At 73.7% G+C, this 55,126-nt stretch carries 55 protein-coding genes and 1 rRNA gene (1 of these 56 cut by a window edge); 42 read left to right on the top strand and 14 right to left on the bottom strand.

Annotated elements, in window-relative coordinates:
* The 10 genes from ACZ34W_RS06760 to ACZ34W_RS06715 form a co-directional block, all read left to right on the top strand.
* A protein-coding gene (locus ACZ34W_RS06760; protein WP_396490061.1) for an ABC transporter permease crosses the window boundary here: on the top strand, positions 1-22 show its final stretch. The gene continues 980 nt to the left of window position 1, outside the view; only the last 22 of its 1,002 coding nucleotides appear in the window; its start codon lies beyond the left edge, outside the window; it ends in the stop codon at positions 20-22.
* 126 nt (positions 23-148) lie between these two features.
* Positions 149-589, top strand: coding sequence for an SRPBCC family protein (locus ACZ34W_RS06755; RefSeq protein WP_359834569.1), 441 nt, complete (start codon positions 149-151; stop codon positions 587-589).
* A gap of 186 nt (positions 590-775) precedes the next feature.
* The gene (locus tag ACZ34W_RS06750; protein WP_329490107.1) at positions 776-1,930 is read left to right on the top strand and encodes a glycosyltransferase; all 1,155 of its coding nucleotides are present in this window, start codon (positions 776-778) and stop codon (positions 1,928-1,930) included.
* Between the two features lie 333 nt (positions 1,931-2,263).
* A complete protein-coding gene (locus ACZ34W_RS06745; RefSeq protein WP_329490108.1) occupies positions 2,264-3,787 on the top strand; it encodes an exopolysaccharide biosynthesis polyprenyl glycosylphosphotransferase in 1,524 nt (507 codons plus the stop codon).
* A gap of 5 nt (positions 3,788-3,792) precedes the next feature.
* Entirely contained in the window at positions 3,793-5,121 is a 1,329-nt protein-coding gene (locus ACZ34W_RS06740; protein WP_329490109.1) for an O-antigen ligase family protein, read from the top strand.
* On the top strand, positions 5,118-6,827 hold the full coding sequence (locus ACZ34W_RS06735; protein ID WP_329490110.1) for a lipid II flippase MurJ: 1,710 nt from the start codon (positions 5,118-5,120) through the stop codon (positions 6,825-6,827). Before ACZ34W_RS06740 ends, ACZ34W_RS06735 begins: the two co-directional genes overlap by 4 nt.
* A complete protein-coding gene (locus tag ACZ34W_RS06730) occupies positions 6,817-7,842 on the top strand; it encodes a polysaccharide deacetylase family protein (RefSeq protein ID WP_465602232.1) in 1,026 nt (341 codons plus the stop codon). The genes ACZ34W_RS06735 and ACZ34W_RS06730 overlap by 11 nt, the downstream gene beginning before the upstream one ends.
* A complete protein-coding gene (locus ACZ34W_RS06725) occupies positions 7,839-8,954 on the top strand; it encodes a glycosyltransferase (protein WP_329490112.1) in 1,116 nt (371 codons plus the stop codon). Before ACZ34W_RS06730 ends, ACZ34W_RS06725 begins: the two co-directional genes overlap by 4 nt.
* 65 nt (positions 8,955-9,019) lie before the next feature.
* Positions 9,020-9,817 carry a Wzz/FepE/Etk N-terminal domain-containing protein gene (locus ACZ34W_RS06720; protein WP_465602229.1) on the top strand — a complete coding sequence of 266 codons (798 nt, stop codon included), beginning with the start codon at positions 9,020-9,022 and terminating at the stop codon, positions 9,815-9,817.
* Positions 9,814-10,977 carry a GNAT family N-acetyltransferase gene (locus tag ACZ34W_RS06715; protein ID WP_465602227.1) on the top strand — a complete coding sequence of 388 codons (1,164 nt, stop codon included), beginning with the start codon at positions 9,814-9,816 and terminating at the stop codon, positions 10,975-10,977. Before ACZ34W_RS06720 ends, ACZ34W_RS06715 begins: the two co-directional genes overlap by 4 nt.
* Before the next feature lie 34 nt (positions 10,978-11,011).
* Here ACZ34W_RS06715 and ACZ34W_RS06710 read toward each other — a convergent pair whose 3' ends face one another.
* Positions 11,012-12,256, bottom strand: coding sequence for a glycoside hydrolase family 26 protein (locus ACZ34W_RS06710; protein WP_465602225.1), 1,245 nt, complete (start codon positions 12,254-12,256; stop codon positions 11,012-11,014).
* 353 nt (positions 12,257-12,609) lie between these two features.
* Between ACZ34W_RS06710 and ACZ34W_RS06705 the strand changes: the two genes are divergently transcribed.
* The 9 genes from ACZ34W_RS06705 (at position 12,610) to ACZ34W_RS06665 (ending at position 19,800) form a co-directional block, all read left to right on the top strand.
* Entirely contained in the window at positions 12,610-13,539 is a 930-nt protein-coding gene (locus ACZ34W_RS06705) for a PQQ-binding-like beta-propeller repeat protein (protein WP_329490116.1), read from the top strand.
* A 203-nt stretch (positions 13,540-13,742) separates the two neighbouring features.
* Entirely contained in the window at positions 13,743-15,341 is a 1,599-nt protein-coding gene (locus ACZ34W_RS06700) for an ABC-F family ATP-binding cassette domain-containing protein (protein WP_329490117.1), read from the top strand.
* 376 nt (positions 15,342-15,717) lie between these two features.
* Complete coding sequence (locus tag ACZ34W_RS06695; RefSeq protein ID WP_049658450.1) at positions 15,718-15,951, top strand: helix-turn-helix domain-containing protein; 234 nt, start codon at positions 15,718-15,720, stop codon at positions 15,949-15,951.
* Positions 15,952-16,183: 232 nt separating this feature from the next.
* The gene (locus tag ACZ34W_RS06690; RefSeq protein ID WP_329490118.1) at positions 16,184-16,990 is read left to right on the top strand and encodes an enoyl-CoA hydratase/isomerase family protein; all 807 of its coding nucleotides are present in this window, start codon (positions 16,184-16,186) and stop codon (positions 16,988-16,990) included.
* A gap of 165 nt (positions 16,991-17,155) precedes the next feature.
* Positions 17,156-17,662: an Asp23/Gls24 family envelope stress response protein gene (locus tag ACZ34W_RS06685; protein WP_329490119.1), complete on the top strand. Its 507-nt coding sequence runs from the start codon at positions 17,156-17,158 to the stop codon at positions 17,660-17,662.
* Between the two features lie 42 nt (positions 17,663-17,704).
* Entirely contained in the window at positions 17,705-17,896 is a 192-nt protein-coding gene (locus tag ACZ34W_RS06680) for a hypothetical protein (protein ID WP_329490120.1), read from the top strand.
* Entirely contained in the window at positions 17,896-18,285 is a 390-nt protein-coding gene (locus ACZ34W_RS06675; protein WP_359804354.1) for a hypothetical protein, read from the top strand. The genes ACZ34W_RS06680 and ACZ34W_RS06675 overlap by 1 nt, the downstream gene beginning before the upstream one ends.
* Before the next feature lie 161 nt (positions 18,286-18,446).
* Positions 18,447-19,079 (top strand): DUF6286 domain-containing protein, encoded by a 633-nt coding sequence (locus tag ACZ34W_RS06670; protein WP_465602221.1) that lies wholly within the window; start codon positions 18,447-18,449, stop codon positions 19,077-19,079.
* A 79-nt stretch (positions 19,080-19,158) separates the two neighbouring features.
* Positions 19,159-19,800 carry an alkaline shock response membrane anchor protein AmaP gene (locus tag ACZ34W_RS06665; RefSeq protein ID WP_465602219.1) on the top strand — a complete coding sequence of 214 codons (642 nt, stop codon included), beginning with the start codon at positions 19,159-19,161 and terminating at the stop codon, positions 19,798-19,800.
* Positions 19,801-19,828: 28 nt separating this feature from the next.
* On the opposite strand, the gene ACZ34W_RS06660 is transcribed toward ACZ34W_RS06665, so the two are convergent.
* The gene (locus ACZ34W_RS06660) at positions 19,829-20,599 is read right to left on the bottom strand and encodes an SDR family oxidoreductase (RefSeq protein WP_329490124.1); all 771 of its coding nucleotides are present in this window, start codon (positions 20,597-20,599) and stop codon (positions 19,829-19,831) included.
* A gap of 178 nt (positions 20,600-20,777) precedes the next feature.
* On the opposite strand from ACZ34W_RS06660, the gene ACZ34W_RS06655 reads away from it, so the two are divergent.
* Positions 20,778-21,203, top strand: coding sequence for a MerR family transcriptional regulator (locus ACZ34W_RS06655; protein ID WP_329490125.1), 426 nt, complete (start codon positions 20,778-20,780; stop codon positions 21,201-21,203).
* Positions 21,204-21,536 carry a thioredoxin family protein gene (locus ACZ34W_RS06650; RefSeq protein WP_329490126.1) on the top strand — a complete coding sequence of 111 codons (333 nt, stop codon included), beginning with the start codon at positions 21,204-21,206 and terminating at the stop codon, positions 21,534-21,536.
* Positions 21,537-21,544: 8 nt separating this feature from the next.
* Here the strand turns inward: ACZ34W_RS06650 and ACZ34W_RS06645 are convergent, their stop codons facing one another.
* Positions 21,545-22,345 carry an SURF1 family cytochrome oxidase biogenesis protein gene (locus ACZ34W_RS06645; RefSeq protein ID WP_465602216.1) on the bottom strand — a complete coding sequence of 267 codons (801 nt, stop codon included), beginning with the start codon at positions 22,343-22,345 and terminating at the stop codon, positions 21,545-21,547.
* Positions 22,346-22,376: 31 nt separating this feature from the next.
* Positions 22,377-23,372: a DEDDh family exonuclease gene (locus ACZ34W_RS06640; protein WP_329490128.1), complete on the bottom strand. Its 996-nt coding sequence runs from the start codon at positions 23,370-23,372 to the stop codon at positions 22,377-22,379.
* 159 nt (positions 23,373-23,531) lie between these two features.
* On the opposite strand from ACZ34W_RS06640, the gene ACZ34W_RS06635 reads away from it, so the two are divergent.
* The 4 genes from ACZ34W_RS06635 (at position 23,532) to moaA (ending at position 27,871) form a co-directional block, all read left to right on the top strand.
* Positions 23,532-24,575: a zinc-dependent alcohol dehydrogenase family protein gene (locus ACZ34W_RS06635; protein WP_329490129.1), complete on the top strand. Its 1,044-nt coding sequence runs from the start codon at positions 23,532-23,534 to the stop codon at positions 24,573-24,575.
* 250 nt (positions 24,576-24,825) lie between these two features.
* Positions 24,826-25,182, top strand: a complete 357-nt coding sequence (locus ACZ34W_RS06630; RefSeq protein WP_329490130.1) for a DUF485 domain-containing protein — start codon at positions 24,826-24,828, stop codon at positions 25,180-25,182.
* Positions 25,179-26,789, top strand: coding sequence for a solute symporter family protein (locus ACZ34W_RS06625; protein ID WP_380392201.1), 1,611 nt, complete (start codon positions 25,179-25,181; stop codon positions 26,787-26,789). The genes ACZ34W_RS06630 and ACZ34W_RS06625 overlap by 4 nt, the downstream gene beginning before the upstream one ends.
* Positions 26,790-26,881: 92 nt before the next feature.
* Entirely contained in the window at positions 26,882-27,871 is a 990-nt protein-coding gene (gene moaA / locus ACZ34W_RS06620; protein ID WP_329490132.1) for a GTP 3',8-cyclase MoaA, read from the top strand.
* A 34-nt stretch (positions 27,872-27,905) separates the two neighbouring features.
* Here the strand turns inward: moaA and ACZ34W_RS06615 are convergent, their stop codons facing one another.
* The 6 genes from ACZ34W_RS06615 to ACZ34W_RS06590 all read right to left on the bottom strand — a co-directional run bounded on the left by ACZ34W_RS06615 (position 27,906) and on the right by ACZ34W_RS06590 (position 33,734).
* Positions 27,906-28,163 (bottom strand): hypothetical protein, encoded by a 258-nt coding sequence (locus ACZ34W_RS06615; protein ID WP_352297793.1) that lies wholly within the window; start codon positions 28,161-28,163, stop codon positions 27,906-27,908.
* A 264-nt stretch (positions 28,164-28,427) separates the two neighbouring features.
* The gene (locus tag ACZ34W_RS06610) at positions 28,428-28,811 is read right to left on the bottom strand and encodes a DUF3099 domain-containing protein (RefSeq protein WP_329490134.1); all 384 of its coding nucleotides are present in this window, start codon (positions 28,809-28,811) and stop codon (positions 28,428-28,430) included.
* A 103-nt stretch (positions 28,812-28,914) separates the two neighbouring features.
* On the bottom strand, positions 28,915-29,463 hold the full coding sequence (locus ACZ34W_RS06605) for an RNA 2'-phosphotransferase (RefSeq protein WP_465602211.1): 549 nt from the start codon (positions 29,461-29,463) through the stop codon (positions 28,915-28,917).
* 28 nt (positions 29,464-29,491) lie between these two features.
* Positions 29,492-30,889, bottom strand: coding sequence for a metallopeptidase TldD-related protein (locus ACZ34W_RS06600; RefSeq protein WP_465602209.1), 1,398 nt, complete (start codon positions 30,887-30,889; stop codon positions 29,492-29,494).
* Positions 30,889-32,442, bottom strand: a complete 1,554-nt coding sequence (locus ACZ34W_RS06595) for a TldD/PmbA family protein (protein WP_465602482.1) — start codon at positions 32,440-32,442, stop codon at positions 30,889-30,891. Before ACZ34W_RS06595 ends, ACZ34W_RS06600 begins: the two co-directional genes overlap by 1 nt.
* 146 nt (positions 32,443-32,588) lie before the next feature.
* On the bottom strand, positions 32,589-33,734 hold the full coding sequence (locus ACZ34W_RS06590; protein WP_465602207.1) for an MBL fold metallo-hydrolase: 1,146 nt from the start codon (positions 33,732-33,734) through the stop codon (positions 32,589-32,591).
* Positions 33,735-34,075: 341 nt separating this feature from the next.
* On the opposite strand from ACZ34W_RS06590, the gene fabG reads away from it, so the two are divergent.
* Together fabG and fabI are read left to right on the top strand one after the other, a co-directional pair.
* Positions 34,076-34,795, top strand: a complete 720-nt coding sequence (gene fabG, locus ACZ34W_RS06585; protein WP_329490138.1) for a 3-oxoacyl-[acyl-carrier-protein] reductase — start codon at positions 34,076-34,078, stop codon at positions 34,793-34,795.
* Between the two features lie 2 nt (positions 34,796-34,797).
* Positions 34,798-35,565, top strand: coding sequence for an enoyl-ACP reductase FabI (gene fabI / locus ACZ34W_RS06580; RefSeq protein ID WP_465602205.1), 768 nt, complete (start codon positions 34,798-34,800; stop codon positions 35,563-35,565).
* Positions 35,566-35,666: 101 nt separating this feature from the next.
* On the opposite strand, the gene ACZ34W_RS06575 is transcribed toward fabI, so the two are convergent.
* Positions 35,667-36,341 (bottom strand): FadR/GntR family transcriptional regulator, encoded by a 675-nt coding sequence (locus tag ACZ34W_RS06575; RefSeq protein ID WP_329490140.1) that lies wholly within the window; start codon positions 36,339-36,341, stop codon positions 35,667-35,669.
* A 129-nt stretch (positions 36,342-36,470) separates the two neighbouring features.
* Here ACZ34W_RS06575 and ACZ34W_RS06570 point away from each other — a divergent pair, with 129 nt between their 5' ends.
* The 3 genes from ACZ34W_RS06570 to ACZ34W_RS06560 all read left to right on the top strand — a co-directional run bounded on the left by ACZ34W_RS06570 (position 36,471) and on the right by ACZ34W_RS06560 (position 38,678).
* Positions 36,471-37,772, top strand: coding sequence for a CynX/NimT family MFS transporter (locus tag ACZ34W_RS06570; RefSeq protein WP_465602203.1), 1,302 nt, complete (start codon positions 36,471-36,473; stop codon positions 37,770-37,772).
* Between the two features lie 46 nt (positions 37,773-37,818).
* A complete protein-coding gene (locus tag ACZ34W_RS06565; protein ID WP_329490142.1) occupies positions 37,819-37,941 on the top strand; it encodes an SGM_5486 family transporter-associated protein in 123 nt (40 codons plus the stop codon).
* A 209-nt stretch (positions 37,942-38,150) separates the two neighbouring features.
* On the top strand, positions 38,151-38,678 hold the full coding sequence (locus ACZ34W_RS06560; RefSeq protein WP_352297539.1) for a SixA phosphatase family protein: 528 nt from the start codon (positions 38,151-38,153) through the stop codon (positions 38,676-38,678).
* 94 nt (positions 38,679-38,772) lie between these two features.
* Here ACZ34W_RS06560 and serB read toward each other — a convergent pair whose 3' ends face one another.
* Positions 38,773-40,029: a phosphoserine phosphatase SerB gene (gene serB, locus ACZ34W_RS06555; RefSeq protein ID WP_329490144.1), complete on the bottom strand. Its 1,257-nt coding sequence runs from the start codon at positions 40,027-40,029 to the stop codon at positions 38,773-38,775.
* A gap of 301 nt (positions 40,030-40,330) precedes the next feature.
* Here serB and ACZ34W_RS06550 point away from each other — a divergent pair, with 301 nt between their 5' ends.
* The 3 genes from ACZ34W_RS06550 (at position 40,331) to ACZ34W_RS06540 (ending at position 45,023) form a co-directional block, all read left to right on the top strand.
* Positions 40,331-42,937 (top strand): FHA domain-containing protein, encoded by a 2,607-nt coding sequence (locus tag ACZ34W_RS06550; protein WP_465602200.1) that lies wholly within the window; start codon positions 40,331-40,333, stop codon positions 42,935-42,937.
* A gap of 339 nt (positions 42,938-43,276) precedes the next feature.
* Positions 43,277-44,374 (top strand): GAF domain-containing sensor histidine kinase, encoded by a 1,098-nt coding sequence (locus tag ACZ34W_RS06545; protein ID WP_352297545.1) that lies wholly within the window; start codon positions 43,277-43,279, stop codon positions 44,372-44,374.
* Entirely contained in the window at positions 44,367-45,023 is a 657-nt protein-coding gene (locus tag ACZ34W_RS06540) for a response regulator transcription factor (RefSeq protein ID WP_329490146.1), read from the top strand. Before ACZ34W_RS06545 ends, ACZ34W_RS06540 begins: the two co-directional genes overlap by 8 nt.
* Positions 45,024-45,053: 30 nt before the next feature.
* Here ACZ34W_RS06540 and ACZ34W_RS06535 read toward each other — a convergent pair whose 3' ends face one another.
* The gene (locus ACZ34W_RS06535; protein ID WP_329490147.1) at positions 45,054-45,851 is read right to left on the bottom strand and encodes a hypothetical protein; all 798 of its coding nucleotides are present in this window, start codon (positions 45,849-45,851) and stop codon (positions 45,054-45,056) included.
* Between the two features lie 147 nt (positions 45,852-45,998).
* Here ACZ34W_RS06535 and ACZ34W_RS06530 point away from each other — a divergent pair, with 147 nt between their 5' ends.
* The 7 genes from ACZ34W_RS06530 to ACZ34W_RS06500 all read left to right on the top strand — a co-directional run bounded on the left by ACZ34W_RS06530 (position 45,999) and on the right by ACZ34W_RS06500 (position 52,201).
* A complete protein-coding gene (locus ACZ34W_RS06530; RefSeq protein WP_329490148.1) occupies positions 45,999-46,790 on the top strand; it encodes an ABC transporter ATP-binding protein in 792 nt (263 codons plus the stop codon).
* A gap of 166 nt (positions 46,791-46,956) precedes the next feature.
* Positions 46,957-47,379 (top strand): NfeD family protein, encoded by a 423-nt coding sequence (locus ACZ34W_RS06525; RefSeq protein WP_329490149.1) that lies wholly within the window; start codon positions 46,957-46,959, stop codon positions 47,377-47,379.
* A gap of 10 nt (positions 47,380-47,389) precedes the next feature.
* Positions 47,390-48,436, top strand: coding sequence for an SPFH domain-containing protein (locus tag ACZ34W_RS06520; protein ID WP_329490150.1), 1,047 nt, complete (start codon positions 47,390-47,392; stop codon positions 48,434-48,436).
* 250 nt (positions 48,437-48,686) lie between these two features.
* Complete coding sequence (locus ACZ34W_RS06515) at positions 48,687-49,445, top strand: sulfite exporter TauE/SafE family protein (RefSeq protein ID WP_329490151.1); 759 nt, start codon at positions 48,687-48,689, stop codon at positions 49,443-49,445.
* 97 nt (positions 49,446-49,542) lie between these two features.
* The gene (locus ACZ34W_RS06510) at positions 49,543-49,719 is read left to right on the top strand and encodes a DUF1272 domain-containing protein (RefSeq protein WP_329492298.1); all 177 of its coding nucleotides are present in this window, start codon (positions 49,543-49,545) and stop codon (positions 49,717-49,719) included.
* Positions 49,720-49,757: 38 nt separating this feature from the next.
* Positions 49,758-50,060, top strand: coding sequence for a 4a-hydroxytetrahydrobiopterin dehydratase (locus ACZ34W_RS06505; RefSeq protein WP_329490152.1), 303 nt, complete (start codon positions 49,758-49,760; stop codon positions 50,058-50,060).
* Between the two features lie 161 nt (positions 50,061-50,221).
* A complete protein-coding gene (locus ACZ34W_RS06500) occupies positions 50,222-52,201 on the top strand; it encodes an outer membrane protein assembly factor BamB family protein (RefSeq protein WP_465602196.1) in 1,980 nt (659 codons plus the stop codon).
* Between the two features lie 62 nt (positions 52,202-52,263).
* Here the strand turns inward: ACZ34W_RS06500 and ACZ34W_RS06495 are convergent, their stop codons facing one another.
* A complete protein-coding gene (locus ACZ34W_RS06495; protein ID WP_329490154.1) occupies positions 52,264-52,788 on the bottom strand; it encodes an HNH endonuclease in 525 nt (174 codons plus the stop codon).
* A gap of 339 nt (positions 52,789-53,127) precedes the next feature.
* Here ACZ34W_RS06495 and tyrS point away from each other — a divergent pair, with 339 nt between their 5' ends.
* Together tyrS and ACZ34W_RS06485 are read left to right on the top strand one after the other, a co-directional pair.
* Positions 53,128-54,396: a tyrosine--tRNA ligase gene (gene tyrS / locus ACZ34W_RS06490; RefSeq protein ID WP_329492299.1), complete on the top strand. Its 1,269-nt coding sequence runs from the start codon at positions 53,128-53,130 to the stop codon at positions 54,394-54,396.
* 640 nt (positions 54,397-55,036) lie between these two features.
* Positions 55,037-55,126, top strand: a 16S ribosomal RNA gene (locus tag ACZ34W_RS06485); the annotation flags it as partial.

The following is a 55,126-nucleotide window of genomic DNA, read 5'->3' as shown; positions in this document are numbered from 1 at the left end:
GGGGGGCCTGCGCCTGTCCTGAGCCCGGCCCGGCGCGCCCCGGTCGGCCGGGACGCGGTGCCACCCCGAGCCCCTGCACCGTCCCGGGCCGTGCGCTGTGGTTGGCTAGCCGGTGAAACCGGACGTACCAGACGAGGAGAGCACGGTCATGGGACAGGTACAGGCCACCACCGAGCGGGTCTACGACGCGGCCCCCGAGCGGGTCTACGAGGCGCTGGCCGACTACCAGGTGACCCGCCCCAAGCTGCTGCCGGCGCAGTACAGCGAGTACGAGGTCCGGGTCGGCGGCACCGGCGCGGGCACCCAGGTGCACTGGAGGCTCCAGGCCACCGAGAAGCGGGTGCGGGACTGCCTGTTCACCGTCTCGGCGCCGACGCCGGACCAGCTGGTGGAGAAGGACGCCAACTCCAGCATGGTGATCACCTGGACGGTCGCCGCGGCCGGTGAGGGCCGGTCGAAGGTCACCGTCTCGGCCACCTGGCAGGGTGCGGGCGGCATCGGCGGCTTCTTCGAGCGCACCTTCGCGCCGAAGGGCCTGAACCGGATCCACGACCAGATCCTGGCCAACCTGGCGGCCGAGGTCCGCTGAGACCGGGCGCGTCCGGGCCGGCCGGGGAGGGCCGCCGGCCGCCGCCCCGCGCGCCGGACCAGCAAGAAGATTCGACGGCCTCGCCCACCCGTACGACCAGCAAGCCGTACGGGTGGACGGCCGCCACCTGCGGGTGACGACGGCCCCCGGGCACGGCGGAGCCACCCTAGGCTCGCCGCCGTGCATATGACGATCCTTCACATTTCACAGCCCGTCGACGGCGGGGTCGCCCGCGTCGTCGTCGACCTGGTCCGCGGCCAGCGCGAGGCCGGCCACCGGGTCCTGGTCGCCTGCCCGCGCGGCGGCCGGCTGGCCGAGGAGGCCGCCGCCGCCGGGGCGCTGGTCCAGGACTGGCCCGCCCGCCGCTCGCCCGGCCCGTCCGTCGCCGCCGAGGCGTGGCGGCTGCGCCGGATCGTCCGCGCCGCCGCGCCCGACATGGTCCACCTGCACAGCGCCAAGGCCGGACTGGCGGGCCGGCTGGCCATCCGGGGCGCGATGCCGACCGTGTTCCAGCCGCACGCCTGGTCGTTCGCCGCCGTGGAGGGCGCGCTGGCCGCGGCCACCCTGCGCTGGGAGCGCTACGCGACCCGGTGGGCGCACCGTCTGCTCTGCGTCAGCGTCCAGGAGCGGGCCGACGGCGTCGCCGCGGGCCTGCACGCCGACTGGGCGGTGGTGCCCAACGGCGTGGACGTGCGCCACTACGCGCCCGCCGACCGCCGGGCCGCCCGGATCGCGCTCGGCCTCGACCTCGACGCGCCGCTGGCGGTCTGCGTGGGCCGGCTCTGCCGCCAGAAGGGCCAGGACGTGCTGCTCGACGCGTGGCCCGAGGTGCTGCGGCTGGTGCCGCAGGCCCGGCTGGCCCTGGTCGGCACCGGTCCGGAGGAGGCCCGGCTGGCCGCCGCCGTCCGGGAGTCGGCCGAACCGTCCCGGATCCGGCTGGCCGGGGAGGTGCCGGATCCGCGGCCGTGGCTGGCGGCGGCCGATCTGGTGGTGCTGCCCTCGCGCTGGGAGGGGATGGCGCTGGCGCCGTTGGAGGCGATGGCGGCGGGCCGGCCGGTCCTGTTGACGGATGTGCCCGGAGCCCGTGAATGCCTGCCTCCGACCGAGCGGAAGTGCGCGGTCGTGCCGCCCGGGGACGCCGCCGCGCTCGCCACCCGAATGGCCGAAGCATTGTCCGACCCGATCGAGTGCGAGCGACGCGGTGCGCGCCTGCGCGAGCACGCCGTGGCGCGCCATGACGTGCGATCGGTGGTCGAACAGGTGGACGCGCTCTACCGCGATCTACTGGGCGCCGGGCCGGCGGCCGGGCGCCGCCGTGCCCGTGTCCCAGAGCGGATCTGATCGTTTCACATGCCGTGAATGCCCTCCGCTGGGAGCTGTCGTATTCGCACCCTCAACCGGTTTGTGGGCGAGGGGTGAAATCGGAAATACCTATTAATGGGCGGCTGGAATGAAATGGCAAGTCAACTTCCAGCATCCAGGGCCACGTTCGGTACTGTCTGATTTTGCCTGCTTCATTTCGATTTCACGCCGGGAATTCGCGAGAGAACCGAAAGCCGCCAGCGGCAGCAGGTGCAGTCAGGACCGCGCCCACCGGGCCGGGACGGCCGCCCCGGGCCAACCGGTGCCGGGCCGCCGTCACCCCGGGCACACAGCAGGGGAGTTCGTGCGCTGATGACCATTGACCACGACAGCGTGCCACGGCCCGGTCGGCCCCTGTCCGGCCCGCGCCGGCCCGCCACCGGACTGCTCGACCGCCCCGCCAGGTCCGCACAGACCCGCAGCACCCCGGCGCTCCGCCGCCACCGCCGACCGGTCCGCTCCCGGCTCGCCCTGCCCGTCACCCTGGCCGCCGTCGACGCCTTCGCCCTGTGCACCGCCACCGGGCTCGCCAACCGGGCCCTCGACCCGGCGGTCCGGGTCGATCCGCTGCTGGGCGTGGCCGCCCTGCTCCCGCTGCTGCTCCTGCTCAACCTGGCCGGCGGCCTCTACCGGGCCCGGCTCACCCTCTCCGTCCTCGACGAGCTCCCCGCGCTGACCGTCCGGGCCGTCGTGGCCACCGCCTTCGCCGTCACCCTGGCCGGCTGCCTGGACGGCCGCTGGCCCGACACCGGCCCCGCCACCCCGGCCCGGCTGACCGCGCTGCTCGGCGCCCAGCTGCTGCTCGCCGTCTGCGGCCGGACGCTGCTCTTCCACCTGGTCCGCCGGATCCGCCGCAGCCGGCCCAGCCCCGTACTGGTCCTCGGCGCCGGCCGGCTCGGCCGCCGGGTCGCCGAGGCCCTCAGGGAGCGCGGCGAATACGGCATGCGCCCGGTCGGCTTCCTCGACCCGGACCCGCCGCTGCTGGCCGGCGACACCGACCTACCGGTGCTCGGCGGCCGCGAGGTGCTGGAGCGCGAGGTCCGCCGCCACCGGATCCACCACGTCGTCGCCACCGCGGGCGCCGCCGACGAGGCCGAGACCGCCGCCGCCCTGCGCGACGCCGCCCGGCTCGGCTGCCAGGTCTGGCTGGTGCCCGCGCTGCGCGAGTACGGCTCCCTGGAGAACGGCCACTCGACCGGCGGCGACCACCTCTGGGGCTTCCCCTGCCTGAAGGTGGACCGCCCGGCGATGCGCCGCCCCGGCTGGGCCGCCAAGCGCGCCCTGGACGTCACCGCCGCCGGCCTCGGCCTGCTCGCCCTCGCCCCCGTGCTCGCCCTGTGCGCGCTCGCCGTCCGCTTCGACACCGGCCCCGGCGTGCTCTTCCGCCAGCAGCGCACCGGGCTGGACGGCCGGGTCTTCACCGTCCTCAAGTTCCGCACCCTGCGCCCCAGCAACGAGCACGAGTCGGCGACCCGCTGGAACATCTCCCAGGACCACCGGATGGGCGCCGTCGGCAAGCTGATGCGCCGCAGCTCCCTGGACGAGCTGCCGCAGCTGTGGAACGTGCTGCGCGGCGACATGAGCCTGGTCGGCCCGCGCCCCGAGCGCCCCTACTTCGTCATGCGGTTCAGCCAGGCCTACCCCGAGTACGCGGACCGCCACCGCGTCCCGGTCGGCCTCACCGGGCTCGCCCAGGTCAACGGCCTGCGCGGGGACACCTCCATCGAGGACCGGGCCCGCTTCGACAACCGCTACATCGAGAGCTGGAGCCTCTGGCAGGACGTCAAGATCCTGTGCCGCACCGCGGCCCTGATGCTCCACCCGGACGGAAGCTGACCAGCGTGGCCCTCACCCTCGATCTCGTCCCGACGCCCGCCCGGGCGTTACACCGGGCGGTCGCGGCGCTCGCCGCCCGGCCCAGCCTGCTCGCGGCCGCCACCGTGCTGCTGGTCTGCGTCCCCACCGGCGAGAAGGACGTCACCGCCGCCGTCCACGTCACCGCCGCCGACCTCGCCTCGCTGGCCCTGGTCGCGGTCACCGCCGTCGAGCTGCTGCGCGGCCGCACCCCCGCGATCGGCCGGACCGCCGCCGTGCAGTTCGGCGTGATCGTGTTCGCCGCCGCCGTCGCCACCGTCGGCTCGATCGACCCGGCCGCCAGCCTCACCGGCTTCGTCCGGCTCACCCAGGTCTTCGTCCTGGTGCCCGCCGCCGTCCTCTGCTCGCTGCGCGACCGCACCGACCGGCGGCTGGTGCTCGGCTCCTTCGTCGCCGCCGCGCTGGTCCAGGGCGTGGTCGGCGCCCACCAGTACCTCACCGGGACGGGCGCCTCCTACACCGGCCGGCCGATCCGCGCCGTCGGCACCTTCGGCGCGCTCGACATCATGGCGATGTCCACCGTGGTCAGCTACGGCCTGCTCGCGGCCCTCGCGCTGGGGCTCGCCGAGCGAGGCCCGGCCGGCCGGCCGAAGCTGCGCCGGGCGATGTTCGCGGCCGCGGCCTTCCTGGCCTTCCCGCTCGCCGTCTCGTTCAGCCGCGGCAGCTGGATCGCCACCGGCGCCGCCGCCGCCGTCCTGCTGCTGCGGGCCGACGCCCGGCTGGCGGTCCGCAGCGCCGTCCTCGGCCTGGCCGCCGCCGTCGTGCTGATCGGCGGCCTCGGCCTCGGGGCCTCCGGCGTCACCGCCCGGATCAGCTCCATCGGCTCCGTCTCGGCCGCCCCCGACCAGTCGGTGTCCGACCGCTACGACCTCTGGTCCACCGCCGGGCGCATCTGGCAGGACCACCCGGTCAGCGGCGCCGGCCCCAAGGCCTTCCAGCAACTGCGCGACAGCAACGCCCCGTTGCGGCTCTCCTCGGGCAGCGACGCGGCCGACGCCACCATCGGCTTCCAGCGCGAACCGCTGCTCTCCCCGCACAACATGTACTTCCTGGTCCTCAGCGAGCAGGGGCTGATCGGCATCGTCGCCTACGCCGCGCTGTTCCTCGGTCTGCTGGTCGGGTGCCTGCGCCGGGCCCGGGGCAGCGGCCTCGCGGCGCTCGCCCTGCTGGTCTGGGTCCTGGTCGACTTCCTCTACGCGGACATCGGCGGCACCACCACCGTGCTGACCTCCGTCGTCCTCGGCCTCGCCGCCCGGACCGCCGCCGGCGCCACACCGGAGGCGACCCCCCGATGACCACCGACCGGCCGACCGCGCTCACCCCGACGCTGCCGGCCCCCCGCTCCGCACCCGCCGCCGAGACCACGGCGGCCCCCCGGCGCGGCTTCCTCGCCAAGGCCTTCGGCATCACCGCCGTGCTCAGCGCCGCCGGCTCCGCCCTCGGCCTGCTCCGCGACCTGCTGCTGGCCCGCTACTTCGGCGCCAACCAGGGCACCGACGCGTTCCTGGTCGCCTGGACCGTCCCGGAGACCGCCGCACCGCTGCTGATCGAGGACGCCATGTCCTTCCTCATGGTGCCCGCCTTCGCCCTGGCCCTGGTCCTGCGGGAGGAGCACCCCGACGGGCCCGACCCGGTCCGCCAGCTGGTCCGCGCGACCCTGCCCTGGCTGCTGCTGGCGCTCACCGCGCTCTCGCTCGGCGTCGCGCTCGGCGCCCCCCAGCTGGTCGACCTGCTCGCCCCCGGCCTGGCCGACCCCGGGCTCGCCGTCACCTGCACCCGGATCACCGCCTGCACCGTGCTGCCCTTCGGCGTGGCCGGCTATCTCGCCGCCGCACTCCGGGCGCACCACAGCTTCACCGCCCCGGCCGGCATCTACGTCGCCTACAACGTCGGCATCCTCGGCGTCCTGCTCAGCTGCCACGCGCTCTGGGGCGTCCGCTCCGCCGCGATCGGCGTCGCCCTCGGCAGCCTGCTGATGGCCGGTCTGCTGGTCGTCCCGTTCCTGCGCCGGCTGCGGTCCGGCCGCGCCGCCGCGGGCCGCCGGGCCCGCCCCGCACTCGTGCTGATCCCGCTCGCGCTGCTGCCGGTGGCCGCCTTCACGCTCACCCGGCAGGCTCAGGTCTTCATCGAGCGCTTCCTCGGCTCCGCGCTGCCGCCCGGCACCATCTCGCACCTCAACTACGCCGCCAAGGTCTCCCAACTGGCCATGACGGCGGCCATCCTGATCTGCACGGTGACCTTCCCGCTGGTCGCCCGGGCGCTCGCCGCCGGGGACCTCACCGCCGCCCGCGACCGGGTCGAGAAGGACCTCGGCCAGGCGGCCGCGGTCGTCCTGTTCGGCACCGCCTTCCTGCTGGCCTGCGCCCCCTCGGTGGTCGCCCTGCTCTTCCAGCGCGGCGCCTTCGGCGCCCAGGACACCGCCGCCACCGCGGCCGTCATCCGCGTCTACAGCTTCGGACTGCCCGCGCAGGCGCTGATCGGCGTGATGATCCGCCCCTACTTCTCGCTCCGCCCGGTGGTCCGCCGCGCCGGCGACCCGCGCACCGACGACGGCGGCCGCCGGCTGCTCGACTGGTACCCGGCCGCCGCCATGGTGCTCGGCCTGGTCGTCACCGTCGCCGTCGGCCTGCTCGCCACGCCCCGCTTCGGCGCCCTCGGCCTGGCCGCCGGGAACGCGGCCGGCATCACCACCACCGCGGCGCTGCTGCTGCGCGGGCTCGTCCTGCGCGGCATCGCGCTGCGCCTGCGCCTGGTCCTCGGCGGCCACGCCAGGCTGCTGGCCGCCGCCGCCGGGGCGGCCGCCCTCGGCACCCCCGCCGCCGGACTCCCCGCCGACCCCCTGCTCTCGACGCTGCTCGGGGGCCTCACCGTGGCGCTCGCCTTCGCCGCCCTCGGCACCGGTCTCGGTGCCCGCGAGGTGCGCGGACCGGTCCTCGCCGTCGTCCGGGCCCTGTGCCCGCCATCCGTTGCCGATGAAGGGAAGCCTCCCCATGGACGCTGAACGGGGATCCGTACGGTCGGTGCTGTCGGGCGTACGCCGCTCCGGCGCGCCGGCGGCAGCCGGTCCACGGACCGAGGTGCCGCGCGCCGCGGGCCGCCGCCCGGAGGCACAGCTGCCCCGAAGTCGCCGGCCCGCCACCCGGGCACCCGTCCAGGAGGCCACCTCGCCGTGGATCCTGATGTACCACTCGGTGGCCGTCGAGGAGGACGACCCGTACCAGCTGACCGTCAGCCCGGAGCGCTTCGCCGAGCAGATCGCCTGGCTCCACCGGCGCGGCCGGCGCGGCGTCTCGGTCCGCGAGCTGATGCGGGCCAGGGCCGCCGGCCGGGCCGACAACATGGTCGGCCTGACCTTCGACGACGGCTACGCGGACTTCGGCCGCTTCGCCGTACCGATTCTGCAGGCGTACGGGTTCACCGCGACCGCCTACGTGGTCGCCGACCTGCTGGGCCGGGCCAACGACTGGGACGTCGAGGGCCCGCGCAAGAAGCTGCTCACCGTCCAGGAGGTCACCGAACTCGCGGCCGCCGGCTGGGAGATCGGCTCCCACGGCCTCGGCCACCAGGCCCTGCCCGGCCTGCCCGCCGACGTCCTGGCCACCCAGACCCGGGAGAGCCGGCGCGTGCTGGAGGAGGTCGTCGGCGGTCCGGTCACCGGCTTCTGCTACCCGTACGGCGCCGTCGACCTTCCCGCCACGCTGGCCGTGCGCGACGCCGGTTACGACTACGCCTGCGCCATCGCGCACTCCCCGCTCACCGGCCGCTACGCGCTGCCCCGCTGCTACGTCGGCGACCGCGACGGCGCCTGGCGGCTGCGCGCCAAGCGCGGCCGCCACCGCCTCCGCGACACCGTCACCGAGCTGCGCCGCAACCGCCTCGCGGCACGCTCCGCGTCGAAGGGCCGGGCCGGCGCCGAGCGCGAGGAGACGCAGGGGAGCACCGGCGCCCGGAGCACCGCGGGCGGGTCCGAGCGCCCCGCCGGGGAGCGTGCGGGCCGGCGGGGGGCCGACCGGTGAGGGTGCTGCACATCGTCACCGGTCTCGCCTCCGGCGGCGCCGAGCGCCAGCTCCAGCTGCTGCTGCGCCACCTGCCCGCGCACCAGCACTGCGAGGTGGTCGCGCTGACCAACCCCGGCACGGTGGCCACCGCGCTGCGCGCCGAGGGCGTCACCGTCCACCACCTGGCGATGCGTGGCAACCGCGACGTCGGCGCGCTGCCCCGGCTGGTCCGGCTGATCCGGTCCGGCCGCTACGACCTCGTCCACACCCACCTCTACCGGGCCGGCCTGTACGGGCGGCTGGCCGCCCGGCTGGCCGGCGTCCGGGCGGTGGTGGCCACCGAGCACTCGCTGCACGCGGGGGTGATCGAGGGCCGCCCGGTCACCCGCGGCGTCAAGGGCCTCTACCTGGCGGCCGAGCGCCTGGGCACCACCACCGTCGCGGTGTCCCGGCAGGTCGCCCAGACCCTGCACGCCTGGGGCGTGCCGCCGGGCCGGGTCGAGCTGATCCCCAACGGCATCGACGCCGCCCGCTACCGCCGTCCGGACGCCGACCGGGCCGCGGCCCGGCACCGGCTGCGCGCCGACCTCGGCCTCCCGGCGGCGAGCTGGGTGGTCGGCGGGGTCGGCCGGCTGGTACCCGGCAAGCGGTTCCACGTCCTGCTGGAGGCGCTCGCCGGCCTCGACCCGGCCGCCCGCCTGGTGCTGGTCGGCGAGGGCCCCGAACGCGCCGCCCTGGAGCGGCGGGCCGCCGAACTCGGCGTCCGCGACCGCCTGGTCCTCACCGGCGAGCGCGACGACGTCCCCGACCTGCTGGCCGCGCTGGACGTGCTGGCCGCCCCCTCGACCGCCGAGACCTTCGGCCTCGGCGTCCTGGAGGGCCTGGCGGCCGGCCTGCCGGTCCGCCACAGCGCCTGTCCGGCCCTGGACGAACTCCCGCCGGCCGCCGCTCCGCAGGCCCGCCGGATCCCCTCCGACGCCGCCGCCTACACCACCGCGCTGCGCGAGCTGCGCCACCTCAACGACCACGGCCCCGAGCCCCTGCCCCGGCCCCCGGCGGTCGGCCACTACGACATCGTCCGGGTGGCCGCCGACCTCGGCGCCCTCTACGACCGCCTGGCACCCGCTTGAGCCGCAGGCAGCCGCCGAACCCCCGGGCCGCCGGCCGGGCGGCCCCCATATCCAAGGAGCACCCCATGTCCGAACCGCGCCGAAGCGTCCGCAGCCTGGCCCGCCGCTGGTGGCCGGTGGTCCTCGCGGTGCCGCTGGGCGCCGCCGCCGGCGCCGGGTACGCCGTCGTCGCGCACCCCTCGTACGCCGCCAACTCCTATGTGATCGTGGTGCCGGAGAACCAGGGGGAGAGCGCCTCGGCGATCAACTTCGCCCAGGCGTACGGCCGGCTGGCCGGTCAGCCCCAGGTGCTCGCGGCCGCCGCCGCCGAGACCGGGCACAGCCGCACCGAACTGGAGACCCTGGTGCACGGCACCACCTCCCCGGACGCCCCGATGATCGAGATCACCGGTACCGGCGCGCGGCCCCGGGAGGCGGTGCTGGCCGCCGACGCGGTCGCCCGGTCGCTGGTCGCCTTCGCCAACACCAGCACCAAGGAGACCGGCGTCCGGCTGGTCCCGCTGGCCCCCGCCGCCGAGCCCGACAAGCCGACCACGCCGTCCGCGCAGCTGGACGTCGCGGTCGGCGCCGCCGCCGGGGTGCTGATCGGCGCGCTGGTCATGATGACCCGCCGCCGGGGCGGTGAGGCCGGTCCGGCCGCCGTGGCGACGCCCGGCACGGAGCCCGCCGCCCCGGCCACCCCGCGCCCGCGCGGCGAAGAGGCCCCGGCCCCGGCCGAACCGGCCGAACAGGCCGCGGCGGAGCGGCCCGGCACCGAGCAGGCCGCCCCGGCGCAGCCCACGGGCGGGAAGGCAGCCGGCGGGAAGTCGCCCGCCGAGAAGGCCCCGGCCAAGGAGAAGAGCGCCGCCGGGAGCGGTCGATGAGCACCGAGGCGCCGGCCACCACCGGTCTCCCCGCCCAGGCCGGCGCGCCCCGCTGGACCACCGAGCTGCACCGCGAGGACGACGCCCTGGACGTCCTCGCCGAGGAGTGGGACGACCTGGTCACCCGCTGCCGGACGGCCACCTTCTTCCAGGCCGCGGTCTGGCAGCGCTCCTGGTGGCGCCAGTACGGCCGCCCGGGCGACCTCCTGGTCCTGCTGGTCCGCCGGAACGGCCGGCTGGTCGGCGCGGGAGCGTTCCGGCGGCGCCCCGGCCCGCTCGGCGGGCTGACCGGCCTCGGCGACGGGCTGATCGACTTCACCGACATCCTGCTCGACGACTCCTGCGCCGATCGCGCGGCGGCCGAGTTCGCCGCGGCCCTGCCGCTCACCCGCCCCTGGCACAGCCTGGAGCTGCGCGAGGTGCACCCCGAGGCGGCCGTCCAGCGGGTCTTCGAGCAGTGGCGGGGCCGGCGGCGCCGGTTCGGCGACTCGCTCTGCCAGTACCTGCCGGCCGTCCCGATGGAGCAGTTGCTCAAGCGGGTGCCCGGCAAGACCGCCCAGCGCAGCCGGGTGAAGCTCCGCAAGATCGCCGAGGCCGGGGTCGAGGTCCGTTCGACGCCCCCGGAGGAGGTGCCCGAGGCCCTGGAGGGGCTGCTCCGACTGCACTTCGAGCAGTGGCACGAGCGCGGCGTCACCCCGGAGCACCGCACCGGGCGGTTCGCCCGGCACCTCGCCGAGTCCACCACCGGCCTGGTCGCCACCGGCCGCGCCGCGGTGCACCAGTACTGGCTGGACGGCGAGCTGGTCGCGGTGAACCTGCTGCTGCTCTGCCCGTCCTTCGGCGGTCTCTACCTGTACGGCGCGCACCCCCGGCTGCGCGAGCGCCTGGACATCGCCGGTCTGCTGTTCGGGGCGGCGCTGGACGAGACGGTCGACGCCGGGATCCCGCTGCTCAGCCTGTTGCGCGGCCAGGAGCCCTACAAGCAGCGCTGGCGGCCGGACCAGCTGTTCAACCAGCGGCTGCTGTTCGGTCCGCGCGGGCCGGCGCCGGCGGCCGCCGCCCGGGCCGGCTCGGTCCGGGCCCGGCAGGTCGCGGTGCACGTCCTGCGCACCCGGCTGCCGAGGCTCAAGGAGGCGCTGGCGGCCCGCCGGCGGAGCTGAGCCCCGCCCCGCCTGCGGGCCCGGCCGCCCGCCTTCAGCGCCGGGCCGGCAGCCCGCCCGGCGCGGGTGCGGCGGACGGTGAGGGCGGCGTGGAGGGCGAGGGGGACGGTGCCGCGGACGGCGAGGCCGGTGGGGAGGGGGTTCCGGAGGCCGCCGCGGTCGGCGAGTCGCCCGGCGAGCCCGACCCGGCGGCCCCCGGCTGCGGGGTGACCGCCGGGGGCGCCGGCACAGCGGTGACCGGGGCCCCCTTGGACCCGGACATCAGCTGCTTGAACCGGCTGCTGGAGCGCGGGTTCTGCGCGCACTGCCAGAACCCGTGCGGGCAGTAGTCGGTGACCGTCTGGTAGCTGGTGTCGTGGGTGCGGATCCACTCCACCATCCGCTGCACGAACTCCGGGTTGTCGCCGTTGCGGAACAGCCCCCACTCCGGGTAAGAGACCGGCTTGCCGCGCTTGGCGGCGAACTCGACCTGGTCCTGCAGCCCGTACGGCTCGCGGACGTAGTCGTCGAAGGTGGCGCCGGCGGGCTGGTCGTAGCTGTCCATGCCGATGATGTCGACCACGTCGTCGCCGGGGTAGCACTTGGTCCACGGGATCGCGTCCAGCCCCCGGTTGGGGGTGAAGTCGAAGCGGAACCGCTGACCGGGCACCGAGCGCATCACGGAGACGATCCGCCGCCAGTACGCCTTCCAGGCGGTCGGGTCCGGCTTGCAGCGGTGGGTGTAGGTGGTGCCGTTCATCTCCCAGCCGAGGGTGAGCACGGTGTCCGCCCCGCCGAGCGCCACCAGCCGGCGGGCGAGCCGCAGGAAGTGGCGGTCGAAGTCCCCCCGGGCGCCCTGGGCGAGCAGCTTGGCCACCTCGCCGTCCGGCACGGCGGCCTCGCTGGGCACCAGCATCGGGACGCCGAGGATCAGCATCCGGGAGGGGTCGGCCAGCCGCCACTGCGACCACATGCCGAGCACCACCGGCTCGCCCTCGACGTCCGCCCAGCTGTTGCCGGCCAGATAGGTGTGGCCGACCTGCATGTTGGCGTTGTTCAGCCACTGCGCGTAGCGGCCCAGCTGGGGGATGTACTTGTCCCACGAGCCGACGAAGGCACCGAACGGGGCCTCGTGCTTCGGCCGCTGGACGACCGGCCGGGGGGCGGCGCCGCGGGGCTGGAACGCGTCCGAGGAGAGGGCGTGCCGTTCGGTCTGGCTGAGCGGGGTCCCGGTGGGGACGCTCGCGGTGGTCAGCATCAACAGGGCGGCGGCAGCCAGCGTCAGGCGGCCGAGTCGCATGGTCTCTCCTCCGGCGTCACGGGGCGGGGGCAGCGGGACGGACCGTGATACCCCGCTCGCAGACAGTAGGCCCCGCAGGCGTCGGAAAAGCCGAATGTCACCCTAAAGTGGGCGGTATTCGAACGCCGTCTGCCGCAACGTGCCGTGTATCACCTCTGTAACAGTCCGGACGGCCCTGGAGGCCGTACCGCGGCCGCCCGCCCGGAGCGCCTCCCGGGCGGCCGCGGGTCCGACGGCGCAGGTGGGCGGGCGGATCCGGCGAAGGGCGCGAATCGGCCGGCCGCGCCCGCGCCGCCCCGCCGTCCGGCCGGGTCCGGCTGACTCGTGACGGTGTCGAAAGGTACGCTCCGCCCGTGTCCTGGAAGCCGCTGCGTGTCCTCACCCCCCGATCGATCCTCCCTGCCCTGGCGGTCCTGCTGGTCCTTGTGGCGGGCGCGGCCGCGCATGCCAACAAGCCGGTGCCGTTCGGTGACCGGGTGGCCGGGCCGGGCGGCGCGGACGCCAGCCCGGTCAACTCGCAGTCGTTGGGCGCGGACGGTCTGGAGCTGAAGGTGGGCCCCGGCCTGGAGGCCTACAACCGGGACACCGGCGAGCCCGCCTGGTCCTACCGCCGCGAGGGCGCCACCGCGCTGTACCTGGCGATGGCGGGCGAGAACGCCGTGGTGGTCTGGGACGACGGCCTGGTCACCTCGGTGCGCCCCGGCGACCACGAGGTGCGCTGGCACCGCGCGGTACCCGGCCTGGCGGACTGGATGAGCGGCCAGGGCGAGCCGGGCGCCGAGAAGCGGACCGACGAGCAGCGCAGGCAGCTCCAGCGGGAGCGCGCCGCGGCGGCCCTGCACACCGTCCAGCAGTCCGCGCCCTGGGTGGCCGTGGTCACCCCCGAGCTGACCATGGGCTTCCGCGACGCCGACGGTGACCTCCGTTACAACTCCAAGCCGGCCGGCAACTGCGTCTACGACCCGACCCGCACGGTGGGCACCGACTTCGCGGTGCTCGTGCCGCGCAGCTGCGCCAACAGCACCGGCCAGCCGGTCTCCGGCGGCATCACCGGCTACCGGCTGGACAGCACCGGCTGGCAGCTGGCCGCCGGCCCGGGGGTGTCGCTGAAGGCCCTGGACGGCCGCCGGGTGCTGATCTCGGACGGTCCGATCGTCGGCCCCAAGGTGTTCGACACCCAGGCGGCGGCCCCCGAGGCGGCCTGCGGCAGCCCGGCCGAGCCCTTCGCCGCCGTCCGCCCGCAGGGCAGCTGCGACGCCGCGGAGGACGCCCCGCAGTCCTGAGACCGGTACCCCGGCGGTAAAAGCCTCCGGGCCCCGTCACGGGGCCCGGTAGACTTGCCGTCATGGCTGTTCTCTCCGGGCACTAGCGGACGAGCGGCGCCGCCCCCGGGCGGTCCGCCGGTCTGCCGACGTCGCCCCCTTCCGCTGCCCCGGCCCTGTGCCATGCCCAGGCGCCCGCCCACGTCCCAGGAGTAGTCCCAGCCATGATTTCCGCCAACGCCCTTGAGCTGCGCGCCGGTGCCCGCATCCTGATCGAGTCCGCCAGCTTCAAGGTCGCCCCGGGCGACCGGATCGGTCTGGTCGGGCGCAACGGCGCCGGGAAGACCACGCTCACCAAGGTGCTGGCCGGCGAGGGCCTGCCGGCCTCGGGCACGGTCACCCGCTCCGGTGAGGTCGGCTACCTCCCGCAGGACCCGCGCACCGGTGACCTCGACGTCCTCGCCAAGGACCGCATCCTCTCCGCCCGCGGCCTCGACAGCGTGCTGAAGAAGATGCGCGAGAACGAGGAGCGGATGGCGAACGGCAAGGGCGCCACCCGGGACAACGCGATGAAGAAGTACTCGCGCCTGGAGACGGAGTTCCTCACCAAGGGCGGGTACGCCGCCGAGGCCGAGGCCGCCACCATCGCCGCCGCGCTGGGCCTGCCGGACCGCATCCTCGAACAGCAGCTGCACACCCTCTCCGGTGGTCAGCGCCGCCGCGTCGAGCTGGCCCGGATCCTCTTCTCGGACTCCGACGTGCTGCTGCTCGACGAGCCCACCAACCACCTCGACGCCGACTCGATCGCCTGGCTGCGGGACTTCCTGAAGACCTACAAGGGCGGCTTCATCGTCATCTCGCACGATGTCGAGCTGGTCGAGACGGTCGTCAACAAGGTCTTCTACCTGGACGCCAACCGCTCCGCGATCGACGTCTACAACATGGGCTGGAAGCAGTACCAGCAGCAGCGCGAGGACGACGAGAAGCGCCGCAAGCGCGAGCGGGCCAACGCGGAGAAGAAGGCCGCGACCCTGAACGCGCAGGCCGACAAGATGCGCGCCAAGGCGACCAAGACGGTGGCCGCGCAGAACATGGCCCGCCGTGCGGAGAAGCTGCTGTCCGGCCTGGAGCAGGTCCGGCTGAACGACAAGGTCGCCAAGCTGCGCTTCCCGGACCCGGCTCCCTGCGGGAAGACCCCGCTGACCGCCGCCGACCTCTCCAAGTCCTACGGCTCGCTGGAGATCTTCACCGGCGTGGACCTGGCCATCGACCGCGGCTCGCGGGTCGTGGTGCTGGGCCTCAACGGCGCGGGCAAGACCACCCTGCTGCGGATGCTGGCCGGGGTGGAGAAGCCGGACACCGGCGAGGTGATCCCGGGCCACGGCCTGAAGATCGGCTACTACGCCCAGGAGCACGAGACCCTGGACCCGGAGCGCACGGTGCTGGAGAACATGCGCTCCTCGGCGCCCGACACCGACCTGGTCCAGATCCGCAAGATCCTCGGCTCCTTCCTGTTCTCCGGGGACGACGTCGACAAGCCGGCCGGGGTGCTCTCCGGTGGTGAGAAGACCAGGCTGGCGCTGGCCTCGCTGGTGGTCTCCAGTGCCAACGTGCTGCTGCTCGACGAGCCCACCAACAACCTCGACCCGGCCAGCCGCGAGGAGATCCTGGGCGCGCTGCGGGAGTTCAGCGGCGCGGTCGTGCTGGTGACCCACGACGAGGGCGCGGTCGACGCGCTCCAGCCGGAGCGGATCATCCTGCTGCCGGACGGCGTGGAGGACCTCTGGAGCCCGGCCTACAACGACCTGGTCTCGCTCGCCTGATCCGGCTCCCTTGATGCGGCCCGCCTGATCCGGCCCGGCCTCCGCCCGGCCTGGAGTAGACGCCTCGTCCACTCTTCGGACCAGAAAAACTAGTACTTACGGCGTGTCCGGGAATGAAGAGGTCCGGGATTCCGTTTGAGAAGCTTCCGTCGGCCCGCCACTCGATCGTGGTCGGGCCGATGCTGCTGATCAGCTCTTTCGCGCCGAATGGCGGTATCGCTCCGGGGGCGTGCACTCTGCGTGAGCGCCCTTGTGCGCTCGGATCACCACCGACGGAACGCGCATTCCCGGCATCGACCTTGTCGAATGGGTGGCCAGGAGGCTGTGGATGGGTGATCATGGGAATCTGACCGAGCAACGCTACGAGGAGGCACGGGTGGCCGAGACTCTGAAAAAGGGCAGCCGGGTGACCGGTGCCGCGCGTGAGAAGCTCGCGGCCGATCTCAAGAAGAAGTACGACTCCGGGGCGAGCATTCGCGCTCTCGCGGAGGAGACCGGTCGCTCGTACGGCTTCGTGCACCGGATGCTGAGCGAGTCCGGAGTGATCCTCCGGGGCCGCGGCGGTGCCACGCGGGGCAAGAACAAAGCTACTGCTGGAGCCAGCTCCTGACGGTCCGTCGGTTCTTCGACGGATGACTCGGCGGCAGGGCGCGGGCCGGATGGACGACGTCGGTCGTCCGCCTCCGGTCGGAGCGAACCGGCCGCCGATCGTCATGCCCGCCGCCGTCCGTCCGGGCCCGGCCCGGACCCGTCCGAAACACTGGGCGCCGCTGCCCTGCCGCAGCGCGCCCAGTTTTTGTTACTCTCCGGTAGCCAAGTCCCTCGCCACCGGAGGTCCCCGCATGACCGCCCCCGCCACCGACCCGCAGGCCCCGAGCTGGGAGCAGGACGGCGTCCGCCTGGAGATCGACGGCGAACTCGCCGTCGTCACCCTCTGTCAGCCCGAACGGCGCAACGCCCAGTCGCCCGCGATGTGGCGCGCGCTGGCCGCGGTCGGCCGGGAGCTTCCCGGCGCCGTCCGGGTGGTGCTGCTGCGCGCCGAGGGCCTCTCCTTCTCGGCCGGCCTGGACCGCGCGATGTTCACCCCCGAGGGGATCCCCGGCGAGGTCACCTTCCTCCAGCTGGCCGCCGCCGAGGACAAGGACCTCGACGACACCATCGCGTACTACCAGGAGGCCTTCTCCTGGTGGCGCCGGCCCGACGTGGTCACGATCGCCGCCGTCCAGGGCCACGCCGTCGGCGCCGGCTTCCAGCTCGCCCTCGCCTGCGACCTGCGCGTGGTCGCCGACGACGCCCGGTTCGCCATGAAGGAGACCTCGCTCGGCCTCGTCCCCGACCTGGCCGGTACCAAGCCGCTCACCGAGCTCGTCGGCTACGCCCGGGCGCTGGAGATCTGCGCGACCGGCCGCTGGGTCGGCGCCGAGGAGGCCACCGCGATCGGGCTGGCCAACCTGGCCGTCCCCGGCGCGGAGCTGGACGCCGCCGCCCGCGACCTCGCCGCCGCGCTGCTCGCCGCCCCGCGCAGCGCCGTCATCGAGACCAAGGCGCTGCTCCAGGGTGCGGGCGGACGCTCGTACGACGAGCAGCGTTCGGCCGAACGGGCGGCACAGGCTCGCCGCCTGCGCGATCTGGCCGGCATCGGCGACTGACCGCACGAGGACGCCGAAGGCCCGGCTCCGGGGGACCGCCCCCGGAGCCGGGCCTTCGGCGTCGCAGCTCCCCCGGTCGCCGCTCCGGGGGCGCGAATCGTGGCGAAATGCCAGAGTTGGAGCGATTTGCGATATAGCTGGAGCCGTACGACGGGAGAACCACCCATGCCTGACACTCCGACGCCCGCCACCATGCACAAGAACCCCTCCGCCGCGCCCGGACCGGTCGCCCCGGCGGCCGACACCGGCCGGGGGGTGACCGACCGCGGCCGTACCGCCCTGGCCGTCGGTGTGGTCGAGAAGATCGCCGGTATGGCCGCCCGCGAGGTCTCCGGCATCCACGCCCTCGGGTCCGGCCTGTCCCGGACCTTCGGCGCGATGCGCGACCGGGTGCCCGGCGGCAAGTCCGCCGTCGGGCGAGGGATCAAGGCCGAGGTGGGGGAGAAGCAGACCGCCATCGACATCGCCCTGGTCGTCGAGTACGGCGTGGTCATCCCCGAACTGGCCCGTCAGGTACGGGAGAACATCATCGACGCGGTGGAGCGGATGACCGGCCTGGAGGTCGTCGAGGTCAACATCGCGGTCAACGACGTCCATCTGCCCGACGAGCCGGACGTCGAGGAGGAGGAAGAGGAGAGCGTCCCCTCCGGACAGCGGCCCAAGTTGAAGTAGCCCCGTCGGGGGACAGCAGCAGTGGAAGACGAGGAGTAGCGGATGAACCTGGCCATTGTCGGCCTGGTGGTGGGTATGGCCCTCGGCTTCGCCGGCTATTTCGGCGGCTTCGCGGCGTTCCTGCTGGTGGCCGCGCTGGGCGTGGTCGGCTTCGTGGTCGGGCGCCTGCTGGAGGGCGACATCGAGATCGGTGATCTCGGCGACCTGCTGCGCGGCCGCGACCGGCGCCGCTGATGGCGTCCCCCGTCACCCCTGCCACCTCGGCCACCTCCACCACCGCGGTCACCCCCGCCGCCCGCCGCCGCGAGCCCGGCGTCCGCGGGCGGCTGCGGGTGGCCGACCGGGTCTACGCCCGGATCGCCGCCCGGGCCGCCCGTGAGGCGCTCGACGACGCGTGGCGCGGCCGGACGGAGCGGGGCGCGCCGCCGAAGGTCTCGGTCGCCGTGCCGGGCAGCACCGTCACCGTCCGGGTCTCCGTCGAGCTGCCGTTCCCCGCCGACCTCGCCGCGCTCGCCCGGGCCGTCCGGGAGCGGATCGCCGCGCAGGTCGGCGGTCTGACCGGGACGCGGGTCGGCGAGGTGGTGGTGGTCGTCGAACGACTGGTCACCGGGGGGCCGCGGTGACGACCGGGCCGACACCGGACGCCGTTCCGCCGGGCGCTCTCCCGCCGGGGTCGTCGCCGCCGGGTTCGGGTGGATCGGGCGCTCTCCCGCCGGGGTCGTCGCCGCCGGGTTTGAGTGGGGCGAGTGCTCTCCCGCCGGAGGCCGGCGAGCCCGAGCCGGTCATGGTCAAGGTGCCCCGGCTGCGGGCCCCCCGCACGGTCGCCGCCGTAGTCGTCGCCACCGTCGTGCTGGTGGTCGGCGCCGCACTGCTCTACGACGTGATCGCCGTGCGCACCGGGCACGCCGCCCGCCGCTGGCGGGCCGAGGTCGCGGACGAACTGGCCACCCGCCACCTGGACGACCCCTGGGTGCTCGTCGGCGCCGGGGCGGCCGTCCTGCTCGGGGCCTGGCTGCTCTGGCTCGCCCTCGCCCCCGGGCTGCGCCGCTGGCTGCCGCTGCGCCCGCTCGGCGGGACCTCCGCCGCCATCGACCGCGCCGGCGTCGGCACCCTCCTGCACGACCGGGCGGCCGGACTGCCGGGCATCGAGCACCTCACCGTCCGGGTCAACCGCCGCCGGGTGAAGGCGGTGCTCACGGGCCCGGCCGACCCGGCCTCGGTGCAACGGCAGCTGCGCGCGGAACTCGCGAAGATCAGCCTGGCCCGGCCGCTGCGCCTCGACGTCCGGGCGAAGCGGGGCGGGGGTGGCGCGGGCGACGGCGCCGTGCCCGGGCCGCCGGAAGGCACCGCGGCGGTCCCGGGCACGCCGGCGGCCGGCGGGGTCGGCGGGGTCGGCGGGGTCGGCGGGGTCGGATGAGCGGGACACCGTCCGGAGCCGGGCGGCGGAGGACGGACACGCGGGTGCGGGTCGGACGAGGAGGGGTGGTGATGGTGCGGTGAGTCGGTCCACCGTCAACCGGGTGCTGCTGGGGGCCGCCGCCGTGCTGCTGCTGGCGGTCGGCCTGCTGGTGCTGGCCGGCGGGCTCGACCTCTACGCACGGCTGGGGGTAGACCCGCCGAGCCGGTGGCCGCTCACCTCGCCGGACCAGCCGGTGGTCAGCTCCAGCTCGCGGACCCGCTGGTCCGACGAGACGTGGTGGTGGCCGGCCGTGACCGCCGGGCTGGTCCTGGTCGTCGTCGGTACCGGCTGGTGGCTCCTCGCCCAGCTGCGCCGCAGCGGCCCGGCGACCGTCGTCCTCCCCACGCCTGGGGCGGGCGGACTGCGGCTGCGGCTGCGCACCCGGGCCCTGGAGGAGGCGCTGGAGACCGGGACGGTGGCCCTTCCGGAGGTCGAACGGGTCAGCGTCCGGCTGCTGCGGGGCTCCGGTCGGCAGCGGCTGCGGGCGGCCGTGCGGCTGACCCCGGGCGGTGATCCGGCGGAGCTGGTGGAGCACTTCGAGACCGGCCCGCGCGGTGACGCCCGCGCCAGCCTCGGCCTGGCCGAGCTGCCCGCCGAACTCCGGGTGCGGGTGCAGGCGGCGAAGCCGGCCGCCGCGCGCGGGCGCGGCGGCCGGCGTCGGCGTCCGCGGGTCGACTAGCCGCCCGCGACCGGCTCCGGCGGGTGGCTCAGAGCCCGCGCAGGGCGCCGCCGTCGACCGGGATCATCACACCGGTCAGATAGGAGGCGGCGGGGGAGAGCGCGAAGGCGGCGACCTTCCCGAACTCCGCCGGGGTGCCGTAGCGGCGGAGCGGGATGCCGGCGCTGTTGCGGGCCCGGGCGGCGGCGGGGTCGCCGCCGAGGGCGTCCAGTTCGCGGACCCGGTCGGTGTCGATCCTGGCCGGGAGCAGGCCGACCACCCGGATCCCGCGCGGGCCCAGCTCGTCGGCGAGCGACTTGGCGGCCATCGCCAGGCCCGGCCGCAGCCCGTTGGAGATGCCCAGACCGGGGATCGGCTCGCGGACCGAACCGGAGAGCACGAAGCCGATCACACCGCCCTCGCCGAGCGCCTCGGCCGCGGCCCGGGCCAGCCGCAGGGCGCCGAGGAAGACCGACTCGAAGGCGCCGCGCCAGGCCTCCTCGGGGGCGGCGCTCACCGGGCCGGGCGGCGGGCCGCCGACGCTGATCAGCACGCCGTCCAGCCGGCCGAAGCGCTCCACGGCCGCGCCGAGCAGCCGCCCGGCGGTCTCCGGGTCCGCGTTGTCGGCGACCAGGCCGTGCGCCGCGCCGCTGCCGCCGAGGGCGTCGAGCTCGGCCACCGCCGCGTCGACGGACTCCTTGTTCCGCCCGCTGACCAGCACCCGGGCGCCGTCGGCGGCGAGCTCGCGGGCGGCCGCCAGGCCGAGGCCCCGGGTGGCGCCGGTGACCACGTACACCGTGTCCTTCAGTCCAAGATCCATGGCTCCCATCCTGCCGGGTCGGGGGAGCGGCGGGGTAGGGGGCACGGCGGCCGCCGCGGCCCGAGGAGGCGGCGAGTTTCGGCCGACTGCGTCCGGGAGCTGGCCTTGACGCCCGCGTCAAGGTCTACCGTCGTACCCGACGGCGTTCGAACGGCGGTCGGAAGGAACGGGTGCGGTCATGCGGATCGGTGAGCTGGCGGAGCGGGCGGGGACGACCACCCGGGCGCTGCGGTACTACGAGCAGCTCGGGCTCTTACCCGCCCGACGGGCCGGCAACGGCTACCGCGCGTACGGCGAGGACGATCTGCGGCTGCTGAAGCAGATCCGCACGCTCCAGGACTTCGGTTTCGAACTGGAGGAGACCCGCCCGTTCGTCGAGTGCCTGCGGGCGGGCCACCCGGAGGGGGACTCCTGCCCGGCCTCGTTGGAGGTCTACCGGCGCAAGCTGGCCGAGCTGGACGAGTGCATCACCCGGCTCCAGGAGGTCCGTACGCAGGTGGCCGAGCAGTTCGCCCGGGCCGAGCAGGCCCGTGACGAGCTGGCGGCCGAGGCCGCCTGGCAGACGCCGCAGTGTGAGTTGGCAGTCGAGTGGGAGGAGCGGTAGATGGGGAAGATCGCTGGAGTGCCGGAGGTCACGGACGACACGTTCGCGACCGAGGTGCTGGGGGCCGAAGGACCGGTCCTGGTGGAGTTCACGGCGGACTGGTGCCCGCCGTGCCGCCAGATGGTGCCGGTGCTGGCCGACATCGCGAAGGAGCAGGCGCACCGGCTCACGGTGGTCACCGTGGACGTGGACCACAATCCGCAGACCCAGGCCGCGTACGGGGTCCTGTCGATGCCGACGCTGATGGTCTTCCGGGGCGGTGAGCCGGTGAAGTCCATGGTCGGCGCCCGGGCCAAGGTGCGGCTGCTGCGCGAACTGGAGGACGTGCTGTAGCTCGCGGGCTACGCCGGCACGCTCTCCTGCTCCACCTCGGCCTCGGCGGCCTCCTTGGCGCGGTCCTTGGCCTCGCGGCGCACCATCACCCAGAAGCCGACCGGGATCATCGCCGTGAACAGCCACCACTGGACCGCGTACGCCATGTGCGGGCCGATGTCGGAGTGGTTGGGCTCGGGCAGCAGCTCGGGCTGGTCGGCCGGGGCCGGGGTGGTGGCGGTGAGCTCCAGGTAGCCGCCGAGCAGGGTGGCGCCGGTCTCGCCGGCCTGCTGCTCGGTGCTGATCAGGTTGAACTGCCGGTCCGGCAGGCCGGCCCGGTCCCGGATGCCGCTGCCGGCCGCGGTCTCGTCGGCGCGCAGGCGACCGGTGAGGGTGACCTCCCCGGCCGGCGCGGCCGGCACCTGCGGGTACTCGCTGGCGGAGCCGCCGGACGCCACCCAGCCGCGGTTGACCAGGACGCTGCCCTTGCCGTCGGAGAGCCGGAGCGGGGTGACGACGAAGTAGCCGATCTTGTCCCCGCCGGAACCGGTCCGCTTGCGGACCACGAACTCGTGCACCGGGTCGTACTCCCCGGTCGCCGTCACCGTCCGCCAGGTCAGGTCCTTGGGGACGGTGAAGCCGGGCGAGCCCGACAGCGTGTCGAACGGGACCGGCCGGTCGGTGAGTGCCTGGGCGATGAGCTCGTTGCGGGCCACGCGTGCCTCGTGGCGGTGCAGCTGCCAGAACCCCAGCCGGATGGTGGTGGGGATCAGCAGCAGGGCGATCAGCAGCGTGATCACCCAGCGCCGCGAGAGCAGAAAACGGTACACACGGGCACGGTACGCCCACCTCACAACCGGATCACGCACCGGGGTGCGGGGCGACCTCGCGCAGCAGATGCAGGAAGGCGTCCTCGCCGAGGACCGGCGTGCCGACCTCGCGGGCCTTGCGGGCCTTGCCGCTCCAGCCCCCCGGCTCGTTGGTGACCAGCAGGCTGGTGAGCCGGCTCACCGAGGAGGCGATGTGCAGGCCGGCCTCCACCGCGCGGTCCTCCAGCACCTCGCGGTCGGTCGCGGTGTCGCCGGTGAACGCCACCCGCATGCCCTGCACCAGCGGCTTGCCGTCCTCCCAGCGCCCCGGGTTCGGGTAGGGGCACGGCGGACGCTTCCTGGCCTGCCGGTAGGAGGCGCCGGTCCAGGAGCCGCGGGCGGGGGAGGCGGGCTCCTCCGCGCCGAGGTCGGTGACGGCCACACAGGTCTGCAGCGGCAGTGGGACGCCCCCCGAGCGGGCCAGGTGCAGGCTGGGCCGGAACGCCTCGGCCAGCACCCGGGCGTCGTCGAGGGCGTTGTGCGCCTGGCGCTGGCGGACGCCGAAGTACGCCGCGAGCGAGGCCAGCTTGCCGTTGGGCAGCGGCAGCCGCAGGTCGCGGGAGAGGACCATGGTGCAGAGCCGCTGGTCCACCGGGGCGCGCAGGCCGGCCCGGGAGAACTCGCGGGAGATCATGTTCCAGTCGAAGAGCGCGTTGTGGGCGACCATCACCCGGCCGCGCAGCCGCTCGGCGAACTCGTCGGCGATCTCCGGGAAGGTGGGCGCGCCCGCCAGCACGTCGTCGGTGAGGCCGTGGATCCAGACCGGGCCGGGATCGCGGCCGGGGTTGACCAGCGTGTACCAGTGGTCGGTGACCTCCCCGTCGGCGTCCAGCTGGTAGAGGCCGGCCGAGATGACGCGGTCCGAGCGGCCGAGCCCGGTGGTCTCGACGTCGACCACCGCGAAGCCCTCGTCGGGGGCGGCGGAGCGCTGGGCGGGGACGGGGACGGTCCGCGGCGCGCCGTTCGTCTCGGGCTGGATCGCATGCATGGTCAAACAGAATAAGCGCCCTCGCGGCCGGGCTCGGCCGAAATGTTCGTACCGGTCGGCCGGAATAGAGTGGGACGCGTATTCGTCGTACACCCAGTCGAATATCCCCCGGCCGCACCACACCCCCACGCGGCCGTCTCTGCGAAGGACGAATCCCCCATGCGCGCCACCGTGATCCACGGCCCGAACGACATCCGGATCGAGGAGGTGCCGGACCCGGTGATCCAACGCCCGACCGACGCCGTGGTGCGCGTGGTGAACGCCTGCATCTGCGGCAGCGACCTCTGGGCCTACCGGGGCGTGGCGGCGCGGACGGCCGGGCAGCGGATCGGGCACGAGTTCCTCGGCGTGGTCGAGGAGGTCGGCACCGAGGTCCGCGACGTGCGCCCGGGCGACTTCGTGGTCGCCCCGTTCGTCTGGTCGGACGGCACGTGTGACTTCTGTCGCGAGGGCCTGCAGACCTCCTGCCCGCACGGCGGCTTCTGGGGCGAGGTCGGCTCGGACGGCGGCCAGGGCGAGGCCGTGCGCGTGCCGTTCGCCGACGGCACCCTGGTGCGGCTGCCCGGCGAGGCGGCGGGCGACGAGAAGCTGCTGCCGAACCTGCTCGCCCTCTCCGACGTGATGGCCACCGGCCACCACGCGGCCGTCACGGCGGGCGTGCGCGCCGGTGCCACCGTCGCGGTGGTCGGCGACGGCGCGGTCGGCCTGTGCGGCGTCCTGGCGGCGCACCGGCTCGGCGCGGGCCGGATCATCGCGCTCGGCCGGCACACCGCCCGTACCGACCTGGCCCGGCGCTTCGGGGCGACGGACGTGGTCGCCGAGCGCGGCGAGGCGGCGATCGAGGCGGTCAAGGAGCTGACCGGGGGACAGGGCGCGCACGCCGTGCTGGAGGCCGTCGGTACCGAGGAGTCGATGCGGACCGCGATCTCGATCGCCAGGGACGGCGGCGCGGTCGGGTACGTCGGCGTCCCGCACGGCGGTAGCGCCGGCGTGGACATCGGCCAGATGTTCGGCCGAAACGTTTCGCTCAGGGGCGGAGTCGCGCCGGCCCGCGCGTACATCCCCGAGCTGCTGCCGGACGTCCTCTCCGGCGCCATCGAGCCCGGCCTGGTCTTCGACCGCACCGTCGACCTGGACGGTGTCCCGGACGGCTACCGCGCGATGGACGACCGCTCCGCGCTGAAGGTGCGGATCGCTTTCTGACGCATCGTCACCACAGGCTCCACGAAGGGCGGCACCGCACATCGGTGCCGCCCTTCCCGCTGTCGGGAAGTGATGGTTTTCGGCCAATTGACTAGCGCGAGCGGGTGAACGGATGGCTGGTCACGGACAACCCCTTTCGGAGCGGGCACGACCCTCCTAGCATTGCGCGGCGCGCATCCGGACTGTGACGCCCCTCACGTCCGATCGTTCCACTGGTGCGACCACTACGCCGAAGGAGTGAGGAGACAGCGTGGAATCGCCGCCGATCACCACTGCCCCTACCGAAGTCCAACTCATCGAAGAGGGCGAGGAGTTCCGCACCCTTCGAAGCTCGTTCCGGAGCTTCGCCTTCCCGGTCACCATCGGCTTCGTCCTCTGGTACCTGCTCTACGTCCTGCTCTCCAGCTACGCCCCCGGCCTCATGGGCACCAAGGTGGCCGGGCACATCAACGTCGCCCTGGTGCTGGGGCTGCTGCAGTTCGTCACCACCTTCGCCATCGCGGCCTGGTACGCGCGCTACGCGGACCGGCGGCTCGACCCGCCCGCCGCCGCGATCCGCGAAGCCCAGGGCGCCGTGGTCCACGCTCCCCGGGAGGCCGCCGAATGACCCTGCTCGCCAGCTCCGCCACCGAGCACCGCGGTCTGACGATGACCCTGTTCGGGTTCTTCGTCCTGGCCACCCTCGGCATCACCGTCTGGGCCGGACGGCAGACCAAGGGCGCCGCCGACTTCTACGCCGGCGGCCGGAGCTTCACCGGGTTCCAGAACGGCCTGGCCATCTCCGGTGACTACATGTCCGCCGCGTCCTTCCTCGGCATCGCCGGCGCCATCGCGCTCTCCGGCTACGACGGCTTCCTCTACTCGATCGGCTTCCTGGTCGCCTGGCTGGTCGCCCTGCTGCTGGTCGCCGAACCGCTGCGCAACTCCGGCCGCTACACCATGGCCGACGTCCTGGCCTTCCGGATGAAGCAGCGCCCCGTCCGGACCGCCGCGGGCATCTCCACCATCGTGGTGTCGATCTTCTACCTGCTCGCCCAGATGGTCGGCGCCGGCACGCTGGTCGCCCTGCTGCTCGGCGTCAGCGGGGACGGCGCCAAGCGGCTGACCATCGTCGCGGTCGGCGCCCTGATGGTGATCTACGTGGTGATAGGGGGCATGAAGGGCACCACCTGGGTGCAGATCGTCAAGGCGGTGCTGCTGATCGCGGGCACCGCGCTGATGACCGTCCTGGTGCTGGCCAAGTACCACTTCAACCCCTCCGCGCTGCTCGGCGCCGCCGCCGACGCCAGCGGCAAGGGCGCCGCGTTCCTCGAACCGGGGCTGAAGTACGGGGTCAACGGGACGACCAAGCTCGACTTCCTCAGCCTCGGGATCGCGCTGGTGCTCGGCACCGCGGGCCTGCCGCACATCCTGGTCCGCTTCTACACCGTCCCCACCGCCAAGGCTGCCCGGAAGTCCGTGCTCTGGGCGATCGGCATCATCGGCGGCTTCTACCTGATGACCCTGGCGCTCGGCTTCGGCGCGGCCGCGCTGGTCGGCCCCAAGGCGATCAAGGCGGCCAACCCGGCCGGCAACACCGCGGCCCCGCAGCTCGCCGAGCAGCTCGGCGGCGGCCCGGGCACCACCGGTGGCGCGATCCTGCTCGCGGTGATCTCGGCGGTGGCCTTCGCCACCATCCTGGCCGTGGTGGCAGGCCTCACCCTGGCCTCCTCGGCCTCCTTCGCCCATGACCTCTACGCCAACGTCATCCGGCGCGGCAAGGCGTCCGAGAAGGAGGAGATCCTCTCGGCCAAGTGGGCCGCGGTCGCGATCGGCGCGGTCGCCATCGTGCTCAGCCTCTTCGCGGGGAAGCTCAACACCGCCGCCCTGGTCGCGCTGGCCTTCGCGGTAGCGGCCTCCGCCAACCTGCCCACGCTGCTCTACTCGCTGTTCTGGAAGCGCTTCACCACGACCGGCGCGGTCAGCTCGGTCTACGCCGGGCTGGTCAGCTCGGTGACGCTGGTGTTCTTCTCGCCGGTCGTCTCCGGCGGCAAGGCCTCGCTCTTCCCGGACGCCGACTTCCACTGGTTCCCGCTGGAGAACCCCGGACTGGTCTCCATCCCGATCGGCTTCCTGGCCGGCTGGATCGGCACCCTGCTCTCCAAGGAGAAGGCCGACCCGGCGAAGTACGCTGAACTGGAGGTCCGCTCGCTGACCGGGCTGGGCGCCCACTGACGGGCGGATGATGACTAAGCTGGCCCGGCCCCGCGGGAGCGGGGACCGGGCCGGCCGCACTCCCGGCCGCACACTCACGGGAAGGGACCGCCGTGCTGCTCGACACCTTCGGCCGGCAGGCCGTCGACCTGCGGGTCTCCCTCACCGACCGGTGCAACCTGCGCTGCACCTACTGCATGCCCGAGGAGGGCCTGCAGTGGTTGGCCAAGCCCGACCTGCTCACCGACGAGGAGATCGTCCGGCTGGTCGGCCTCGCCGTGCGCGAGCTCGGCGTCCGGGAGGTCCGGTTCACCGGGGGTGAGCCGCTGCTGCGCCCTGGGCTGGTCGGCATCGTCGCCGCCTGCTCCGCGCTCGAACCCCGCCCCGAGCTCTCGCTGACCACCAACGGCATCGGCCTCGCCCGGACCGCCGGGGCGCTGCGCGCCGCCGGGCTGGACCGGGTCAACGTCTCGCTCGACACCCTCGACCCGGACACCTTCCACACCCTCACCCGGCGCCGCCGCCACCAGGACGTGCTGGACGGGCTGAGCGCCGCCGTCGCCGCCGGGCTGACGCCGGTCAAGCTGAACGCCGTCCTGATGCGCGGGGTCAACGACCACGAGGCGCCCGAGCTGCTCGCCCGGTGCCTGGCGGAGGGCTACGAGCTGCGGTTCATCGAGCAGATGCCGCTGGACGCCCAGCACGGCTGGGACCGCTCGTCGATGGTGACCGCCGGGGAGATCCTGGAACGGCTCGCCACCCGGTTCACGCTGACCCCCGAGCCCTCGGACCGCCGCGGCGCGGCTCCGGCCGAGCGCTGGCTGGTGGACGGCGGCCCGGGCCGGGTCGGCGTGATCGCCTCGGTCACCCGGCCGTTCTGCCGCGCCTGCGACCGCACCCGGCTCACCGCCGACGGCCAGGTCCGCAACTGCCTGTTCGCGACCGGCGAGACGGACCTGCGGACGGCGCTGCGGTCGGGCGCCGGGGACGACGAGATCGCCGAGCTCTGGCGTGCGGCGATGTGGGGCAAGAAGGCCGGGGCAGGGATCGACGCCCCGGAGTTCCTGCAGCCCGAGCGGCCGATGTCCGCGATCGGCGGCTGACCGGCTCCGCACCGCCGGGCCCCCTCGCCGGACGCTACGCGGACGGCTCGGCGGGGCCCGGCGCGTCCGGCGCGGTCCAGTCGGCGAGGGCGACGACCTCCTTGAGGAAGCCGCGCACGCCGAGGAACTGCGAGAGGTGCTCGCGGTGCTCCTCGCAGGCCGCCCAGGTCTTGCGGCGGTCGGGGGTGTGCAGCTTCGGGTTGTTCCAGACCAGCACCCACCGGGCGTCCGCCCGGCAGCCCTTGGCCGAGCAGACCGGTGCCTGCGTCTGCGGGGAGCCCGGGGATTCCATGGTGCCGTCCTCAGCGATAGCGGGTCGTCTGCACCGCCAGTCTTTCACGCTCCCGGACGGCGACGGCGCGTCCGGGCATGGCGACGCCGGGCAGCCACGGGGGGAGCCGCCCGGCGTCGGTCCGTCGCTCCGACGGGGGATGCGGAGCGCGTACGCAGTATGTCACGGCAGGACCCCGGCATGGGGAGGTCTTGCATGATTAATCTGAGGTTCTTTTGAGCTTTCTGTCGAGGGAGTCGCTGGAAAACCCCCTAAAACGGACAGTCAGTTCGATGGCTGTGAAGAATCGGTGGGCACGCTCTGTGCCACACCGGCATCATGTGAAGCGCCGGCCCCACCCGTACCGCCGGGGCCGAGCATCAGCACGGTCTCCGGCGGTACGTCGAAGGTGCTCGGCAGCCCCGGCGCCCGCTCGCGGCCGGCGTTGGCGATCAGCACCGCGAAGTAGGGCAGCAGCACCGCGCCCGCGAGTGCGGCGAACGCGAGCACCCGCTGGACGTCCCACAGGACCACCGCGAGCAGCACGCAGACGGTGCGGAGCAGCATCGAGGCCACGTAGCGGCGCTGTCGGCCCCGGACGTCCTCGGTGAGGCTGCTGCGTGCCCCCGTGATCCGGTGGACCTGTCCACCGCCGGCGCTCTTGCCCATGTCCTACCGCCCTCGTCCACGCACCTGCCGTGCCTCGCAGCGCGGCCACTTCACGGTACGCCGCGCGGGGGCGGCCGACGAGACCGGGGGCGGACGCCGCGTCCTAATGGAGCAGGGAGAGGTACTCCGGGGGTACCGCGTCGGTTAGCCAGACGCCGTTGGCGCTGATCCGGAAGGCGTGACCGGCCGCCGCCATGGCGGCGGCGTCGACCGCCAGGACCACCGGCCGGCCGTGCCGGGAGCCGACCCGCAGCGCGGTGTCGGTGTCGGCCGAGAGGTGGACGTCCTGGCGGGCCATCGGCCGCAGGCCCTGGCGGAATATCGCGTCCAGGCTCCGGGAGGCGGTGCCGTGGAACAGCCGGGCCGGCGGCTCGGCGGCGGCCAGACCGAGGTCGACCGCCACCGTGTGCCCCTGGCTGGCGCGGATCGAGAGACCGTCGTCGGAGTAGGCGAAGCGGCGCTTGTTGTTGGTCGCCACCACGTGGTCCAGCTCGGACCTGGTCAGCCGGGTGCCGTTCGCCGCCAGCGCGGCGAGCAGCACGTCCACCCCGACCCAGCCGGCCGCGTCCAGCGTGATCCCGACCCGCTCGGGCTCGTGCCGCAGGACGCGGGACAGCGCCTTGCTGGTCCTGACCGTGCGCTTCTCGTCCATCTCTCCCGATCCCTCGCCCCCGAGCCGCCTAGGAGGCCTGGCTCACCGAACTCATGTTGAACCCCGCGACCCGCACCGGCGGCATCGCGGCCCGGGTGAACCAGTCGCCCCACTCACGCGGCAGGCAGCGCTCCGTCCGGCCCACCTCGGTGATCCGGCCGAGCAGGTCGACCGGCGACTCGTTGAACCTGAAGTTGTTCACCGCGCCGACCACCTGGCCGTTCTCCACCAGGTACACGCCGTCCCGGGTGAGGCCGGTGAGCAGCAGGTTCGCCGGGTCCACCTCGCGGATGTACCAGAGGCAGGTGACCAGCAGGCCGCGCTCGGTGCGGGCGATCATCTCGTCCAGGGTCGGCGCGCCGGCCCCGTCGGCCGTCTCCAGCACCAGGTTGTCCACCGCCGGGCGCAGTGCCAGGCCGGTGAGCCCGGCGGAGTGCCGGGTGGTGATCAGCTCGGCCAGCTCGCCGTCGCGGATCCACTCGGTGGCGGTGAGCTCCAGGCCGTTGTCGAAGACCGAGGAGTCCCCGCCGGTGGAGTGGGTCAGTACGAAGGGCGCCGCCTCCAGCCCCGGCTCGGCCGGGTCGGAGCGCAGCGTCAGCGGCAGGGCGGCCAGCTTGTCGCCCACCCTGGTGCCGCCGCCGGGCTTGGAGAAGACCGTCCGGCCCTCGGCGGCGTCCCGGCCGCCGGCGGACCAGCTGAGGTAGACCATCAGGTCGGCCACGGCCGAGGGCGGCAGCAGCGTCTCGTAGCGGCCGGCCGGCAGGTCGATCTTCCGGGTGCCCCAGGCCAGCCGCTTGGTCAGCTCGGTGTGCAGTGCGGCGACGTCCACGTCGGCGAAGTCCCGGGTGGCGGCGCCCGCCCAGGCGGAGCCGGACAGGTCGGCGGTCTTGGCGTTCAGCTCGACCGTGCCGGTCGGCTGGTCGTGGCGCAGCCGCAGGCCGGTGGAGGTGCCCAGGTAGCTGGAGACCACCTCGTGCCGGGCGAAGCCGTACAGCAGCTCGCCCTGGGCGGCGGCCCGGGCGAAGGCCTCGCCGAGGGCGGGCGCGAAGGCCGCGAAGACCTCGATCGAGGTCTCGGCCGGCGGCCCGGCGAAGTCGGGCGAGGACGGTCGGTCGGCCACCAGCGGCTGCGCGTCCTCGGCCGGACCGGCCGCCAGGGCGGCCTGCTCGGCGGCCCGCACCAGGCCCTCCACCTCGTCCGCGGTGACGGCCTCGCGGGAGACCACGCCGGAGGCGGTGCCCTCGGCGCCGGCCACCGTGGCGATCACGGTGAGCCGCCGGCCCCTGGTCACCCCGTTGGTGGTGAGCGCGTTGCCGGCCCAGCGCAGGTTGGCGGTCGACTCCTCGTCGGCGATCACCACGCAGCCGTCGGCGCGGGAGAGGCCGAGCGCCAGCTCGACGAGTTCGTGGGGCTGAATCGCGGTCATCAGTGACCCGCCTCCTGCTGGGTGTTGAGCACGTTGACGTTGCGGAACAGCGCCGAGGGGCAGCCGTGGCTGACCGCCGCGACCTGGCCGGGCTGGGCCTTGCCGCAGTTGAAGGCCCCGCCGAGCACGTAGGTCTGCGGGCCGCCGACGGCCGCCATCGAGCCCCAGAAGTCGGTGGTGGTGGCCTGGTAGGCGAAGTCCTTGACCTGGCCCGCGAGTTCGCCGTTGCGGATGGCGTAGGCGCGCTGACCGGTGAACTGGAAGTTGTAGCGCTGCATGTCGATCGACCAGGAGCGGTCGCCGACGATGTACAGGCCGTTCTCCACGCCGGCGAACAGGCCCTCGGTGTCGGGGCCGTCGGCGGCCGGCCGGAGCGAGACGTTGGCCATCCGCTGGACCGGGACGTGGGCGGGGGAGTCGGCGAAGGCGCAGCCGTTGGAGCGGTCGAAGCCCTTGAGCTTCGCCATGCCGCGGTCGAGCTGGTAGCCGACCAGGACACCGTCCTTGACGAGGTCCCAGGACTGCGTGGCGACGCCCTCGTCGTCGTAGCCGATGGTGGAGAGGCCGTGCTCGGCGGTGCGGTCGCCGGTGACGTGCATCAGCTCGGAGCCGTAGCGCAGCGAGCCCAGCTTGTCGAAGGTGGCGAAGGAGGTGCCGGCGTAGGCGGCCTCGTAGCCGAGCGCGCGGTCCAGCTCGGTGGCGTGGCCGATCGACTCGTGGATCGTCAGCCAGAGGTTGGACGGGTCGACGACCAGGTCGTAGCGGCCCGGCTCGACGCTCGGCGCCTTCATCTTCTCGGCCAGCAGGGCGGGCAGTTCGGCCAGCTCGGCGTCCCAGTCCCAGCCGGTGCCGCGCAGGTACTCGAAGCCGCGCCCGGCCGGCGGGGCCAGCGTGCGCATCGAGTCGAAGGCCCCGGTGCGCTCGTCCACCGAGGTGGCCTCCAGCGAGGGGTGCAGCCGGACCCGCTGCTGGGTGGTGACGGTGCCGGCGGTGTCGGCGTAGAACTTGTTCTCCTGCACCGTCAGCAGGCTGGCGCTGACGTGCGAGACGCCCTCGGCGCCGAGCAGGCGCGCGCTCCAGTCGGCGAGCAGCGCGGTCTTCTCCGCGTCCGGCACCTCGAAGGGGTTCAGCTCGTACGCGGAGACCCAGGTGGCGTCCGGGTGGACCGGCTCGTCCGCCAGCTCGACGCGCTCCTTCGCACCGGCCGCCCGGCTGATCCCGCCGGACAGCCGGGCCACCGCGACGGCCTGTTCGGCGACCCGCGCCGCCGCGGCCCCGGTGAGGTCGACCCCGGCGGCGAAGCCCCAGGCGCCGTCCAGCAGCACCCGGACGGCGAAGCCGAGCTGGACGCTGTCGGAGGTGCCGGCCGGCCGGGCGTCGCGCAGCCGCCAGGACGCGCTGCGGACCCGCTCCAGGCGGAAGTCGGCGTGTTCGGCGCCGAGTTCCCGGGCGCGGGTGAGTGCCGCGTCGGCCAGGGCGCGCAGCGGGTAGGCGAGGAACAGCGGGTCGACGGCGCGCCCGTGCGGGGCGCCGGAACTGCTGGTCGGGGACATCGGAGGCAAGCGGGCTCCCTGGTCGGGGGGATGACGGTGCGGGTACTCCGAACCGGGTACCCGCACGGCATCATGTCCCGTTCAGGGGGTTTCGGCCAGCGCATTCGGGCGGTGACACGCGGCGGCCGCCGCCCCCGGGGATCCGGTCAGCCGACCGTCTCCCACCAGCCGTCCAGCTCCGGCGGGTTGTCGACGTCCACCCGCTCGCCGGGGCGCGGCACCGCGAGCGGGACGGCCTGCGCCTTGGCCTCGACCAGCAGCCGCTCGATCGGCTCGGCCCAGGGGTGCAGGCCCAGGTTGAAGGTGCACCAGTGGACGGGCACCAGCAGGCCGGCGTTCAGCTCGCGGTGCGCGAGGACGGCGTCCTCCGGCGTCATGTGGATGTCCGCCCAGGCCGTGTCGTAGGCGCCGATCTGCATCAGGGCGGCGTCGAACGGGCCGTGCTGCTCGCCGATCCGCGCGTAGCCCTCGAAGTAGCCGGAGTCCCCGGTGTAGAAGACCTTGCGGGTCCGCCCGGCGATCACCCAGGAGCCCCAGAGCGTGGTGTTGCGGGTCAGACCGCGCCCGGAGAAGTGGTGGGCGGAGGTGAGTGTGACGGCGAGTTCGCCGAGCGTGCAGGTCTCGTCCCAGTCCAGCTCGATGATCCGGTGCTCCGGGACGCCCCAGCGGCGCAGGTGGCCGCCGATGCCGAGCGGCACCGCGAAGGGCGCGGACTGGCTGCGGACCAGCCGCTTGACCGTCGCCATGTCCAGGTGGTCGTAGTGGTCGTGCGAGATGAGCACCGCGTCGACCTGCGGCAGCTCCTCCAGCTCGACCGGCACCGGGTGCAGCCGCTTGGGGCCGACGTGCGCCGTGGGGGAGCAGCGCTCGCTCCAGACCGGGTCGAGCAGTACCCGGGTGCCCTCGATCTCGACCAGCGCGGAGGCGTGCCCGTACCAGGTGATCTCCACGCCCTCGGCGGCCTCGCGCGGTCCGCCGGCCGGGCGGACGGTGGGCACCGGGTGGGCCGGGACCCGGCCCTCGCGCTGGAACAGCATCCGGCGCACGGTGTCCCGGTCGATGTCCGCCGCGGACTTGGCCCGGGCCTGGGTGGACGGTGCGTTGTGGAAGACGCCGTCCCGGTACTGCGGGGAGTTGCGCACCCGGGCCTCCCGGGCGGCGTCCGGCCGCCGTCCGAAAGCCGCCGGCAGGTCGCGCAGCGACCAGGCGGCCGCTCCCGCGCCGGCCGCCAGGGCGGCCAGGGCCAGCAGTCGTCCCCGCCGGTGGGTGGTACCGGACTGTGCGTCGCTCATCCGTGCTCTGCCTTCGCTCGTCGCCGTGGCCGTCGGGCCCCGCGCGCCGGGACCCGTCCGGGAACTTCGGTACGGCCGGCCCCGGTCGTCCCGCACCACGGGGGCAACGGGTGCGCCCCGTCGCGTTGTTCCCGGAAAACCGCCGCAGTGGACGCCACAAGGGTAGGCCGGGGCGGCCGGGGACCGGGGACGGGCGGGCCCCGGTACGGATTGTCGGATTGCGACAGTTCCTTCGGTGAGGCGCTGTGGGAGCCCGATTCGTCGCCGCCCGGGGCCGACCGATAGCGTCACACTGCGTGCTCATACCGACGTACGCGCACACTACGGAGAGAGGTGGATCGTTGAGCCGCTCGGTTCTCGTCACCGGAGGAAACCGGGGCATCGGCCTCGCGATCGCCCTGGCCTTCGCCGAGGCGGGCGACAAGGTCGCCATCACCAGCCGCTCGGGTGAGGTTCCCGCGGAGCTGGCCAAGTACGACGTGCTCGCGGTGCGCTGCGACATCACCGACAACGCGCAGGTCGACGCGGCGTTCACGGAGATCGAGGCCAAGCACGGCGGGGTCGAGGTGCTGGTCGCCAACGCGGGCATCACCCACGACACCCTGCTGCTGCGGATGTCCGAAGAGGACTTCACCTCCGTCGTGGACACCAACCTGACCGGGGCGTTCCGGGTGGTCAAGCGCGCCTCCAAGCTGATGATGCGCGCGCGCAAGGGCCGGGTCGTGCTGATCTCCTCGGTGGTCGGTCTCACCGGCTCCCCGGGCCAGGCCAACTACGCCGCCTCCAAGGCCGGCCTGGTCGGCTTCGCGCGCTCGCTGGCGCGTGAGCTCGGCCCGCGCAACATCACCGTCAACGTGGTCGCCCCCGGCTTCGTCGACACCGACATGACCGCAGTGCTCAGCGACGAGCGCCGCGCGGAGATCGTCTCGGGCGTGCCGCTGGGCCGCTACGCGGCGCCCGCCGAGGTCGCCAACACCGTGCGGTTCCTCGGTTCGGACGAGGCCGCGTACATCACCGGAGCCGTCATTCCCGTAGACGGCGGATTGGGCATGGGTCACTGAGCATGAGTGGAATCCTTGAGGGCAAGCGGATCCTGATCACCGGAGTGCTGATGGAGTCCTCCATCGCCTTCCACACCGCGAAGCTCGCGCAGGAGCAGGGCGCGGAGATCATCCTCACCGCCTTCCCCCGGCCCAGCCTCACCGAGCGGATCGCCAAGAAGCTGCCGAACCCGGTCAAGGTGCTGGAGCTGGACGTCTCCAGCGAGGAGCAGCTGGCCGGCATCGCCGACCAGGTCCGCGAGCACCTGCCGACCCTGGACGGCATCGTCCACTCGATCGGCTTCGCCCCGCAGGACGCCCTGGGCGGCAACTTCCTGAACACGCCGTGGGAGTCCGTGGCGACCGCCATGCACGTCTCGGCGTTCTCGCTGAAGTCGCTCACCACGGCGCTGCTGCCGCTGATGCAGGACGGCGGCTCGGTCGTCGGTCTGACCTTCGACGCGCAGTTCGCCTGGCCGAAGTACGACTGGATGGGCCCGGCCAAGGCCGCGCTGGAGGCCACCTCCCGCTACATGGCCCGTGAGCTCGGCGACCGCGACATCCGGGTCAACCTGGTCTCGGCCGGCCCGATCGGCTCGATGGCCGCCAAGTCCATCCCGGGCTTCGCGGACCTCGCCGCCACCTGGGACACCCGCTCCCCGCTGAAGTGGGACCTCTCCGACCCGGAGCCGGCCGGCCGCGGCGTCGTCGCCCTGCTCTCGGACTGGTTCCCGAAGACCACCGGCGAGATCGTCCACGTGGACGGCGGCCTGCACGCCATCGGCGCCTGACCGCTGCCCGCACAGCACCGCGGCCCGGCACCCCTCCTGGGGGTGCCGGGCCGCGGTGCTGTGCGGGCCCCGCGCACGTCCGGTGCGCACGGCGTCGGGCGTCAGGCGTCGGGCGGGGTGCAGGCGCCGATGGCACGGCCGGCCTCGACCGAGGCGCGCTGCGGGTCGCCGGCCCGGATCGCGTCGAGGATCTTGTCGTGCCCGAGGTAGCGCTCGGCGATCAGCTCCGGGCCGACGTCGTGGCGCAGGTGGGCGCGGGTGACCTCGCCGAGGTCGGCGTAGACGGCGGCGAGGACGTCGTTGTGGGCGGCGGCGACCACGGCCTGGTGGAAGGCGGCGTCGGCCTGGATGAAGTCCTCGGCGTCGCCGGAGCGCCAGGCGTCCTCGCGGCGGGCCAGCGTGGCGTCCAGCAGGGCGAGGTCGCGCGCGGTGCGGCGGGTGGCGGCCAGGCCGGCCGCGGAGGTCTCCAGGGTCACCCGCAGCTCGGCGACCTGCGACTGGTCGGCGTCGGCGAAGCGGCGGTGCATGACCCCGGCCAGCTCGCTGGTGGCCAGGACGTAGGTGCCCGAGCCCTGGCGGATGTCCAGCAGCCCGTTGTGGGCGAGGGCGCGGACCGCCTCGCGGACGGTGTTGCGGGCGACGCCGAGCTCCTCGACCAGCGCGGCCTCGGTCGGGATGCGTGAGCCGACGGGCCACTCGCCCGAGGTGATCTGGGCGCGCAGTTGCGCGATCACCTGGTCGGACAGCGGGGTGCGCCTCGGAGAGGACAGCGCCACGGGGACTCCTTGCGGCTTCGGGTCGGCGGTGGGGGCGTCGGCCGGCGGGTGGGTCGGCTTGGGGCGGGTCGGGACATCATGCCAAGTCGAGGATGCGCTAATTCATCCCATCATTCTATGATGGCTCCCATGCCTTCCGCAGCAGACACCACCACCACCCCACGGACCGGGGCCGGACCGCAGACCGAGCGGCCCGCCACCGGCGCATCCGCCTCCACCCGCCGGGGCACGTACCTCGGCTGGTTGTTCGCCGTCGCGATCGCCGCCGCCGCCTTCAACCTCCGGCCCGTGGTCACCAGCCTCGGGCCGCTGCTCGACCAGGTCCGCACCGACCTCGGGATGAACCCGACGCTGGCCGGCCTGCTGACCGCCGTCCCCTCGCTCTGTTTCGCGCTGTTCGGCTTCGCCGCGCCCGGCATGGCCCGGCGGTTCGGGCCGATCGCGGTGGTCGCGGCCGGCATGGGAGCGATCACGGCCGGCGTGCTGGCCCGCTCGTTCGCCGGCGGCACGGCGGTGTTCCTGCTGCTCACCGCCCTCGCGCTGGCCGGGGTGGCGGTCTCCAACGTGCTGATCCCGGTGGTGATCAAGCGCTACTTCCCGGAGAAGGTCGGTCCGATGATCGGCCTGTACTCCATGTCGCTGTCGGCCGGCACCGCGCTCGCCGCCGCCGTCACCGTGCCGCTGACCAGCGCGCTCGGCGGGGACTGGCGGGTCGGCCTGGGCGTCTGGGCGGCCCTCGGCGCGGTCGCGCTGCTGCTCTGGCTGCCGGTCGCGGTGACCAGGCGCGAGCGCGGCGGGAAGACCGGCGGGGCGGTCGCCAAGCTGCCGATCACCCGTAGCCGCACCGCCTGGGCGATGGCCTGCTTCTTCGGCCTCCAGGCGACCGGTGCCTACGTGGTGATGGGCTGGCTGCCGAAGATCTTCCAGGACGCCGGGGTCTCCGAGGGCACCTCCGGGGTGCTGCTGGCCCTGACCATGGTGATCGGCGTCCCGGTCTCCTTCGTGCTGCCCAACCTCGCCGCGCGCCGCGGCGACCAGCGGCTCTTCGTCGTGGTGCTGGCCTCCTGCGGCATCGCCGGGTACGCCGGGCTGGCGTTGGCGCCGGCCGGCGTGCCGTGGGTCTGGGCGACCCTGGTCGGCCTCTCCAACTGCGCCTTCCCGCTGGTGCTCACCATGATCGGCCTGCGGGCCCGGACGGCCGGCGGGGTGGCCCAGCTCTCCGCGTTCGCCCAGGGCGTCGGCTACCTCATCTCCATCCCCGGCCCGATCCTGATCGGCCGGCTGTACCAGGCCACCGGTGAGTGGTACCTGCCGCTGGGCTTCCTCGCCGTGCTGCTGGTGCCCCAGATGCTGTTCGGCCTGCGGGCCGCGCGGGCCCGGCACATCGAGGACGAGGCGGTCCTCCCGGCCGCCGTCGGCGCCGCGGCGTAGCGGGGCCGCTGACGGGCGGGCGCGACCGGGGTGGGAGAATCCGGTCATGCCCGTACTCGACCCGAACCCCACCGACGGCCACAAGAAGCTCGGCCAGATCGCCGCACTGATCGTCGGCATCGTGGTGCTGCTGGCGATCGTCGCCACGGTGGCCCAGAACCTCGGCTGATCCGCCGCGCGGCCCCGCCGGGGCCGCTCCGGCCGGTCAGCGACGCTCGGCCGGTCAGCGACGCTCGGCCGGTCCGCGCCCGCGGACCGGCCGCGGTACCGCACGCCGACCGCCGGTGAACGGCGCACGATGACACCCGGCACCCCGGAGAGCGGCGGCAACCGGCGGCATCGCGCCCCCGGGCCGCTTTTCTGCCAAGCTTGCTGGGTATGAGCGCCGACACGCCCCGCAGGATCATCGTTCTCCGCCATGCCAAGGCCGACTGGCCCAACGGCGTCGACGACCACGAGCGGCCGCTGGCCGACCGGGGCCGCCACCAGGCCCCGGAAGCCGGCCGCTGGCTCGCCGACTCCGGCATCAACCCCGACTACGTGCTCTGCTCCACGGCCCTGCGCACCCGTGAGACCTGGAAGCTCGCCGCACACGAACTGCCGAAGCGCGCCCGCAGGACGGTGTACGAGGACCGGATCTACGAGGCCAGCCCCGGGGAGATCATCGCCGTCCTCCAGGAGACCCCCGAGGACCACCCCGACGTGGTGCTGGTGGGCCACAACCCGGGCGTGCTCGGGCTGACCCAGGTGCTGGCCGGTGACGAGGGCGACCGGGAGGCGCTGGAGCGGCTGCGGCTCGGAGGCTTCCCGACCGCGGCCGTCGCGGTGCTCAGCTTCGACGGCTCCTGGAAGGGCGTCGAGCCGGGCGTGGCCGCGCTGGTCTCGTACTTCACGCCGCAGGACTGAGCCGAACGGCCCCCGCGCCGCCCGGTCCGGGCGCGGTGGCCGAAGAGGGGCACGAGGACCGGTCCTCGTGCCCCTCGGGTGCGTCCGGCCGCGGCTACTCGGTCGGCGTGCCGTCCAGCGCGTCGGCCGCCTCGACCTCCTCGCGGGTGATGCCCAGCAGATACAGCACGGTGTCCAGGAAGGGCACGTTCACCGCGGTGTCGGCGGCCTCCCGGACCACCGGCTTGGCGTTGAACGCCACGCCAAGCCCGGCCGCGTTCAGCATGTCCAGGTCGTTGGCGCCGTCGCCGATCGCGACGGTCTGCTCCAGCGGCACCTTCGCCTGCTCGGCGAAGCGGGCCAGCCAGCGGGCCTTGCCGGCCCGGTCCACGATCTCGCCGACCACCCGGCCGGTGAACCTGCCGTCCACCACCTCCAGGGTGTTGGCCGCAGCGAAGTCCAGGCCCAGCTGCTCCACCAGGTGGTCGGTGACCTGGGTGAAGCCGCCGGAGACCACCGCGACCTGGAAGCCCAGCCGCTGCAGCGTGCGGATCAGGGTCCGCGCGCCCGGGGTGAACCTGACCTCGGCGCGGACCTTCTCGGTCACCCCGGCGTCCAGGCCGGCCAGCAGCGCGACCCGGGCGTGCAGCGACTCGGCGAAGTCCAGCTCGCCGCGCATCGCCGCGGCCGTCACCGCGGCGACCTCCGCCTCGCAGCCCGCGTGGGCGGCGAAGAGCTCGATCACCTCGTCCTGGATCAGCGTGGAGTCGACGTCCATCACCACCAGGCGCTTGGCCCGGCGTTCCAGGCCCGCCGCGACCACCGCGATGTCCACCCGCTGCTGGGCCGCCTCCTGGGCCAGCGCGGCGCGCAGCGTGTCCGTGGCGACACCGGAGACGGCCAGCTCGACCGCGGTCACCGGGTACTTGGCCAGCCGGAAGACGCGGTCGATGTTGCCGCCCGAGTCGGTGATCCGGGAGGTGAGCGCCGACACCGCGGTGGCGGTCAGCGGGTGGCCGAGCACGGTGACGTGCGAACGGCCCTCGCGGCGCGGCCGGTTGTCGCCGATGCCGGAGATGATCTCGGCCTGGAGCTTCTGCTCCTCGGCCCAGCGGTGCACGGTGGACCGCAGCTCGCCCTCGGCACCGGGCGCGGTCGGCGGGGTGACCAGGGCGCACAGCGTTATCCGGCCGCGGGTGACGACCTGCTCGATGTCGATGACGTCGACGCCGAACCCGGACAGGGTGGCGAAGAGACCGGCGGTGATGCCGGGGCGGTCCTTGCCGAACACCTTGACGAGCAGGGTGCGCTCGTCCTCGGTCCGGGGCTGCGGGGCGGGGAACGGCTCGGCGGCCAAGGGCGATGCGTTCATGGTGGCTCCCACGCTACCCGCCGGCCGGCGGCGCCACGGCACCCGTCCGCGTCGTGGACGGGGGTGTGGAGCGGGTGTGAACGGTGTGCGCACCACCCGGGTGACCGGAGGGTGGCGCGCGGGCGACGCCCCGGGGGCGGTGGCGGGGGCGTCCGCGAATCGTTGCCGCCTGGTCACAGTCACCGGGGGTGACTTTCACCAACGGGCGGCGGGCTGGAATGATTCCCCCCGTCGGATTCAGGACATCGCACCCCCAACCGGGGGCAAAATCGGGGGACCGAGAGAGCGGGGCAGGCGAGCAGTGCCGCAACTCGTCATTGATATCAACGGACAGCAGCGGACTCTGGAGCCGGGGCGGTCGTACACCATCGGGCGCAACCCGCAGTCGGACTTCCCGTTCGACGACGCCAGGGTCTCCTGGCAGCACGCCACCATCTCGTTCAACGGGGCCGGTTGGCAGCTCGACGACCACGGGAGCACCAACGGCACGTACACCGCCGGCGCCCGGACCCAGCAGGCCCCGCTCTTCCCCGGCGCGGTGGTCAACCTCGGCAACGCCGAGAACGGCCCCCGGCTGAGCTTCTCCGCGCCCGCCCAGGCCGCCGCGCCCGCCCCCGCCTGGCACGAGGCCGCCACCAGCCGCAGCCACGTCCCGCCCGCCCACCAGCAGGCGCCCGTCCAGCAGCCGTGGGCCCAGCAGCAGCCGCCGGCGCAGCAGCAGGCCTACCAGCCGCCGGCGCAGCAGCAGGCCTACCAGCCGCCGGTCCAGCAGCAGTGGGGCGGCGGGCAGCCGCCGGCCTTCCCGCAGCAGCAGGGCTTCCCCCAGCAGGCGCCCCAGCACGGCGGCTTCCCGCAGCAGCAGGCGCCGCAGCACGAGGCCGGCGGCCCGCAGCCGACGATGATCCGCAACCTGACCGCGGGGATGAACACCGTCCGGATCGGTCGCGCGCTCGACAACGACATCGTCGTCTCCGACCTCCAGGTGTCCCGCCACCACGCCGAGCTGCGCCAGCTGCCGGACGGCCGGTACGAGATCGTCGACCTGGGCAGCCACAACGGCATCTTCCTCAACGGCCGGCCCGTCCAGCGCCAGCTGATGGGGCCGCAGGACCGCCTGACGGTCGGTCACTCCAGCTTCGTCCTGGTCGGCGACCAGCTGCAGGAGTTCGTCGACACCGGCGCGGTCTCCTTCTCCGCCCGCCACCTGACCGTCGAGGTCGACTTCAAGGGCGGCAAGAAGGTCCTGCTCAACGACGTCAGCTTCGGCGTCCCGGAGAAGTCGCTGGTCGCCGTCATCGGCCCGTCCGGCTCCGGCAAGTCGACCCTGCTGCGCGCCCTCACCGGCTACCGCCCGGCCGACCGCGGCGACGTCCTCTACGACGGCCGCAACCTCTACAAGCAGTTCGCCGAACTGCGCTCGCGGATCGGCCTGGTGCCGCAGTCGGAGATCCTGCACAAGGAGCTGACCGTCCGCACCGGCCTCAAGTACGCGGCCCGGCTCCGGTTCCCCGGTGACACCGAGGCGCGCGAGCGCGAGGCGCGGATCGACGAGGTGCTCTACGAGCTGCGCCTGGACAAGCGCGCCGACAACCGGATCACCGCGCTCTCCGGCGGCCAGCAGAAGCGCGTCTCGGTCGCCCTTGAGCTGCTCACCAAGCCCTCGCTGATCTTCCTGGACGAGCCCACCTCCGGCCTCGACCCGGGCATGGACCGCGAGGTCATGCAGATGCTGCGCGGCCTCGCCGACGACGGCCGCACCATCCTGGTCGTGACCCACTCGGTGGCCGAACTCGCCCTCTGCGACCGGCTCCTGGTGATGGCTCCGGGCGGCTCGGTGGCCTACTTCGGGCCGCCGGACGAGGCGCTGCACTTCTTCGGGTACGAGACCTGGGCCGACGTCTTCCAGGCCTTCGAGAACTACCCGGACCACGACTGGGCCGGCCGCTACCGGGGGTCGGTGCACTACCAGCAGTACTCCGCCGACGTGGACGCCGGGGCCGTGCAGTCCGCCCAGATCGTCCAGGAGGCCGTCCGCCCGCCGAAGCCGCAGAGCTGGGGCTCGCAGCTGTGGACGCTGATCCGCCGCTACGCCTCGGTGCTCGCCTCCGACCGCGGGTTCCTGGCGCTGTCGATCCTGCTCCCGGCGGTGCTCGGCGCGGTCAGCGTGCTGATCCCGAACGATCCCGGGCTGGCGCCGAACCCGAAGTCGCAGCTCGGGATCAACAGCGGCGCCGCGACGATCATGCTGATCCTGGCGATCGGCGCCTGCTTCTCCGGAGCCGCCAACTCGGTCCGAGAGCTGATCAAGGAACGGGCGATCTACGAACGGGAACGGGCCACCGGCCTCTCCCGGTCGGCGTACATGATGTCCAAGATCATCGTGCTGGGCTTCTTCAGCGTGGTCCAGGGCGCGATCATCTCGGCCGTCGGCTACCTGCCGCGCAAGCTGCCCGAGCACGGTCTGATCATCAAGGACCTGCCGATCATCGAGATGAGCGTCGGCCTGATCCTGCTGAGCTTCGCCTCGATGATGTTCGGCCTGATGATCTCCGCCCTGGTGAAGACCGCCGAGAAGACCATGCCGCTGCTGGTCATGTTCGCGATCATCCAGGTCGTCTTCACCGGCTGCCTCTTCCAGATCTTCAGCAAGCCGGGCCTGGAGCAGTTCGCGTGGCTGATGCCGGCCCGCTGGGGCGTCGGCATGGTCGCCACCACGCTCGACCTGTCCAAGCTGCTCGGGCCCTGGAACAAGGACTTCAAGAACCCCGAGTACGACGCGATCTGGGGCCACAACGTCGGCCAGCTGGTGCTGGACGGCGGCATCCTGATCGTGATGTCGATCGTCATCGGCGTCATCGTGACGCGCCTCCAGCGCCGCCACGAGCCCGAGGTCATGCAGAAGGGCTGACCCGCCCGCACCGCACCGCTCACCCAGGGGCGGCCCCACCCGGCGACGGGCGCGGCCGCCCCTCGGCGTACCGGCGCCCCTCCGCTTACCGGCCCCCTCGCCGCAGGGTCTCGGGCCCTAGGTCTGTGGACCTGCTCCCCGCGCGCCCGTGGACCGACGCGGAGGCCGCCCCGGCGGCGGTAGTTTGGCCGTATGCCCACCGCGCCCAGTGACCGCCGGCCCCCGGCCGGCCTGCTGCCCGTCGACCGGATCCCGGTCGGCCCGCCGGCCGCCGGCCCGCTGCCCGCCTGCGAGCCCTGCCTGGCCGGGATCGAGGCCATCAGCCAGGCCCTGCTCGCGATGAGCCGCCACCTGGAGGTCCGCGAGGTGCTGCGGCGGATCACCGCCTCCGCCCGCGGCCTGCTCGGCGCCGAGTACGCCGCCCTCGGCGTGCCCGACGACCACGGCGGCTTCGCCCAGTTCGTCGTCGACGGCGTCACCGACGAGCAGTGGCGGGCCATCGGCCCGCTGCCCCGCCAGCACGGCGTCCTCGCCGAGATGCTGCACGAGACCGGCCCCATCCGGCTCGCCGACGTGCGCGAGGCCCCCGCCTTCGGCGGCTGGCCCGCCGCCCACCCCGAGATGGACGCCTTCCTCGGGATGCCCGTCCTCGACACCGACGCCGCCGAGGACGAGCCGCACGTGATGGGCGTGATCTTCCTCGCCAACAAGCGCGGTGGCGGCGGCTTCACCGACCACGACGAGGAACTGCTGCGGATCCTCGCCGCGCACGCCGCCCTCGCGCTCTCCAACGCCCGCCTCTACGAGCGCAGCCGCGAGCTGACCCTGGCCGGCGAGCGCGCCCGGATCGCCCACGACCTGCACGACGCCGTCTCGCAGAAGCTCTTCTCGCTGCGCCTCACCGCCAAGGCCGCCGCCAAGCTCGTCGACCGCGACCCGGCCCGGGCCCGCGCCGAACTCGCCGAGGTCGCCAAACTCGCCGCCGAGGCCGCCGACGAGCTGCGCGCCGTCGTGGTCGAGCTGCGCCCCGCCGCCCTGGAGGAGGACGGCCTCAGCGCCACCCTCGCCTCGCAGGTACAGGTCCTCGACCGCGCCCACAGCGCCGACGTCGCCTTCGCCGCCGAGGGCGTCCGCGCCCTGCCGCCGGCCCAGGAGGCGGCCCTGCTGCGGATCGCGCAGGAGGCCCTGCACAACGCGCTGCGCCACTCCGACGCCCGCAGCGTCACCGTCACCCTGACCGGCACGCCCGCGCGCGGCGCCGTCCTGCGGGTGCGCGACGACGGCCGGGGCTTCGACCCCGAGTCGGTCCGCCGGGCCGGCCGCCACCTCGGCCTGGCCTCGATGCGCGACCGCGCCGCCGCCGTCGGCGGCACGCTCACCCTGGACTCGGCCCCCGGGAAGGGGACGGTCGTCGAGATGGAGGTCCCCGGTGCCTGACACCACGCCAGCGATCCGCGTCCTGCTGGTCGACGACCACCAGGTGGTCCGCCGCGGTCTGCGCACCTTCCTGGAGGTCCAGGACGACATCGAGGTGGTCGGCGAGGCCGCCGACGGCGCCGAAGGCGTCGACCGGGCCCGGGAGCTCGACCCCGACGTCGTCCTGATGGACCTCAAGATGCCCGGCGTCGACGGCATCGAGGCGCTGCGCACGCTCAAGGGCGAGGGCAGCCGGGCCCGGATCCTGATCGTCACCAGCTTCACCGAGCACCGCACCATGGTCCCCGCGCTGCGGGCCGGCGCCGCCGGGTACGTGTACAAGGACGTCGACCCGGAGGCGCTGGCCGGGGCGATCCGCTCGGTCCACGCCGGCCACGTGCTGCTCCAGCCCGAGCTCGCGGAGGCGCTGCTCGCCGACGACGGCCCCCGCCAGCCGCAGGGCCGCGGCGCCACCCTCACCGAGCGCGAGCGCGAGGTGCTCGGCCACATCGCCGACGGGCGCTCCAACCGGGAGATCGCGCGGAGCCTGCACCTGTCGGAGAAGACGGTGAAGACGCACGTCTCCAACATCCTGATGAAGCTGGACCTCGCCGACCGCACCCAGGCCGCGCTCTGGGCCGTCCGGCACGGCGAGGCCCGCGAGGCGTAGCGGCCGGCGCGGCCGGGACAGGGGCGGAAATCAGCCCTTCTCGTCGACCAGCGCGTTGTACGCCGCCACCTGGGCCCGCCTGGCGGTCCGCCGCAGGGGGTCCAGCACCGCCTGGCGGGAGGCCATCTCCGAGGCGCTGACCGCCGCGCCGTGCCCACCCGAGGCGATCGCCAGCAGCGCCGTCACCTGCCGGGCCGACTCCAGCACCCGGACGGCACGCGGCGGGTACCCCGGGGCGAGCAGCTCGACGTGCCCCCGCCGCCGGTACGCCTCCAGCGCCCGCAGCGCCTCCGGTCCGGCCCCGGCCACGTCCAGCCGGGCCAGCATCGCCGTCGCCTCCCGCAGCCCGTCCGCCAGCTCGCGCTCCGCCTCGTGCAGCGACGGCACGTCGGCCGGGGGCGCGTCGTTCACCTCCGAGCAGCGCCAGAGCACCATCGCCGAGCGGTCCCCGACCGGCCCGAACACCTCGATCTCCGGCACCAGCCCGAGCGGCGCCCCGACCGCCAGCACGGCCTCGCCCGCGCCCAGCGCCCGGGCGTTGAACGGCGCCGGACCGGTCAGCCCGAGCGGGTGGCCGGCGGACGGCAGGGCCAGCCGAAGCCCCCGCACCCCCAGCACCCTCAGCCGCCCCAGCGCCCAGGTGAGCCCGTGCCGCTCGCCCGGCTCGTCGCCCGGCAGTCCGGTCACCCGGTGGCTCTCGTCACTGCCCAGCACCGCCGAGGCGGCGTCGTCGGGCGGTACCAGACCGGCCAACAGGGCGTTGCCCCAAGCGGCCAGCCGCCCCGAACGGGGCTCTTCGTACGGATTGTCGGCAGGAGTCGCGAGCATCCGGCCAGCCTACGGAATCGGCGGTCATCCGCGTGGCGTAGGTTTGCCCATGCGCGTGCGGCGCACCCACTCCGTGCCCACCGGCCGCCGGAGTAGGCTGCCCGCCCGCACCGACGGCCGAATTTCTGTTTTGGGGAAGGCATAGGCATGAGCGACGTGCTGGAGCTGGTGGACGTATCCGTGGTCCGGGAGGAGCGCGCGCTGGTCGACCAGGTCTCGTGGTCCATCTCCGAGGGCGAGCGCTGGGTCATCCTCGGCCCCAACGGCGCCGGGAAGACGACCCTGCTGCAGATCGCCTCCACGTACCTCTTCCCGACCACCGGCAAGGTGTCCGTCCTCGGCGAGAAGCTCGGCGAGGTCGACGTCTTCGAGCTGCGCTCCCGGATCGGCCTGGCCGGCGCCGCCATGTTCGACAAGCTGCCCGCCGGCCAGAGCGTGCTGCAGACCGTGCTCACCGCCGCCTACGGCATGACGGTCAGCTGGCAGGAGAAGTACGAGCAGGCGGACGAGTCCCGCGCGCTCGCCCTGCTGGACCGCCTCGGCATGGCCGGGCTGACCGAGCGCAAGTTCGGCACCCTCTCCGAGGGCGAGAAGAAGCGCACCCTGATCGCCCGCGCCCTGATGACCGACCCCGAGCTGCTGCTGCTGGACGAGCCCGCCGCCGGACTGGACCTCGGCGGCCGCGAGGACCTGGTGCGCCGCCTCGGCGCGCTCGCCCAGGACGAGTTCGCCCCGGCCATGGCCATGGTCACCCACCACGTGGAGGAGATCGCGCCGGGCTTCACCCACGTGCTGATGATCCGCCAGGGCAAGGTGCTCACCGCCGGTCCGATCGACACCGAGCTGACGGCGCGCAACCTCTCCAGGTGCTTCGGCCTGCCGCTGACCCTGGAGCGCCACGGCGACCGCTGGTCCGCGCAGGGCCTGCCGCTCGGCTGAGGCCCGCGCCGGGCCGTGCGCCGGCCTCCCGCGGGCCCCGGCCGGAGCCCGGGGAATCCGGCTGAACTCCACTGAACTGGAGCCGGTCGCACGTGCGACCGGTTTCCGCCCCTCCACCTGCGGGAACTGTCCGCCTCGAAGGCCCTTCGCTCCCTAGGATGGACACGTGGACAGCTGGATCTGGTGGCTCCTGGCCGCCGTCGGCCTCGGCATACCCCTGGTCGTCACCGCGATGCCGGAGTTCGCGATGTTCGCGGTCGGCGCGCTCGCCGCGGCCGGTGTCGCGGGGCTCGGCGCCGGGGCGGTGGTCCAGGTCCTGACCTTCGTCGTGGTCTCGGTCGCCCTGCTGGTCGTGGTCCGCCCGATCGCGTACCGGCAGCTCAGGAAGGGCCCGCAGATCAAGATGGGCATCGAGGCGCTTCCGGGCGCCACCGCGATCGTCGCGGAAAGAGTCGACGGGGAGGGCGGGCGGATCAAGCTCAAGGGCGAGATCTGGTCGGCCCGCGCGCTCAACCCCGGCAGCGTGTACGAGCCGGGGCAGCAGGTCGACGTCGTCGAAATCCAGGGCGCGACCGCCCTGGTCGTCTAGGGGAGAGTCCGTGGAACCCGTCCTTATCGTCCTGGTCGTCCTGGTCGTGGTGGCATTCATCGCGCTGATCAAGACGATTCAGGTCATCCCGCAGGCCAGCGCCGCGATCGTGGAGCGCTTCGGCCGCTACACCCGGACGCTCAACGCGGGACTGAACATCGTCGTCCCGTTCATCGACCGGGTCCGCAACCGCATCGACCTGCGCGAGCAGGTCGTGCCCTTCCCGCCGCAGCCGGTGATCACCCAGGACAACCTGGTGGTCAACATCGACACGGTGATCTACTACCAGGTCACCGACGCCCGGGCCGCCACCTACGAGGTCGCCAGCTACATCCAGGCGATCGAGCAGCTGACCGTCACCACGCTGCGCAACATCATCGGCTCGATGGACCTGGAGTCGACGCTGACCTCCCGCGAGGTGATCAACGCCGGTCTGCGCGGCGTCCTGGACGAGGCCACCGGCAAGTGGGGCATCCGCGTCAACCGCGTCGAGCTGAAGGCGATCGAGCCGCCGACCTCCATCCAGGACTCGATGGAGAAGCAGATGCGCGCCGACCGTGACAAGCGCGCCGCGATCCTCACCGCCGAGGGCGCCCGGCAGGCCCAGATCCTGCGGGCCGAGGGTGAGAAGCAGGCCGAGGTGCTCAAGGCCGAGGGTGAGGCGCAGGCCGCGGTGCTGCGCGCCGACGGTGAGGCCGCCGCGATCCGCACCGTCTTCGAGGCGATCCACGACGGCGACGCCGACCAGAAGCTGCTCGCCTACCAGTACCTGCAGACCCTGCCCGAGCTCGCCAAGGGCGACTCCAACAAGCTGTGGATCATTCCCAGCGAGGTCGGCGACGCGCTCAAGGGCCTCGGCGGCGCCTTCACCGGCCTGGCCGGCAACGGCGGCATCAACGGCGGTGCGGCCGCCGCCCCCAGCGCCCCGGCCCCGGCCGCGACCCAGGTCCCGCTCGACCCGGCGGCCGGTCCGCGCCCGCTGGACACCGACACCAAGGGCGCCGCCCGCCCCCGGGTGGACCCGGCCCGCGAGTACCGGAAGATCGACCCGGAGTGAGCTGAGCCCGTCCCACGCGGCGCCGAGGGCCCGCCACCCGTCTCGCACGGGTGGCGGGCCCTCGGCCTGCTCCGCCTCCGCCCGGCAGTCGTGGTGCGCCCGCCCGGTCTCCGTCGTGCGCCCGTCGTGCGCCCGTCGGCTCCGGTGAACGGGCGTGTGGTGTACGTCCCGAATCGTGGGCGGACCCTGGTAGCGGCACCCCGCCGTCCGGCATGATCGCCTCGGACAGGTCCGAGACGAGAGGTGGCCCATGACGCTCTGGGAGGCGATCGCCGTCCTGGTGGCGGGTGTCGGCGCGGGGATGATCAATGTGATCGTCGGCTCCGGGACCCTGATCACCTTCCCGGTGCTGCTCGCCGTCGGCATCCCGCCGGTCACCGCCAACGTCTCCAACGCCTTCGGTCTGGTGCCCGGCTCGCTCAGCGGTGTGATCGGCTACCGGCGGGAACTGGCCGACCAGGGCCGCCGGCTGGTCCGCCTCGGCATCGCCGCCCTCCTCGGCGGCCTGGTCGGCGCCGTGCTGCTGATCGAGCTGCCGAGCAGCGCCTTCGACACCATCGTGCCGGTGCTGATCCTGCTGGCCCTCGTCCTGGTGGTGATCCAGCCCCGGGTGGCCAAGGCGGTCGCCGCCCGGCGCCGGCCCGGGGGCGACCCCGACGGCGGCCTGGCGCTGCTCGCCGGCGTCTTCCTGACCGGCATCTACGGCGGCTACTTCGGTGCCGCGCAGGGCGTCCTGCTGCTGGCCCTGATGGGCATGCTGCTCCAGGAGGACCTGCAGCGGATCAACGGGGTGAAGAACGCGCTGGCGATGATCGTCAACGGCGTCGCCGCGGTGTTCTTCCTCTTCACCTCGACCATCAACTGGGCCGCCGCCGGGCTGATCGCCGTCGGCTCGCTCTGCGGTGGCCTGCTCGGTGCCAAGGTCGGGCGCAAGCTGCCGCCGCCGGCGCTGCGCGGGGTGATCGTGGTGGTCGGCCTGGTGGCCGTCACCAAGCTGCTCGTCAGCTGACGGTCCGCCGGTCGCCGCGGTGCTTCTCGACCTGTCCGAGCTGTCCGAGCTGTCCGACTCGTTCGACGTGTTCCCGGAATTCGATGTGGATGAAGCCATGGCCCTGGAGATGCGCGACACCTGCGAACGTTGCGCGGTGTCGCTGACGGCGGACGGCCCGGCGTCCCTATGCTCCTACGAGTGCACCTTCTGTCCGGACTGTGCCGAGGCCATGGCCGCCACCTGCCCCAACTGCGGCGGCGAACTGGTGCCCCGTCCGCGCCGGAGGGCCTGACCCTTCACCAGTCACCCCCGACACCCGGGAGCGGTTCGATGAGCAGTAGAGCGCGTCTGACGGAGGACGAGATCACGGCCGCCCTGGCCGACCTGCCGGAGTGGAGCCGGGACGGCGACAGCATCGTCCGCACCGCCGACGCGGCGGACTTCCCGGCGGCGATCCGGGTGGTCGTCGCGGTCGCGGAGCAGGCGGAGGCGCTGGACCACCACCCGGACATCGACATCCGCTGGCGGACGCTGCACTTCGCGCTCTCCACCCACAGCGCGGGTGGCCTCACCTCGCTGGACGTCACCCTGGCCGGCCGCATCGACGCCGCCCTGCGGGCCGAGTCCGCCTGACGCCTCCCGGGCCTGTCCCGCACCTGCCCGCACCCGTGCCGCACCGGCCTCGTGGTGCCTCAGGGGGCCTCCTTCCGGCCCCGTCGAGGCCGGAAGGAGGCGCTCCGGGCGGCGTGAGATGCTGACTGCCGCATCGCCGGCGGTCGGGAGGGACGGAACGGATGGCGCAGGATCCCCTCGGAGACGCCGCACAGCAGCCGTGGTACCCGCAGCAGGACTGGCAGACGGCGTACCCGGACCAGCAGCAGTGGCAGGGCGGCCACGGGTACGACGGCGGTACCGGCCACCCGGCCGACGGCCACCTGCCGCACGGCCACGGGCAGGGCGGCTACCCGCAGACCGCGTACCCGCAGGCGGTGTACCCGCAGACCGGCTACCCGGAGGCCGGCTATCCGCAGACGGGCTATCCGCAGGCCGGATACGCGGAGTACCCCCGGACCGGGTACGGCCAGGGCGGGCAGCACCAGCCGTCCTACCCGTACGGCGACTACGGGCAGCAGCAGTACGCCCCGTACGCCGTCCCGCAGCAGCCGACCGGTGAGGAGCTGTACGCCCCGCCGGGTGCCGCGTACTCCACCGACGGCTATGTGCGGCCCGAGCCTGAACCCGAGCCCGAGCCTGAGCCGGTCGGCGAGCCCGGGCCGGCTGACGAGCCCGAGCCCGCCCCGGCCGCCGTCGTCGCGTCGAAGCCCGCCGGTGGTGCCCCCCGGTCGACCGGGCGGCGGCGTGGCGCCGCAGTGGACGTGCGCGCGGAGGCGGACGCGCGGGGGGCCGGGAAGCGGTCCGCCGGCTTCGGGGCCAAGGCCCGGGCCGCCGCCGATGCGGTGGTCTCCGCCGACCACGCCCCCGGCCGGCGGGCCCTGATGGTCCGGACCGGCGCCGGGGTGGCGGCGCTCGGCGTCCTGGTGGCGGCGGCGGTGATGGTCGGTGCGCAGGGCGGCGGCACGGCCGCCGCCGGGGGAGAACCGGGCTTCACCGTCGCCCACGCCAAGGCCTGGTCGGCCCAGCCCGCCGCCGCACTCCAGCCGGGCACCGACGACACGCTGGTCGGCAGCTGGCTGCTGGCCGACGCGGTGGTGCGGGCCGATGCCACCGGCGTCCACGCCTACGACCTGACGGCCGGCAGGCCGACCTGGTCGGTTCAGCCCCCGGTGGCCGGGGCCGCTCCCTGCGGGCTCTCGGCGGGCGTCAACCAGGCCGGTCTGGGCGCCGTGCTGTTCCGGAGCCAGCCGGACCCGAAGAGCCCGTGCACGGTGGTGGCCGCCGTCGACAGCAGGACCGGTCGGACGGCGTGGAGCAAGCCGCTCTCCGATGCGACGGGCGGCTACACCGCGCGGGTCGGCGTCACCGAGGACAAGGTGATCGCGGTCGGCGACGACCACGTGGTCGCCTGGGAGTCGGCCGACGGCACGGACGTCTGGCAGTACACCGGGCAGGGCAAGTTCTGCACCCTCTCCGGTGGAGTCACCGGCAAGACCGTCATGGTGGCGAGCTCCTGCGCCGACTCCACCCCCGTCGACCAGGCCGTCTCGCTGAACACCGCCGACGGCAAGGTGAGCTGGTGGCGTGGCCTCAACAACCGGCCGAAGACGGTCACGGTGCTCTCCGCCGAGCCCTCCGTGGTGCTGACCACGGGGGCCAGGCCGGAGGACGACAAGGTGTTCGCCTGGGGCCCGGCCGGCGACCCGGCCGCCGAGATACCGGTCGCCGTCGGCGAGGGCAGGCTGGACGCCGCCCACGGTACGTTTTCGGCCACCCCCGGTGTCTTCTTCCAGGACCGGACGATGGTCACCACGCTGGCGCCGGCGAACGGCGGCGGTGCGATCTCCGTCGTCGGGTACGACCTGGACAGCGGCAAGCAGCGCTGGAAGGCGGCCGCCGCCGAGAAGGGCGTCGCCCGGGCCGTCGGTGTGGACGGCGGCGCGCTGGTGCTCGCCGCCGACGAACGCCTCGAACAGCCCGCCCACCTCAGCCGCTTCGCGCTCGCCGGCGGCCAGGAGACGGTCGGCGGCAACTTCCCGCAGGGCACCGGCTCGCTGCTGGTCTCCGGCCGCGTCCTGATCGGCGGTGGCCGGGTCGTCGCGGTGCCCGAGCACTCGGCCAACTTCGGGATAGCGGCCGGGTACCAGGCCAAGGGCTGAGCCCCGGCCGTCCGGGGCCCAGCCCTTCGCGGCCGGGGCCCAGCCCTTCGCGGCCGGGGCGGCTACGCGGCGGAGGCGGCCACCGGGGCAGGCAGCCAGTCCGCCAGGTCCCGGAGGTCCGAGCCGCGCAGGCCGAGCGCCATCATCAGGGTGGCCTGCGGGGTCGGGACGAACGGCTTGCGCAGCAGCTTCATCCCCGCCTGCTCCGGCGTCCGGTCGGCCTTGAGCTGGTTGTCCTCGGCGCAGGCGGCCACCGTGTTCAGCCAGCTGTCGGCCCCGCCGCGGGAGCGGGGCTGCAAGTGGTCCACGGTGGTGGCCCGGCGCCCGCAGTAGGCGCACAGGTGCTGGTCCCGGACGAGGACACCGCGGCGGGACCACGGAGCCTGTTGTCGGAACGGCACCCGCACGTAGCGTTGCAGTCTGATCACCCGGGGCACCGGGACGGAGACGCCCGTACCGCGGATGCTCCGCAGCGGATGGGCCTGCTCGACCACGGCCTTGTCCTGGAGCACCAGGACCACGGCGCGCTGGAGCGACACCGTCGTCAGGGGCTCGTAGCTCGCGTTCAGAACCAGCGTGTTGCGCACCTCGGCACACCCTTTCCCCGGGCGTGCCACGGCGGCACGACCGTCTCCACACACGTCACTGCCGCCGCACGGCGGTGGGACCACTCTGAAGGGGCCCCGGGCCGACGAACAACGGAATTTCCGGTGGAGGTGAGGGGTGAGGCAGGGGAGCGGGAGCGTTCCGCCGGGAGTCCGCGCGGCCCGCGGGAGCGCTGCGGGCAGCCGCCCGGTCGGACGCCTCGGCGAAAACCCGATGGCCGGGACCGCGTAGGCTCTACCACGCTGGAGCCGTTCCGTACCGGGGCCCGACCGAACCGGGTCCGTGCCGGGCGGACGCCCGATCCAAGGAGAAGCGTGACCGTGACGGACATCGTCGACGAGCTGCGGTGGCGTGGGCTGATCGCCCTGTCCACCGACGAGGACGCACTGCGCAAGGCGTTCGCGGACGGCCCGGTCACGTTCTATTGCGGCTTCGACCCGACGGCCCCCAGCCTGCACCTCGGGAACCTGGTGCAGATCCTGACCATGCGCCGCATCCAGCAGGCGGGAAACCTCCCGCTGGGCCTGGTCGGCGGCGCCACCGGCCTGATCGGCGACCCCAAGCCGACCGCCGAGCGCGTCCTGAACGACCCCGAGACCGTGGCCGGCTGGGTCGACCGCCTGCGTGGCCAGATCTCGCGCTTCCTCGACTTCGAGGGCCCGTACGCGGCGCGCATGGTCAACAACCTGGACTGGACCTCCGGGATGTCGGCCATCGGCCTGCTGCGCGACGTGGGCAAGTACTTCCGCGTCAACAACATGATCGCCAAGGAGGCCGTCTCGCGGCGGCTCAACTCCGACGCGGGCATCAGCTACACCGAGTTCAGCTACCAGATCCTCCAGGGCATGGACTACCTGGAGCTGAACCGCCGCTACGGCTGCACGCTGCAGACCGGTGGCAGCGACCAGTGGGGCAACCTGACCGCCGGCACGGACCTCATCCGCAAGGCCGAGGCCAAGTCCGTGCACGCGCTGGCCACTCCGCTGATCGTCAAGGCGGACGGCACGAAGTTCGGGAAGACGGAGTCGGGCACGGTCTGGCTCGACCCCGAGCTCACCACCCCGTACGCCTTCTACCAGTTCTGGCTGAACGCGGACGACCGGGACGTCTCCACCTTCCTGCGGATCTTCAGCTTCCGCTCGAAGGAGGAGATCGAGGAGCTGGAGCGCGAGACCACCGAGCGCCCCGCCGCCCGTCTCGCCCAGCGCGCACTCGCCGAGGAACTGACCACCCTGGTGCACGGCGCCGAGCAGTACGACCGCGCGGTCGCCGCCTCCAAGGCGCTCTTCGGCCAGGGTGACCTCGCCGACCTGGAGGCGCCGACCCTGGCCGCCGCGCTGGCCGAGGTGCCGAGGGCCGAGGTGGCCGAACTCCAGCCGGTGGTCGACCTGTTGGTCGCCGTCGGCCTGGCGCCGAGCCGCTCGGCCGCCCGCCGGACGATCAAGGAGGGCGGCGCGTACCTCAACAACGTCAAGGTGACGGACGAGGAGGCGGTGCCGGCCGAGGCCGACCTGCTGCACGGCCGCTGGCTCGTCCTGCGGCGTGGCAAGCGCAACCTGGCCGCCATCGAGTTGGTTGCGGCCGGCTGAAAAAGCACCACCGCTGACCTGCGGTTTTGAGCATGGAGGGTCGGATCTGGACAGATCCGGCCCTCCGGTGTTTGACGTTCTCCTCCGACTGGCCTAGTGTTGGACGAGTCGCTGAACCGGGTTGACACACGGCGGGCCGAGAGGCAGCCGGGGGTCGGCCGAGCGGCCATCGCAATCGGCAAGTCCAACTCTCACTCGTAGCCCATTAACTTGGGTCCCTCGGCGTTCTCGTCGAACGGTGGGAGCGGGGAATTTCGGGCCAGTCTCGGAATAAGCTAATGTGGAGGTCGCCGCAGAAAAGCGGACCTTCCCAGCAAGGGTCGGATGAATGAAACTCCGGAAAAACGGAGCGGAAAACATCTGGTAAGCTGGAAACACGAAAGAACGAAGCGCCCGGAGGGCCCGCTGGAAGGCGGTCCGAAGGAAGTGTCCGTTCCTTGAGAACTCAACAGCGTGCCAAAAGTCAACGCCAGATATGTTGACATCCCCGGCCTTGATCCTTGTGATCGGGGTTGGAGATTCCTTTATGAAGTAAACACTAGCGAGGACGCAGTGCGCGGGGCCGCCCTATTCCGGTGGTTGCCGTGCCGCTCGACGCGAGTGCAGCCCGCGCTCTTCACTGAGCACAGTCGGGAAGACATTCACGGAGAGTTTGATCCTGGCTCAGGACGAACGCTGGCGGCGTGCTTAACACATGCAAGTCGAACGGTGAAGCCCTTCGGGGTGGATC

The sequence above is a fragment of the Kitasatospora sp. NPDC022856 genome (assembly GCF_055561235.1).
This window is presented reverse-complemented; position numbering and strand designations above follow the sequence as displayed.

Bases quoted from the DNA above. Each gene is read 5' to 3' on its own strand.
- ACZ34W_RS06530 (WP_329490148.1), top strand. From the start codon at position 45,999: ATGAGCGACGTGCTGGAGCTGGTGGACGTATCCGTGGTCCGGGAGGAG.
- ACZ34W_RS06730 (WP_465602232.1), top strand. From the start codon at position 6,817: ATGGACGCTGAACGGGGATCCGTACGGTCGGTGCTGTCGGGCGTACGC.
- ACZ34W_RS06635 (WP_329490129.1), top strand. From the start codon at position 23,532: ATGCGCGCCACCGTGATCCACGGCCCGAACGACATCCGGATCGAGGAG.
- ACZ34W_RS06750 (WP_329490107.1), top strand. From the start codon at position 776: ATGACGATCCTTCACATTTCACAGCCCGTCGACGGCGGGGTCGCCCGC.
- ACZ34W_RS06510 (WP_329492298.1), top strand. From the start codon at position 49,543: ATGGCCCTGGAGATGCGCGACACCTGCGAACGTTGCGCGGTGTCGCTG.
- ACZ34W_RS06545 (WP_352297545.1), top strand. From the start codon at position 43,277: ATGAGCCGCCACCTGGAGGTCCGCGAGGTGCTGCGGCGGATCACCGCC.
- ACZ34W_RS06690 (WP_329490118.1), top strand. From the start codon at position 16,184: ATGACCGCCCCCGCCACCGACCCGCAGGCCCCGAGCTGGGAGCAGGAC.
- ACZ34W_RS06600 (WP_465602209.1), bottom strand. From the start codon at position 30,889: ATGACCGCGATTCAGCCCCACGAACTCGTCGAGCTGGCGCTCGGCCTC.
- ACZ34W_RS06735 (WP_329490110.1), top strand. From the start codon at position 5,118: ATGACCACCGACCGGCCGACCGCGCTCACCCCGACGCTGCCGGCCCCC.
- ACZ34W_RS06710 (WP_465602225.1), bottom strand. From the start codon at position 12,256: ATGCGACTCGGCCGCCTGACGCTGGCTGCCGCCGCCCTGTTGATGCTG.
- ACZ34W_RS06685 (WP_329490119.1), top strand. From the start codon at position 17,156: ATGCCTGACACTCCGACGCCCGCCACCATGCACAAGAACCCCTCCGCC.
- ACZ34W_RS06715 (WP_465602227.1), top strand. From the start codon at position 9,814: ATGAGCACCGAGGCGCCGGCCACCACCGGTCTCCCCGCCCAGGCCGGC.
- ACZ34W_RS06680 (WP_329490120.1), top strand. From the start codon at position 17,705: ATGAACCTGGCCATTGTCGGCCTGGTGGTGGGTATGGCCCTCGGCTTC.
- ACZ34W_RS06625 (WP_380392201.1), top strand. From the start codon at position 25,179: ATGACCCTGCTCGCCAGCTCCGCCACCGAGCACCGCGGTCTGACGATG.
- ACZ34W_RS06660 (WP_329490124.1), bottom strand. From the start codon at position 20,599: ATGGATCTTGGACTGAAGGACACGGTGTACGTGGTCACCGGCGCCACC.
- ACZ34W_RS06655 (WP_329490125.1), top strand. From the start codon at position 20,778: ATGCGGATCGGTGAGCTGGCGGAGCGGGCGGGGACGACCACCCGGGCG.
- ACZ34W_RS06570 (WP_465602203.1), top strand. From the start codon at position 36,471: ATGCCTTCCGCAGCAGACACCACCACCACCCCACGGACCGGGGCCGGA.
- ACZ34W_RS06605 (WP_465602211.1), bottom strand. From the start codon at position 29,463: ATGGACGAGAAGCGCACGGTCAGGACCAGCAAGGCGCTGTCCCGCGTC.
- ACZ34W_RS06640 (WP_329490128.1), bottom strand. From the start codon at position 23,372: ATGCATGCGATCCAGCCCGAGACGAACGGCGCGCCGCGGACCGTCCCC.
- ACZ34W_RS06500 (WP_465602196.1), top strand. From the start codon at position 50,222: ATGGCGCAGGATCCCCTCGGAGACGCCGCACAGCAGCCGTGGTACCCG.
- ACZ34W_RS06675 (WP_359804354.1), top strand. From the start codon at position 17,896: ATGGCGTCCCCCGTCACCCCTGCCACCTCGGCCACCTCCACCACCGCG.
- ACZ34W_RS06755 (WP_359834569.1), top strand. From the start codon at position 149: ATGGGACAGGTACAGGCCACCACCGAGCGGGTCTACGACGCGGCCCCC.
- ACZ34W_RS06590 (WP_465602207.1), bottom strand. From the start codon at position 33,734: ATGAGCGACGCACAGTCCGGTACCACCCACCGGCGGGGACGACTGCTG.
- ACZ34W_RS06670 (WP_465602221.1), top strand. From the start codon at position 18,447: ATGGTCAAGGTGCCCCGGCTGCGGGCCCCCCGCACGGTCGCCGCCGTA.
- ACZ34W_RS06610 (WP_329490134.1), bottom strand. From the start codon at position 28,811: ATGGGCAAGAGCGCCGGCGGTGGACAGGTCCACCGGATCACGGGGGCA.
- ACZ34W_RS06650 (WP_329490126.1), top strand. From the start codon at position 21,204: ATGGGGAAGATCGCTGGAGTGCCGGAGGTCACGGACGACACGTTCGCG.
- ACZ34W_RS06745 (WP_329490108.1), top strand. From the start codon at position 2,264: ATGACCATTGACCACGACAGCGTGCCACGGCCCGGTCGGCCCCTGTCC.
- serB (WP_329490144.1), bottom strand. From the start codon at position 40,029: ATGAACGCATCGCCCTTGGCCGCCGAGCCGTTCCCCGCCCCGCAGCCC.
- ACZ34W_RS06565 (WP_329490142.1), top strand. From the start codon at position 37,819: ATGCCCGTACTCGACCCGAACCCCACCGACGGCCACAAGAAGCTCGGC.
- ACZ34W_RS06560 (WP_352297539.1), top strand. From the start codon at position 38,151: ATGAGCGCCGACACGCCCCGCAGGATCATCGTTCTCCGCCATGCCAAG.
- ACZ34W_RS06505 (WP_329490152.1), top strand. From the start codon at position 49,758: ATGAGCAGTAGAGCGCGTCTGACGGAGGACGAGATCACGGCCGCCCTG.
- ACZ34W_RS06720 (WP_465602229.1), top strand. From the start codon at position 9,020: ATGTCCGAACCGCGCCGAAGCGTCCGCAGCCTGGCCCGCCGCTGGTGG.
- ACZ34W_RS06595 (WP_465602482.1), bottom strand. From the start codon at position 32,442: ATGTCCCCGACCAGCAGTTCCGGCGCCCCGCACGGGCGCGCCGTCGAC.
- ACZ34W_RS06615 (WP_352297793.1), bottom strand. From the start codon at position 28,163: ATGGAATCCCCGGGCTCCCCGCAGACGCAGGCACCGGTCTGCTCGGCC.
- fabI (WP_465602205.1), top strand. From the start codon at position 34,798: ATGAGTGGAATCCTTGAGGGCAAGCGGATCCTGATCACCGGAGTGCTG.
- ACZ34W_RS06700 (WP_329490117.1), top strand. From the start codon at position 13,743: ATGATTTCCGCCAACGCCCTTGAGCTGCGCGCCGGTGCCCGCATCCTG.
- ACZ34W_RS06535 (WP_329490147.1), bottom strand. From the start codon at position 45,851: ATGCTCGCGACTCCTGCCGACAATCCGTACGAAGAGCCCCGTTCGGGG.
- ACZ34W_RS06515 (WP_329490151.1), top strand. From the start codon at position 48,687: ATGACGCTCTGGGAGGCGATCGCCGTCCTGGTGGCGGGTGTCGGCGCG.